Origin of the sequence: Gordonia sputi NBRC 100414, assembly GCF_000248055.1 — a bacterium.
GTDB classification, from domain to species: Bacteria; Actinomycetota; Actinomycetes; order Mycobacteriales; family Mycobacteriaceae; genus Gordonia; species Gordonia sputi.
This window is the reverse complement of sequence record NZ_BAFC01000111.1, coordinates 1-47581: the sequence shown is the minus strand read 5'-3', so window position 1 is coordinate 47581 and position 47581 is coordinate 1. Positions and strand designations below refer to the sequence as shown.

The window sequence follows — 47581 nt, the reverse complement described above, 5'->3', positions numbered from 1 at the left end:
CCATGAAGAACGCCGACGTCTCGGTGGCGATGGGCGCAGACAAATCCAGGCATGTACGCGACACCGAGGCCGAAGTTCTTGTCGCCGGCGACAATTCGTGTCTTGCACACATCGGGGGACTTCTCTCCCGCGAACGGGCGGGCGTCCGGACCATGCACCTCGCAGAAATCCTGGCATCGACCGAGGAGCACCCGGCATGAGCGAGACCGTTGAGTCCGATCGGCACGTCGATGAGTCCGATCGGCACGCCGAGCAGGAAGCGTTGAGCCAGCACGGTTTCGGGCTCGGACATCCGCACGTCGGGGTGACCGCGACATTCGTCGGGATGCCGAAGTTCCCGAAGGCGGCCCGCCACGAGCTGGCGAACACTGTCCAGCGCCGCAATCTCGAGCACGCGACGTCGACGATCCGGCACAAGCGCGCAGCGGTTGTCGACGAACTCGCCGACTGGGAGGAACTGCGACTCGCGGCGGAGGCGATCAAGAACCGCACGCTACGTCACCTCGACGATTATCTGCTCGAGTTCGAGGAGAAGGCGACTGCCGCTGGCGCACAGGTACATTGGGCGCGCGACGCGGAGGAGGCCAATCGCATCGTCGTCGATCTGGTCCGCGACACCGGCGCCTCGGAAGTGGTCAAGGTCAAGTCGATGGCCACCCAGGAGATCGAACTCAACGAGGCGCTTGCCGCCGCAGGCATCGATGCCTGGGAGACCGATCTCGCCGAACTGATCGTGCAACTCGGCAACGATTGGCCGAGTCATATCCTCGTGCCGGCAATCCATCGAAATCGCAGTGAAGTCCGCGAGATCTTTCTGCAGAACATGGCGAAGGTGGGACGCCCCGCACCCGACGACCTGACCGAGGAGCCTGCGCGGCTGGCCGAAGCGGCACGCGTGCATCTGCGTGAGAAGTTCCTGCGCGCCAAGGTCGGCATCAGCGGAGCCAACTTCGCGATCGCCGACACCGGGAGCCTTGTCGTCGTCGAATCCGAGGGCAATGGACGCATGTGCCTGACGCTGCCCGAGACGCTCATCTCCGTGGTGGGCATCGAGAAGATCCTGCCGACGTGGGCCGACCTCGAGGTCTTCCTGCAGGTACTACCCCGCTCCAGCACCGGCGAACGCGAGAATCCGTACACGTCGGTCTGGACGGGCGTCGCCGCGGGCGACGGTCCGCAGAACGTGCACATCGTCCTGCTCGACAACAACCGCACCGGCATCCTGGCCGACGAGGTCGGGCGCGCTGCCCTGCGCTGCATTCGGTGCTCCGCGTGCCTCAACGTGTGTCCGGTCTACGAGCGCACCGGCGGGCACGCGTACGGCTCAGTCTACCCGGGTCCCATCGGCGCGATCCTCACGCCGCAGCTGCGCGGCACGGCGTCGAAGATCGATCAATCGCTTCCCTACGCGTCGAGCCTGTGCGGCGCATGCTTCGACGTGTGCCCGGTCCGAATTCCCATACCGGACATACTCGTTCATCTGCGCACCCGCGTCGTCGACGAACATCGGAAGGGGCTTCCGACCGCCGAAGCTGCAGCGATGAAGGCCATGGAGAAGGTCTTCGCCGATCACCGCAGACTCGAAGCCGCGCAGAAAGCCGCGACGGTGAGTCACCGCTTCTTCGGCAACCGGCGCACGCTCGGCGCGCTGCCCTGGCCGATGACTCCGTGGTCGAGTGCGCGTGACACCCCGGTCCCACCCGCCGAGACGTTCCGCGAGTGGTGGAAACGCGAGCGCGGCAACACTTCTGGAGATGAGACACGATGACCGCCGCACGTGAGGAGATCATCGGTCGGGTCCGCGCGGCACTGGCCGACGTACCCGCCGACGACGTCACACCCGTCGACTGGGTCTACGGCCGACCCTCGAGCACGGGCGATCTCGGCCTCGTCGACCGATTCGCCGAGCGCGTCGCCGACTACAAGGCCGTTGTCGAACGCGTCAATTCAGCGCACCTGTCGGATCACGTGAACGCCCTGCTGGAGAACGTCGACGGTCCGATCATCGCCGACGCCGTCGTCCGCGACCTGCTGTCCGGGGTAGACCCGGTGTGGCTGTCCGATGACGATCTCTCCCCCACCGAACTCGACGCCGCGTCCGCGGTGATCACCACCGTGGCGGTCGGCATAGCCAACACCGGCACCATCGTGCTCGATCACGGCGCGGGACAAGGTCGTCGAGCCGTGTCACTGGTACCCGATGTCCACCTCTGCCTGATCCGCACCGATCAGATCGTCAGCGACGTTCCCGAAGCAGTGGCCCGCCTGATCGAGCAGGGCTCGGCGATCCGCCCCCAGACCTGGATCAGCGGACCGAGCGCGACGAGCGACATCGAACTCGATCGCGTGGAGGGCGTCCACGGACCGCGCACACTGCACGTCATCATCGTCGAGGCGTAGTGGCCGGCCGGGAGACCGGTTGACTTCGGCCCTGCCCGGAATTCTTTCAGCGTGGAATCCTTTTCGGGCCACGCCGGTTGGTAGTAGGCATGTCGCCAGATACTCGAAGTATCCGTTTCGGAGTCAACCTGATGGGAACCGGCACGGGAGATCAGTTCCGTGCGCAAGTGCAAGCTGTCGCCGATTCCGGCGCCGATGTCGTTCTCGTGCCCGACCATCTCGGCCTCATCGGGCCGATGCCTGCCCTCGTCGCGGCTGCCGCGCAGGCACCGGACCTGCGGATCGGCAACTTCGTACTCAACGCGCCCTTCTACAGTCCCGCGCTGCTCGCACGCGACCTCGCAACCGTCGATCAACTCAGCGGCGGACGCCTCGAGATCGGTCTCGGTGCGGGCTATGTGAAAGCCGAATTCGACGCCGCGGGCATCCCGTTCGGCCGCCCCGGCCAGCGAGTCGATCATCTCGAGGAGGTCGTCGACCATCTGCACGTCGCCTTCGACGATCCCGCGCAGGCGCCGCCGTTCGTACAGTCGCATCCGCCGATCATGGTCGCGGGGATCGGCGACCGCGTGCTCTCTCTTGCCGCACGCAAGGCCGACATCGTCGCGTTCTCCAACCTGCCGACCGACGACGTGCTCGCCGACCGAGTCGCCCACGTCCGTGCCGAGGCCGGTGAGCGCTTCGACGCACTCGAACTCAACGTGATCGTCTTCGACCTTGCCGTCGGGCGCGAACCCGATGTCACCGCGCTGCGCGGGGCAAACCCGGACCTCGACGACGCCGCGCTCCGCGAATCAGTCAATATCCTCCACGGCAGCGCTGCGGAGGTGGCCGACAGGATCAACCACCTCAACGAAACGGCCGGGATCTCGTACTTCACGTTCATCGAACCGTCGGCGAAGGATCTCGACGGACTGGCGGAGGTGATCGGTCTCGTGCGCGGCTGACCGGTCAGTCGATGAGTCCCTGACGACGCGCGCTGGCAACAGCGGCGGTCCGGGAGCCGACACCGAGCTTGGTGAAGATGTGCACCAGGTGCGACTTCACGGTCATCTCGCTCACGTGCAGCGCCTTCGCGATCTCGCGGTTGCTCCGGCCCGTGGCCACCTGTGCGACGACGTCGATCTCGCGTGGCGTCAGCACGGTGTCGGGTGTGGCGCGCACCCGCGTCAACAGTCGGGTCGCGACCGACGGCGACAGCGCACTCTCCCCCGCCGCCGCAGCGCGGATCGCGGCCAGTAGTTCCGCGGGCGCGGTGTCCTTGAGGAGGTACCCGCTCGCCCCTGCCTCGATGGCGGCGAGGATGTCGGCGTCGGTGTCGTAGTTCGTGACGATGAGAAGATGCGGCGCCCGTGGCAGGGCGTGAATCCTCCGCGTGGCCTCCACTCCCGAAATCCCCTCTCCGAAGCGGAGATCCATCAGGACGACATCGGGTTGTGGGGATCGGGCGGTGTCGGCGCACCAGGCCACCGCGTCGTCGGCCTTCGCGGCCTCGCCGATCACGTCGATATCAGCGGCGTTGGCGAGCAACGCCGACAACCCGGCCCGCACGATCGGATGGTCGTCGGCAAGTAATACGCGGATCACCGGCCGCTCTCCTGCACCGACCGCGCGGCAGCAGGCGCCACGGTGGGAAATGACACGGCGGGAAATGAGACCGCGGGAAATGACACGGCAACGGTGGTACCTCCGTCGTCTGAGGTGATGTCGACCTGTCCGCCGAGAGAGTCGACGCGCCGTCGAATAGTGCTGAGCCCGTATCCCTCCGACGCATCGGACGCGAAACCCGTTCCGTCGTCGACGATATCGAGGTGCACCTCGTCGGCGGTGTACGTGAGGGTGAGATGCAGTCTCCCGGCGTGAGAATGGCGGACCACGTTCGACACCGCGCCCTGCGCCACACGGACAAGCGCCGCCTCGGTGGGCATGGCGAGTGGTTGTGCGTCGCCCTCGATGAGCACGCTGACGGTGATGCCGTGTCCCGATGCGTCGGCGGCGACTCGTCGGAGTGCATCCGCCAGAGAGGAGCCGTCGAGCGGCGCCGGCGACAGCTCTGCGATGAGGCGTCTGGTCTCGGTCAGCGCGTCACCAGCAGCTTTGCGCGCCAACATGATCGACGACGCCGCTTGTTCTCCGGTCGACTGTTCGGCCGCGTGCAACAGGAGTTGGATACTCGACAGGCTCTGCGCGACGGTGTCGTGGATTTCGGCAGCGAGCCGTTCACGTTCCTCGGCTCTGCCGATGGCCTGTTGCTGGTCGCTGAGATCGGCTCGCGCAGCGACCAATTCGTCGATGAGTCGCTCACGCTGTCGCGCCTCGGCGAAGAGCTGTGCGTAGCCCGCGGAGATCACGACGGCGACACCTGCACCGAGCACTGGTCCGATGATCGCGGCCGCCGACCATCCGTTGTGCAGCGCGTAGCCGACTACCGCAACACCGGTAGCCAACGTGACCGCCGCCAAGCCTATGCGTCTACCCATCAGGTGCAGGTAGAGGAAGAACAGGACGAAGACGAGATACGTCGCCTCCGCGGTGAGTGCCAATTCGACCAGCCACACCGCGGTGAGTACAGCCAGCCACAGCAGCGCCCGCCGACGATTGCCCACCACAAGACCGCCCGCGAAGTAGACCGCGAGCCACACCCCCGCGACGATCGCTGCCGCGACGTCGGTCGGAGTCGCGATCAACGCGCGCACCATCACCACGACGGTCAATGCGACTGCGAGCAGGTGCAGACCCCACCGCAACGCAGCGACAACGGGGGTGAGTGGGGACGGGTGCATGTCTTTCAACGATAGCCGCGCTCGGTCTCCGCGCATCCATCGAAAGGAGGAGAGGACACGCACGGAGGGCGGAGCCGATGCCATCCCGACGGGCGACGCGCTTACGGCGTGTGCGGCCGAGCATGAAGAAGTCACCACAGTTCGACGCTGCGCTGCCGCCGATCACGAGGATCGCCGGCTGCGCCGCGACAGAAAGGACCTCTCGATGTTTGTCGCGCTTCGCGACCTGCGGCGCGCCCGTGGACGGTTCGCGCTGATAGCGCTCGTCGTCGTGCTCGTGGCCATACTCGTCACATTCCTCAGCGGACTCACGGCGGGCCTACGCCACCAGAACATCTCGGCGGTGCAACACCTTCCGGGCAACTCGGTGGTGTTCTCCGACGCCGGAACTGCACCCTCGTTCGACGAATCCTCGCTCACCGCAGCGCAACTGGCCGCATGGCGCTCGGCGCAACCCGATAGCGTCGGCGTCGGGATATCGCGGTCGCGGATAGCCGCAACCACTGCACCCGACTCCCCTGTGCCCGTGGCGCTCATCGGTACCGACCGCGACTCGCCTGCACCCGGGAGCGTCGAATTGAGTTCCTCGGTGGCGGAGACACTGCACGCGAGTGAAGGAGCACCCGTCGACCTCGGCGGTCGACCATTTACGGTTGCGCGGATCGTCGGCGACGACTGGTACTCGCACAGTCCCGTCGTGTACCTGGCACTCAGCGACTGGCAGCAGTTGTCACCGCACGCCGGCGCCGCAACCGTTGTCACCTTCACGGATTCGAACGGTGCCGACATGTCAGCGGTCGCGCGGGCGACACAGACGACGGTCACGAGTTCCGACGATGCGCTGTCAGCGCTGGCGTCCTACAAGGCCGAGAGCAGTTCACTCACGTTGATGACAGTCATGCTGTTCGTGATCTCGGCGTTGGTGATCGGCGCCTTCTTCACGGTGTGGACGGTGCAGCGCATCCCCGACATCGCGGTCCTCAAGGCGTTGGGCGCGTCGACCGGTTCACTGGTGCGCGATGCGCTGGGTCAGGCCGCGATGGTGCTCGTCGTCGGAGCCGCGATCGGAACGGCCATCACTGCCCTGGTCGGTGGATTCCTCGGCGGAATACCGTTCGTGCTGACCACCTCCACGACCCTCCTGCCCGCTGCCGCCATCATCGCGCTCGGCCTGATAGGCGCCGCGCTGGCGCTCCGATTCCTCGTCACCACTGATCCACTGACCGCACTTGGAGGTGCTCGATGAGCACGATTGTCTCAACGAATTCTGTTCCTGCCCTTGATATGTCGGCAGTGACGCTGACCTTTCCCGACGGCACCGGGCGTGTGCGAGCGCTCGAGGATGTCAGCCTCGCGGTAGCGCCGGGCGAGATCGTGGCGATCACCGGACCGTCGGGTTCTGGGAAGTCGAGCCTGCTCGCCGTAGCGGGCCGTCTGATCCGACCGGATTCGGGGCGCGTTTCGGTTGCGACCCGGTCGGGAGACACCGTCGAACTCAATGGTCTCTCCCGTGGCGAGGCCGCGCGGGCTCGTCGCGAACACCTGGGCTTTGTGTTCCAGCAATCCAATCTCATCGCGTCGCTGACCGCGATCGAACAGTTGGAGGTCACCGCTCATCTCGGCCAGCGATGGTGGTCGGGACCGAGCCGACGCCGCGAGGTGCGTGAGCGCGCCCGACTATTGCTCGACCAGGTCGGGTTGGCCGATCAGTCGCACAAGTTTCCCGCGCAGCTCTCCGGCGGCCAACGTCAGCGCGTCAACATCGCGCGCGCACTCATGAACACGCCGTCGCTGCTGCTCGTCGATGAGCCGACTTCAGCGCTCGACTCGGCACGCGGTGCCGCGATCATCGAACTCCTCGTCGCGATGACGCGGACACACGGCGCGGCGTGCGTTCTGGTCACTCACGACCCGACACACCTCGACCGGATGGACGCCGTCTACGAGATGGTCGACGGACGCCTACGCAGCGTGACCGGCGATCAGGACGTGGAACCGGGCGTCGGCTCGTCAGAGGCAGGACCGCCGTCGGATGCAGGACCGTCGCTCGACGGCGTGGGGCCTGTGTCCGTGGGCGGGACAGCGATGTCGAGTGCGCTCACCGCGATGCCGTAGGGCAGGAATCGAACCCGACGGGTGGGATCGGTGTTGTGTTGGTTTGCCCGTAGGGCGTCGAGTTCGTTCGCGAAGACCTGCTCGACGCGTGCACCGCCGTCGGCGTCGGTGACGAAGACCGCCCAGACGCCCGAGCCGGACTTTCCTGTCGTCTCCGGTTCTGGTGCCGCACGGCGCGCGGGCTGCTCGAAGACAGTCGACCACGCGACTCCCGACGAAGGTGAACCGAGGAACTTGCCCACCATGTCGCGCAGGCCGTCGCCGGCCTCGCGTGCGAACCGATCGAAGTCCTCCGGATCGATGCCGAACGGATTGTTGCCTGCCATCGTCTACCTCCCTGCGAGCACCCGGCGAACACCGGGCTGCCCTCCAGTGTGGCGACGATGCCGGTTGTGCGCCACAACCGCCGCTGATCGAGCTACCCCCGCTGATCGAGCCTGTCGAGATCACCGCCGACCGAGCTGACCCCGTCGCTGATCGAGCTTGTCGAGATCACCGCCGATCGAGCCCCACCCGCCGATCGAGCTGACCCCACCGCTGATCGAGCTTGTCGAGATCACCCGCCGATCGCGCTGACCCCACTCGCCGATCGCGCCCCACCGCTGATCGAGCCACCCGCCGCTGATCGAGCCCAACCCGCTGATCGAGCTTGTCGAGATCACCGCCGACCGAGCCCCACCCCGCTGATCGAGCTTGTCGAGATCACCGCGGCGCGAGCGCCTCGATCGTCCACGTGAGATCGCCCGTGGTCAGCGTGGAGCGCAGCCGCACATCGAAGGCGGAGTGGAGCAGCTTCCAGACCTGGCGGGCCTGGGGAAGGTCGATCGACTTGTAATGCGAGACCACGATCTCACCGGTCGGCTCCAGCCACCCCTTCTGCAGGCGGCGAACCGTCGCCAGCGGATCCGGGAGATAGTAGAGCATCTCGGAGAACACGATCGCGTCGAACCGCTTCTGCGAGGCCGTCGGATCGACGTCGTCGGGACTGAACGTGCTGGCGTCGGCTTGCACGAACGCGGCGCGGTCGAGCCCGCGTGCCCGAGCCTTCTCGACGGCATCCTGCGCGGCGTCGACTCCGAGAAACTCCGTGTAGTGCGCGGGCGAGAGCCGCTGCGCCAACAGCCCCTCGCCGCAGCCGAGTTCGAGCACGCGGGGTCGGGGTGACGTGCGCAGACAGTACCCGGCGACGACGTGGAAGCGCGGAGCTTCCTGCTCGTTGGCGAGGTAGTCCCACTCGCCGCTGCGGTATTCGTCGTCGCAATCGGCGACGCCGTGTGCCGACGAGTACGGCCTCAGATAGCTCGACACGAGTCCCACCCCGCGTGCCGCCTGCCGCCGCGCACCGCCGACGATTCCTTCACGCGCCGCACCCATCGCCAGCCCTGCCTTCGTTTGTCGGACAAATCCGACGGAATGCTACCGGTGATGTGGGCGCGACGGATATGTGCGGCGCCACAGGATCGCGTTCACCAGCGGTAATCGAGGAACTTTCCGTCGAAGGTGACCACCACGCGGTCGCCGTCGGGGTCGGGCCTTCGCGCGATGTCGACCTTGAAGTTGATGGCGCTCATGATGCCGTCGCCGAACTCCTCGTGGATCAGTTCTTTCAGCGCGGGGCCGTACACCGCGAGCGCCTCGTAGAAGCGGTAGATCGTCGGGTCGGACGTCAGTTCGTCGTCGCGTGTCCGAGCGGGCTGCAGGCGAAGACTCTCTGCGACGCCTTCACCGAGACCGAGTATCTCGCAGACGATTTCGGCCTTCTCCGCAGGTACGGGATGCTTGCCGAGTAGCGCGGCAACGGTCCACACGAGCGGTGCCTCGATGCGCTCGGCGATCTCGGCCCACGTCAAACCGGCACGCAGTCGCGCTGCGACGATGAGTTCGGCGGCGTCGGATTTGGACATGATCGGTGGGTTCAACGGTCGCTCCTGTGTTGGTGATACGGATGGTTGGTCGATACAGCTGGTTGGTTATTGCGAATGGTGCGGTCATGCAACGACGTCGGCGTCGGCCAACCACGCGAGCAGGCGGTCCAGTGGCCACGTCGTCACGATGCGGTCGGCGTCGATGCCGAATTTCTCAGCGCGCTGGGCGCCGAGTGCTTTGAATTCCAGTTGGCCGGGCGCATGTGCATCGGAGTCGATGGCGAACAGGCAGCCGAGGTCGCGTGCGAGGGTGAGCAGATCGTCGGGAGGGTCGACGCGTTCGGGTCGGGAGTTGATCTCGACTGCGGTGTTGGTGTCGCGGCACGTCGAAAACACTTGGTGCGCATCGAATGTCGACTGTGGTCGCGTACCTCGTCCGCCGGTGATGAGCCGGCCCGTGCAATGCCCGAGCACACGGACGCGCGGATGCTCGACCGCGGCTACCATCCGTCGGGTCATCGGAGCCGCGTCCATCCTCAGCTTCGAGTGCACCGACGCCGTGACGACGTCGACGCGCTCGAGCATCTCCGCGGATTGATCGAGCGCCCCGTCGTCGAGGATGTCGACCTCGATTCCGGTCAACACGGTGAGGTCGACGTCGCCGCGCGCGTTGATCTGCTCGATGACGCCGATCTGAGCATCGAGACGCTCGGCCGAGAGTCCGTTGGCGACGGTCAGCCGGGGCGAGTGATCGGTGATCGCGAGCCATTGCTGTCCGAGAGCGCCTGCCGCCGCTGCCATTTCGTCGATGGAGGCGCCGCCGTCGCTCCACCTGGTGTGTGCGTGGAGGTCGCCGCGCAGCGCCTCGTAGAGCAGGCCGCCTGACTCGGCTGCAGTGTCAGTCAAGGGATCGGCCCGGGCCTGCAACCCGCCGAGGTAGTCGGGAAGTATCCCGGAGACGGCGTCGTCGATCACGGCTGCGGTGGTCTTGCCGATGCCCGACAACGCGGTCAGCGAACCCGCCGCGGAGCGTCGTCGAATCTCGTCATCGCCGACGTCGACGACCGTCGCGGCCGCACGCCGGAACGCCTCGACGCGGTAGCTGCTCTGCCTGTCGCGCTCGAGCAACCACGCGATCCTCGTCAGCGCCTGCGCGGGATCCACCGGCGCGGCGAGTGGGATCAGTGGGCGCATTCCCCGACAGTAGCCTCGCCCGACCCAGCAGCGCACTCTCGACCGAATTCGACGCCCACTCACCCGCTTTCAGCGCACAGTCGACCGGATAGAGCGCCCAGTCGACCGGATAGAGCGCACAGTCGACGAGACCCGGCGGCCGCTAGCCGACGGTGATCGCGTCGAGCCGCTCCCTGATGAATTCACCGCTGGTGACGGGCGGGCGACCGGCCACCTTGCCGACCGGCGGCTCGAGCGGAGTCACCACGGCGTCGTGGTTGAGCTCGTAGAAGAAGATCAGAGAGACCAGGTCCTCCTCGGGCGCGTCGGGCTGCGGAGGCAGCACACGGTGCCTGCCAGCGGGCCATCGGCCGCCCGACCAGTACTCGAGCAGGTCGCCGATGTTGACCGTCAACGCCGACGAATCGTACGGCGCATCCGCCCAGCCACCCTCCTCGCTGTAGACCTGCAACCCACCCGCGCCCGGCTCGCGGTCGAGGATGGTCACGGTGCCGAAGTCGGTGTGCGGGCCGATGCGGTACTGCCCGGGCTCGGGCTCGCCGACATCGGTCATGGGCGGATAGTGATTGATGTTCGACGTCCAGGTGGCTGAGCCCGCGAGGTCGCGAAAAGGATTCTCGCTGCCGGACAGTCCCAGCGATGCCGCCATCAGGGCGAGCAGATCGTCGGAGAGCTTCTTGCACGCCGCGGTCCACGCGGTGAACAGTTCACGTAACCGTGGCGCCTCCGCGGGCCAGACGTCCGGAGCGAACCAGTAGTCGTCCACCTCGGGGATGCCGACTCGTGTCTGGGCGCCCGAGTTGTAGGTCTCCTTCAGGTCGGGAGGTGTTTCGGTGCCCTCGGAGTAGCCATTGGCCTCCAGGCCCGGGCCGATCCAGCCCCGACCACCGACTCCGACGGCGTACTGCCCCTTCACCTCCGGCGACATGGCGAAGAACTCGCGGGCGGTGGCACGCAGCGCGGCGGGCAGCTCCGGATCGATACCGTGACCCGTGACCAGCAGGAATCCCGCCTTCTGTAGCGACTCGTCGACCGCGGCGCACACGGCGTCGGCGCCCTCGCCACCGGCACGCCACTGCGCGAGATCGACGGTCAGGATCGGACTCGACATCTCGCCGCTCACCGCAGACTCCCCATTTTGTCGGAGCGCGCCGCGTTCACGCCGGCATCGACGACCCCGATGTCCTCATTCCAGAGCGCGGGATTCCCGGCGATGAAATCGGTCATCATCGCGACGCACCGCTCGTCGTCGAGAATCGTCACGTCGACGCCGAGCTCGCGCAGCCACTCCTGCCCGCCGTCGAAGGTGCGGTTCTCCCCGACCACCACCGCCCCGATGCCGAACTGCCTGATGAGACCGCTGCAGTACCAGCAGGGTGCCAGCGTGGTCACCATGATGGTCGACGAATAGTCGCGCTGCCTGCCCGCGACGCGGAAGGCATCGGTCTCGCCGTGCACCGATGGGTCGTCGTGTTGCACGCGACGATTGCGTCCCTCACCGAGGAGTGTGCCGTCGGAGCTGAACAGGGCAGCACCGATCGGGATGCCACCCTCGGAGAGTCCGAGTTGTGCTTGTCGGTAGGCGGTGTCGAGCGCAGCCACGGCGTCGAACGTGGACGTCGTCCCATGTCGCGAGAGCATGATTCGACTGTGCGTGGCTACGCCGTCGTGTTCAACCGACAGTCCGTCGCGTCGCACAGCGACCGCAACGTGCATATCGTCTGTCTATGCACGAATCCCCGGGGTCGACGCTCACCCTGCGACAGATCATCGACGACTACCTCGCCGACGCCGATCCGCACGTACTCACCGCACACGATCACCTCGAACGCCCCGTGATCTGGGTGCATTCAAGCGAGATCTATGAGATAGGGCCCCTGCTCTCGGGCGGTGAACTGTTGTTGACGACCGGACTCGGGTTGGCGGGACTCGACGCAGGCACACGCCGCCACTACATCCGAGAGCTGGCCGAGCGCGGTGTGGTGGCGCTCGCCTTCGAGATCGGACGCAGCTTCGACAGCGTTCCCGACGAGATCATCCGAGAGGGATCTGCGCGGCGGCTGCCGATCATCGAGCTGCGTCGGGTGGTGCCGTTCATCACGATGTGCCGTACCGCGAACACGGCGATCGTGTCTGCCGAACTCGCCGACCTGCGGTTACGGGGCGAGCTCGACACCACTCTTCACGACGACATGGCCGCCGGAGGTGGCGTCGCCAAGATGCTCGAACACGTCTCCGACGCCGTGCACTGCCCGATCGTGTTGGTGGGTTCGGGGGGTGCGCTGATCGCCGCGCACGGCGTCGACGACGATCGATCGGCGTGGCGGGCCGTCGACGGTCAAGTCGCGTCGGCACCGATCATCGCGCGCGGACGCGAGATCGCACGGCTGATCGCGGGCCCTGGTGCCACGCAGCACTCCGGCGATCGCGCCGCAATGCTCCTCGACTGTGCGGCAGGTCCACTCACGTCGGCACTCGTACGTGCAGGCATCGGACGCTCCGCAGTGGCGTCGCGACTCATCGAGGAATTGTTGGCGTCACGCCCGATTCGACGGGCCGACCTGTTCGCTCGCCTGTCGGGCTCGGGAGCTCCGGTGGCGCAGTCGACTCAGATCGTGCCGGTCGTCGTCGAATCGCCCGATTCGCGCATGGCAGAGAGTGCACTCACTCGTGCCGCGGCGACGCTCGGCGGTGTTGTCTTCGAAACCGTCGTCGCCACCGTGTACGGGCTCGTCGTGATGCCGACACCTACCGGTGACCACGACGCCGTCGACTGTGTCCGCACGGCCTTCACCGACATCGGCGCACACGCCAGCCGCGTGACCGTGGTCGTCGGTCAACCGTGTGCGACCGCCGACGCCGGGCCCGGGCCAGGACTGTCACTGTCGATCGGAGACTCGCTGCGCACCTGTGCCGAAAGACTCGGCAGCGCAGTCGAATCCGTGCAGACCAAAGGTGTTGCCGGACGCGTGTTCACCGCTCGATCGCTCGCCGTCGACGCTGCGGCCGGCACCATGTCTGCCGCGGCGCGCGACGAACTGATCGACCTCATCGATCCGCTCGTCCGCCACGACAGGGCGTCGTCGACACACCTCGCGCGCACACTCGAAGTACACCTGCGCAACGGCTGCAGCGCGACTCGCTCGGCGCAGGCATTGCACATCGGACGCCAGAGTCTTTACCAGCGCCTCGACCGTGTGCGCGAGGTGCTCGGCTTCGACCCGACAGATCCCGAGATGTATGCGTCGATCCTGTTGGCCTTCAGCGCTTTACGCGCCGACTGCGCCGGGGCTCTCGCGCCCGTATGACACAGGCGGACCTTCCTCCGAGTTCGGGTCTCGGCGGAAGGTCCGCGTGTGTGTGACAGCCGTGGCAGGTGTCGTCAGCCGTATGTGCGCTGCGACTCCTCGACGCTCTTTCTGGCCAGAATCACATACCCCACGAATGCGATTGCGAACCCGACGAACGCACCGATGTCACCCAACTCGGGAACCGCGCGGACCACGTACCCGACGAACTTCTCCTGATTGCAGAACAGCAGGATCGATCCGACCAATGCGATGACGAACGCGGCGAGTCCACCCCAGTTCGCGTAACGGGTGTCGTACAGCAGATCCAGCGACGGACGCTTCTTGCGCAGCAACCGATCGGCGAAGACCACACCGAGCCACGGACCGATCCAGTAGGCAACCAGGAGCAGGAACGCCTCGTACGACGCTGCGGCGTCGGCAAGTGCCCACCAGGCCACCAGGAATCCGACGATGCCGAACAGCACTGTGACAAGCGCGCGCTGCGTGTTCATCGGCAGCTTGAATCCCATGGTCACGAACGCCATGGAGCCGGAGTAGACGTTGATCGCGTTGGCCGCGACGGCGCCGACCGCGATGGCCAGCAGCGTGAGATCCGCGACGAGCGTCGGCAGGTTCGCGGTGAACGCGGCGGTCGGGTTGTCCGACGTCGCCGGACCGATCGTCACCGACGCCGCGCCCACGAGCATCAGCACGGTGCACGAGACGAACAGGCCGAGGGATGCGTAGAGGCCCGTGTGCACCCGCGACACGGTCGGCGGAAGGTAGCGGGTGTAGTCGGCGGCGTAGGGAGTCCAGCCTGCGGTGTACCCGAATGCGGCGCCGACGGTGAGCCAGAAGCCCGCCATCGAGAACCCGCCACCCGACGACGGAGGCGCGTCGAGGTGCGACTTGCTGAAGATGATCACCGCGGCGATCAAGAAGATCACAGCCAGGATCGGCGCGGCGATCCGCTCGAATCGCTGCACGAGGTTGTGTCCGAAAAACGCGAACGCGGTCTGCACGATGACGATGATGATCAGCCCCACGAGCGGGGTGAACCCGAACAACGACGACAACGCGAACGCCCCGCTGGCGCTGTTGGTTGCGAACCAGCCGACACCACACATGACCGCCATGAACGTCGCGGGAAGAATGTTGCCGCGATATCCGAAGGCCAGCCGACCGAGCACCATCTGCGGCACCCCGTGCAGGGGGCCGTCGGCCGACAACAGATAGTGGGCGATCGCGGCGAGTCCGTTGCCGAGCACCACCGCGACGACGGCCTGCCAGAACGACAGACCGAACACGGCCACTGCCAGCACACCGACGAAAATCGTGGCGAATTCGAGATTGGGGGCTGTCCACGTCCAGAAGAGACCGCGCGGCGACCCGTGGCGGGCCTCCACCGGAATCGGCTCGTTGCCACCTGGCTCGACGGCGAGGACCTTGCTGCCGTAGTTCAACTGCGTGACGGCGGCATCGTCGTCGGTGGGTGCGTCAGTACTCATGGCCGCTACTGTGCTGCGTCGGCTCGGGAGCGGCAACCGACGGATTGTCCGTTGCACTCACTCGCGGATACGACATTTCGACGGTCGAGCGTGATCGACGCGACTGCGCGACGCCGCTGCTCACTCAGTCAACGCAGGGAATGGCCGAACCATTGCTCACGGCGCCGCCGGAGTCGGGCGCGGCACCGTCGAGCGATGCCGTTGTCTCGGCGTCGGCCGGATCGCTCGTCGACGTCGCACCCGACGCCGCGTCGGTCGATCCAGAAGACGACGATCCGGAAGACGGTGACGTCGCCGAGGCCCTCGAGGTGTTCGACGGTGCCTGCATCCCGAAGGCCGTCTGGATCTGGGTGCGCACTTTTGCGGTGTCGATGATGTTGACGTCCTGGCCGTCGACGGTGTCGTATCGCTCGACGGGAAGCGTGCGGAAACTGACGCGCTGATCGCCGGGTGCGAGCATCTGCTGCCCCCAAGACGTGAGGTCCCATCCGTCGGAGAGAACCACGTCGTTGTTCAGTGCGCTGCTGAGTCTGTTCAGTTTCCCGGGATCGGTCAACATTCCGGTGCTCTGTACCTGATGTAACACCGAGAGCAGGAAGGCCTGCTGTCGGTGGGTGCGGTCGAGGTCGCCGTTGTCGAGTCCGTGGCGTTGCCGGACGAAGGCCAACGACTGCGCCGCGTCGAGATGTTGGCGACCGGAGGGGAACCGAGCGCCCGAATACGAGTCACGGACAGAGTAATTCAGACAGACGTCGATGCCGCCGAGCGCCTTGGCGATGTCGTAGAAGCCGACGAGGCTCACCTCGGCGAACCGATCGATCGGTACGCCGGTGAGCTGACGCACCGTGTGGATGGTCTCGGCACGACCGGCTTCGCGCCCACGTGACTCGAGAGTGGCCTGATCGGTGATGCCCTGTGCTGTCAGTTCGTCCTCGACCATCGCCTTCTTGCGGCCGTACGCCTCTTTGATCTTGGCCTGGCTCACGTCGAGACCGTCGACGTCGACGAGGTCGTCGCGCGGAATCGAGAAGGCGACGATGTTCTTCCTGTCCGCGGGGATGTGCACGAGGATCAGCGTGTTGGTGTTGTACCCACCCTCGTCACCATCTCCGGCATGGAGTTGCTTGAGGATGTCGGGTGACAGATTGTTGCCGTCGCGGTCCTTGCGGGTGTCCAGACCCATCAGGAGGATGTTCTCGGCCCCGCCGCTCGACGCTGGTCCGCCGGCCAATGCCGCCGACCTACCGAACCCTCCGGCGACGTGTGTGACTGTGCCCCACGCGAGCCCTACGACCCCGAGGATCGCGACCGAACACATCGCGACCGCGATCCGCCCGATTCGCACCACCGACGACCGGCGCTGGGGTTCGGCCGCTAGGCGTCGACGCGTCGAGCGGGGGCGCGACGAGCGGGTACGGGACGAGGCGCGAGCTTCATCGCCTGCGGCGGACCTGCGCGCGCCACGAGCAGGAGTGACCTGCGGAATTGGCTGGGTGAGATCGTCGACCGGCTCCCACCGCGATCGCGGTTCCGGTCGGAGTGGAGCTCGCTGCGGCACAGGCGGCCTCACAGGGGTACGTGACCGCCGTGCAGCGACTTCGCCCGCGGTCAGGCGTCGACCGTCGGAGCCGCGAAAACCTCGGTCACCGGAGGGTGCGCGGCGCGCGCGATAGCGCGACGTGTCCTCCTGCTCCACCGCTTTCGCCCTCTCTCGACAGTTGACTGCCACACCCGTGATCGGCATCACAAGCCGACACGACGGTCTTCGGCGGACTCCCCCACCTCGACTGGATCACGGTAGTGACATCGTCTGTGAGAGCCCTGAGTACTCGACGTTCCGGACGGATCGGACATGAAACACCGCTGGTGAGAACGCCTTTTGCCGCTCACAGCTACCTGGCAGCGCAGCCTCAGCCGCACCTCAGCACATCGGCCGCACCATCGTGTTCGTGAACCTGGATTCCCTCTCGGCAGTCTCTCCCGCAACTGCCTACCCAGCCGCCGACGTCGGCGCACCGCAGGCAACAGACGATCCCGACACCGGCACCGTCGACAATCGTCTTCCCCGCGCGACGACCCGTGATCGAGTGGCCTTCGCAGCACTCCTCGTCGGCACCGCGGTGCTCTACCTTTGGAACATCACCATCAACGGAAGCGCCAACCCGTTCTACGCCGGCGCGGCGTGGGCGGGTTCCCGCAACTGGGAGGCGGTCCTTTTCGGATCAGTCGATCCGTCGAACTTCATCACCGTCGACAAACCCCCGGTGTCTCAGTGGATCATGGGAGTCTCCGGCCAGATATTCGGGTATTCGTCTGCGAGCATGCTGATCCCCGAGGCGATCATGGGAGTCGCGTCGGTCGCTCTGCTCTACGCCACGGTGACCCGTATCTCCGGCAGGACCGCGGGACTCATCGCGGGCGCTGCTCTCGCGCTGACTCCGGTGGCGGCCATGATGTTTCGGTTCAACAACCCCGACGCCGCGATGGTCCTGCTGATGACCGCGGCCGCCTACTGCACGGTGCGGGCGACGTCTCGGGCGTCGGTGCGCTGGCTCGTATTGGCCGGTGTTGCACTGGGTTTCGCGTTCCTCGCGAAGATGCTCGAAGGATTGATGGTGTTGCCCGCGCTGGGCGTCGTCTATCTGTTGGCCGCGCCGACGACGCTCGGTCGGCGCGTCTGGCATCTTGCCGTCGCAGCGCTCGCACTCGTCGTGGCATCGGGATGGTATGTGGTGCTCACGCTTCTATGGCCCGCATCGTCGCGTCCGTACCTCGCCGGCTCGACGGACAACAACTTCATGAATCTGGTCCTCGGCTACAACGGACTCGACCGAATCCAGGGACGCAGTCACGCGGGCGGTCCCTCCGAGACCGCTATGGATGAATTCATACGCCAGAATCCCTCTCTGGCACGCGGTTTCGGCGGTGGCATGTTCGGGAGCACCCCCGGCTTGGGTCGACTCTTCGCCGGAGAGTTCGGAGCGGAGATCTCGTTCCTGCTGCCATCGGCGCTCATCGCGCTCGTGGTGGTGCTCGCGCTGCGCGGGCACGCACCACGCACCGACCTCGTGCGCGCGGGCGCACTGCTGTTCGGACTCTGGTTACTGCTCGACGGAATCGTGTTGTCCTACATGAGCGGAACGGTCCATCCCTACTACTCACTTGCGATCGCACCTCCCATCGCGGGACTGGTCGGGATCGGAGTCGTCGAGGCGTGGCGCGCCCGCGAGTCGACGACGGTGTGGCGCGCGATCATCGCGCGCGTGGGGTTGGCAGCGATGATCGTCGCGGGTGGTGTCTGGGCGTTCGTTCTGCTCGACCGCGAATCGTCGTGGCTCCCCTGGTTGCGTTGGGCGGTACTGCTTGTCGCTGTCGCGGCAGCGGTACTCGCGGCTGTGCCGACACGTGCGCGTCGACCCGTCGCCCTCATCGCCGCTGGATGCGGTGTGCTGGCCGTGCTCTCGGCTCCGGCGGCGTTCGCGATCAACGGCGACGCCGTGGCACACACCGGCGGCGGACCGTCGGTCCTACCCGGCCACAACACTTCTGGGCACGACACGTCCGGACACAGCAGCACAGGCGGCGGGGGCATGGGCACCGCGGCGGATTCGCCGCAGCTCGACCACCTGCTGCAATCGAGCTCCGCACGCTGGGCGGCGGCCACCAACAGGACGTCGAGCGCAGCGTCTCTCGAACTCGACGCTCGCGTCCCGGTCATGGGTATCGGCGGATTCTCCAACGATCCGACACCGACGCTCGCTCAGTTCCAGAAGTACGTGGCCGACAAGGAGATCGGCTACTACGTGGTCGCCACCCCACGCGATTCAGAAACCGAAACACATAGCGCGTCGGCCGCATTCGACGGGTTCGGGGGCGGACAACGCGCGAGCGGACGAGGCAGCTCGGTGACCGCACCCATCGGGCAGTGGGTCACAAGCCATTACGCCGCCCGCACCGTCGGCAGCTACACGGTCTATGACCTGAGCGCGCCGCCGAGCACAGTCACGACATCGGCGTCGACGGAAACCACCGCTACACAACAGAACTCCGGCACCTCGGGGCCGGAAACACATTCGACGACACGTCGTCGTACCCATCACCTGGCACGAAGCTGAGGAGAACACCGGTGTTTTGTCAGCAAATTCAGAATTCGGCAGTGGCAGTGTTCTCAGTAGCGGACGGCAGTGTGGTCTCGTGAACAGCAATACGCCCGACGAGTCCGACACCTCACCGATCGAAGGTTCTCACCCGGATCAGGGACACAACGAACCCAACCCAGGCCCAGCACCCGACCCGGGGACACCGTGGCAGGGCGCACCGTACGAAAACCCTTACACAGAGCCATATCCCACCGCGGCCTATCCCAGTGAGCCTAATCCCACTCCCGGGCAGTTCGCTGGCGCATACCCGGGCGCTCCGACGCCCCCTGCCCCTGCCCAGCGATCCCGTGGCATCGCGAAACCGGTCGTCGCGACGGCGGTGCTGGCCGGATTGGTCGGTGGACTCGTCGGCGTCGGAGGGTATGCCCTTCTCGATCACGGCTCGTCGTCGAGCGCGCCCGTAATCGCATCGGCACCGGCCGCCGCGACCAATGCCGCTGACGCGCAACCCGGTTCGGTCACCTACGCCGCTCAGGTGGCGTCGAAGTCGACGGCCGACATCAAGGTCGCAACCAGCCAGGGCACGGCCGTCGGTAGCGGCATCATCCTCTCGCCGGACGGCTACGTCCTCACCAACAATCACGTGGTGTCGGGCGTCGGCAGCGGCGCCAAGATCCAGGTGACCACCCCGGACGGAAAGACCTATCCCGCAAGCGTGAAGGGCACTTCTCCCTCGTACGACATCGCGGTCATCAAGCTCGACGGCGCGTCGGGGCTGACCCCCGCGAGTATCGGCGATTCCGGGTCGCTTCAGGTCGGCCAGCAGGTGGTGGCCGTCGGTAGTCCCGAAAACCTTTCCAACACTGTGACATCCGGAATCGTGAGCGCACTGTCTCGGACCGTGACCGCGGGTGACGAGCAGGGCAACTCTGTCACCGTCTACAACGGGCTACAAACCGACACTCCGATCAATCCGGGCAATTCCGGTGGGCCACTGGTGAATCTGCAGGGACAGGTCATCGCCGTGAACTCGGCCGTCGACACCGGACAGAGCAGCAGTGGCGGCCCGCAGGCATTCGGCCTCGGCTTCGCCATTCCGATCAACACGGCAAAGCGCATCGCGAATGAACTGATGCAAGACGGTCACGCCACCAAACCCGTTCTGGGCGTGTCAGGTTCGCTCGCGTCGAGCACGGATGCGGTCAACGGAGCCAAGGTCACATCCGTGCAGTCGGGCGGTCCGGCAGCGGACGCCGGCATCAAGAACGGCGATGTGATCACCAAGATCGGCAACGCGACCATCAGCAACTACGCCGACCTCATGGCGCAGATCCTCACGCACTCCCCTGGCGAAACCGTGCCCGTGACCGTCAGTTCCGGCGGACAGGCCAAGACCGTCCAGGTGACACTGGGCAGCACCGTCGACAAGGCACAGACGACGATCCCCCAGCAGCAGGGCGGCGGCTCTGACGGCAGCGGCCCAGGCGACGGCTCTGGGGGCGGCTCGGGACAGCGTTTTCCGTTCGGCTTCGGACTGCCCTGACACCCATGGCAGCAGAGGCAGGCATCACGCCACGGCCCCGGCCCGCCGCGCCATCGTCATCGCGTTGTCGACGGCGGCGCCGCCGGTGTCGTTGTTGAAGTACACGAAGACGTCTTCGGACGACGTGAACGCCGCGTGTAGCCGCTCGAGCCACCCGTCAATGGCGCGGGTGCCGTACGACGGCGAAGGCGAGGCGAGGCCGGAATGCATTCGGAGGTAACCGAAGTCGGCCGTCGCCCACAACGGAGTGAGCGACCTGCTGCCCCGGTCGGCCCAGCACAGTGCGGCGTTGTGGTTTTCCAGTACCGCACGGACGTCGTCGACCCACCACGAGTCGTTGCGCGGTTCGACGACGACCCGCACCGTCTTCCCGAACTCAGCGAGAACGGCGTCGAGCGCTTCCGGATCTACCGTCAGGTTCGGGGGAAGTTGCACCAGAACAGGCCCGAGATGCGCACCGAGCGCGTCCGCACGACCCAGGAAGCGCGCCACCGGTTCTGCAGGCTCCCTCAGTCGTCGCACGTGGGTGAGATACCGACTCATCTTGACTGATACCAGAAACCCCTGGGGCAGCACTTCATTCCACCCCTCAAACGTCGACCGTTCGGGGAGCCGGTAGAAGGTGTTGTTGACCTCGACCGTCGAGAACTTCTGCGCGTAGTACTCCAGCCAGCGGCGTTGCGGCAGTCCGGTCGGATAGAAGTGGCCGCGCCAGTCCTTGTACTGCCAACCGGAGGTACCGACGTGAAAGGTCATGGTGCGTCGACTCTGTCAGACGTAGCGGCGTGCGATGTCGACCACCTGGCCCCGGTATCCCCCGCCGAACACGACGGCATGCATGAGCACCATCGACAGGTAGTGGAGCGGCACGCGTTCACGCCAGCCGTCGGCCAGTGGGTACTGGTGTTGGTAGCCGTCGAGGATGTCTTCGAGGTGCGGAGTACCGAACAGCGCGAGGGCCGCGAGGTCGGTCTCCCGATGCCCCACGTGCGCCGACGGATCGATGAGCACACACCCCTCCGGTGACCACATCACATTTCCCGCCCACAGATCGCCGTGCAGTCGCGCCGGAGCGTCGTCGGTGTCGAAGTTCCCTTCGCGCAGCCGCTCACAGAGTTGTTCTACGACGCGTGCGTCGTTGGCGCGCAGGCCGCTCTCGGGCAGGAGTGGCATGAGCCTCTCGTCTGCATACATCGCACCCCAGGAGTCGTGGCCGACCAGCGAGAGGTCGAGGAGGTGTTCGTTGGGGCCCTGATATCCCGCGCCGTCCCAGCCCGGTGGCCCCTCGCCCCAGCGAGCAGACTCGTCGAGCGTGTGCGTGATGGCGAGTCGGCGGCCGAAATCCGTTGCGGCATCGGCGTCCGGTGACGTCGAATTGACGCGGGTCTCCGTCAGTGTGGCGTCGTCGGTGGACACCACGCCGACGACCAACGCGCCGCCAGAGTCCATAGCTTCTGCGAGCCACCGCAACCCAGCCACCTCCCAGCGAGCCGGGCGTCCGGAGGTGTGCTTGGTGAACGTTGAGGGCATGACTCCTTGATACCCGCGCCGCGAGGTGACCGCCCACGGCGCGACAGAACTCAGTCGCGGTATCTGGCGAGATACACCAGGTCATATGGACCGGTGTCGCGTCTGCGGATCTCCCGGTAACCCATGCGCTGATACAGCCGTATGTTGGCGACGCTCCGCTCCCCGGTGAACAGTTCGACGCGCGTGACATTTTCAGGGATCACCGAGTCGACGGCCGCGAGCAGACGTGTCCCCATCCCGCGTCCCTGCATATCGGGAGCGACAACGAGTCGCATCACCTCGGCCACATCACGGTCCACGCGAATTCGCATCGACGCGACCAGCCTGCCGTTGACCCGAATTCCCCACGCACGCACAGCCGAACCCGACAGCTCGGTGAGCAGGTCGAGTAGCGTCTGCGTCAGTGCCGGAAGCTCTTTCACCGGAGTCCAGGTGTTGAGGCCGTCGGTGCTGTCGGAGTAGAGGTACTTGCCCGCCTTGTAGGCATCGAGGTAGATCCGCCACGCGCCGCCTGGCAATTGAATCACCGCGGGCCCCTCGACGAACGCACCCCAGTTGCCCGGCGCGATGAACCGGTACGGACCGTACAACGACGACGACACCGCGTGCTGCACAACCTTCTTCGTCTCGTTTTTGGTGAACGCGTGATACGTCGAACCGACCTTCACGACGGTGGTGTCGATGTGGTCTGCGCCGAGTCCGGCCAGCGGAATCGGCGGGCCCCACGCACGCAGGGACGAGTCGAGCGCTGTCATGATGTACGGCACGAAGCCTCCGCCCGTCGACATCGAGAAGATGACGTTGACACGCCCGCCCTCGACAAACCAGTCGGGCGCCCATGCCTTGGTGGTGAACGGGGAGAGCGACGGGCCGTCGGACGAGCCGGCAGAACCGGACGAGCCCGGCCCACTCGACGATCCGAGCCCCTTGCCGTCACCGGTGCCGGGCAGAAACGCGCAGCAGAGCGGCACCGGTACATTGCGCACGAAACTCCAGTGCACCCGGTCGCGGCTGCGCGCGAACCCGATGTTCGCGCCGTCGACCGTTGTATAGGTGACGTAGTAGAAGCCGTCGGTGTGGCGGAAGATGCTGGGATCGCGCACGCGGCCGCTCGGCGGCCGGTACGCAGGCTTGGCCACGGGCTCGAAGGCGCTGCCGTCGGCGGATTGGTACACATCCATGTACGTGTCGCTGGTGTTGCTGAAGGCCACCACCGTGTAGCGCCATCCCGCAGCGGCGCTACTCCCCTGGTCCGAGAACATCAGGCCGGCGACGGCAAGAATCGCCACCGCCACCGAGGAGAAGGTGCGTCGTTTGGCTTGGGTCACCGCTGCAGTATCGGCGACTCGGACCACGATGTGTACCCACTGGGGCAAATCGTTATCGACAGTAATTCTGTGTCCGCGCGGAGAGGTACGAATCCGGCGGGCGGATTCGACGCGGTCAGAGTGCGCGGTGGACTCTGCGAGCGGCTCCCGGAATGACACAACGGAACTGCGACATGGGGCTGCAAAAGTGCGCCAGAATCGCGCTCGGCGCACCGGGATACGACGGGTTCCTGCTATCTGTTGCAGCGACCCATAGGCCCCAAAGACGCGCTCTGTCTTGACTGTTGGAACTTCAGGGCTACCTCTCACCAAGCGCACGCGTCGACCAATGCAGGAGCACCACGTGATCACCAAGCACTCCCCTCTCGGCGTCATCGATTCGGGCGTCGGAGGCCTGACCACCGTGGCCGCGCTGTCCAAGCTGTTGCCAGGCGAGAATGTGATCTATTGCGGGGACAATGGAAATGCTCCGTACGGAAACCGCACCGGCGCCGAGATCGTCGAACTCACCTCCCACATGCTGCGCTACCTCGCCAATCGAGGCGTGAAGATGGTGGCGGTGGCATGCAACACCATCTCCACGACGTTCGACCTGCCGGAATTCAGCGGATATCAGGATCAGTTCGGCATCCCCGTCCTGTCCATCGTGCGAGCGGCGGCCGAGGATGTCGTGCATTTGCGCTATCAGTCGGTGGGCGTCATCGCGACCGCGTTCACCATCGCCTCACGCTGCTACCCCACCCTCATCGACGAACTCAACCCCGATATCACTGTGTTCGGCGAGCCCAGCGTCAAGCTGGCCGCGCTGATCGAGCAAGGGGATCTCACCAGCCCCGCCATCGATGCCGAGGTCACCAGCCACCTCAACGATCTGCTCAACGCCCACTCGGTCCGCGACATCGTGCTCGGCTGCACGCACTACCCCATCCTGCAACCGTTGTTCGAAGCGAAAGCACCCCACGTCGCCTTCATCAACCCGGCCAAGGACCAAGCCCGCGATGTTCGGTTGCGGCTCGTCAAGAGCGGACTCCTCCTGCACGGTGACCATGACACCGTCGGCACCCTCGAGATCAACACCAGCGGCACCCGGCCCGTCTTCGACACCGTGCTCAACGAACTCGGCATCACTCGCGAGTACACACTTCTCGAACACGTCGACTATGCATCTTGCGCCGCGCCGTGACGTGTTCCGTTGTACCGGGGCAATGCTTCCCATCGCCGAACACACCGCCCCGTGCTCTGCCATTCTGGACACGGACGGGAAAGTCGACGAAAGGGACTCACCCATGCTCCGGTCCGGACTCGATCCTGAACTCGTCAACCAGTGGCGCAAGCGAATCGGACCGGTGGGCGCGCTCGGGCCTCACCGGTCGATCCAGGTGCGCTCCCGCGGTCGCCAGGGTATCGACCTCTACCTGCCCATCGTCGAATTCGATGCGGAGGTTCCGGAGGACTTCGAGCAGCTCGCGTACTGGCGGCCCCTCGGCTCGATCTTCACATTCTGCTATCTGCAAACTCCGGTCCGGACGCTGAGAACCGCGGCGCATATACGTGAGTGCCCGTCGAACTTTCTGATACTGGCCAGCATTTCGACAGGCCTTACCACCGGTTCGGCCAACGGCCACGAGTTCTTGGCGCGAGCCGGAGAGTTGTCGATCACCGACAGCCGCCTGCCCTACGATCTCACCACTCACAGCACTTCCGAGGTGGCCGGGATCTGGATACCGACCGACATGCTCGGCGACGACATCGCTGCCGGAGCGACCGTCGCACCCAACCCCGCCGACACGGTGCTGACCCGAGCATGTACCGGACTCGTGACACGTTTCGCCCTCGATGCCGTCATCGGCGGCATCGACGTCGACGCCGATGCCGAGCAGAACATCATCGACGTTGTGCGGATGCTGCTCAACCAGCACACCAGCCGATATCAGACCTTGCGCGAGCAACCGGTTGTCCTGCGAGAAGCGATCGACGGCATGATCGACCGCAACTTTCGGAACCCCGCGTTCACCGCCGACACCATCGCCACGAACCTGCACATCAGCAAACGTCATCTCTACCGACAACTCGCTGACCCAGATCAACCCTCACTGGCGAGCCGGATCGCCGCGCGTCGACTCGACTGGGCCCGAACCAAGCTCGAACAACCGGGACACGCTCGGCTCGACGACATCGCCCACGCCGCCGGGTTCTCCTCGACGGCCGCTTTCCGAAACCGATTCCGAGCCAAGTACGGCCTCACTCCCGATGAGTACCGACGCCATCACTGCGCTCAACCCGTGCACCCCAGCTGATCGGGCAAGCGAGGGACTCACGCCCTATTGAGTGCAATCGCAGCCTGCACAAGCGCGACGAAGGAATCGGCGTCGAGATCGTCGTTCTCCCTGATGTCGACCGCGCGTCTGGTTCCGGCGGTGAGGCTTGCGTTGAACACGTGCGCGGGATCGGGCAGCGACGCCCCCTTGGCGAACGTGAGCTTGATCTTGTCCTTGTAGGTCTCGAGTGTGCAGATCAATCCGTCTGCCGAAAACGTCGGCACACCATCGGGATTCGACGGCTTGCGCCACTTGATCTCTTCGACGATGTCGGGGTCGGCCCGCATGATCAGTGACCGCATCTCATCGACTCTGGATTCACGCCAATCGTCTGCCATGTCGGTCACGGTAGCCGGTCTGGCGAGTTGGTCGTGCGCTTGCGCAGGTCTTGAGCGAACATCACGATGATGCCGCTCGGTCCGCGGACGTAGCTGAGCCTGTACACGTCCTGGTAGTTGGCAACTCCCCGCAGCGGGTGGCAGCCGTGGCGCGCAGCGATGGCGAGCGCGTCGTCGATGTCATCCACGGAGAACGCGACGCGGTGCATGCCGATCTCGTTGGGGAGCGTCGGCGAGGTCGCGATCGCTTCCGGATGAATGTATTCGAAGAGTTCGAGGCGGCCGGCGCCATCCGGTGTCGCCAGCATCGCGATCTTCGCGTGGTTGCCGTCGAGCCCGACTGCGGTGTCGGCCCATTCGCCACTGACCTCGTCGCGACCGAGGACGGTGAGGCCGAGGTCTGTGAAGAAGGCGGTAGCGGCGTCGAGGTCGTCGACGGCGATGCCAACGTTTTCCAGTGCTATTGCCATGTCCCGGACGCTACCGAGCGTGACGGGCCTCGGTCCCGGCTTCGGTCGGGGGACGGATCGCGACGACGCCGATCCACGAATGCGGCGACATCTTCGACGCAGCCGGTCTGTGCTGCGCGTACTCGCGGGGTGGCCCATGCGACACTGCGAAGGTGTCCGACGGAGTTGCGAGCGAGAGCACAGCGCTGAAGACGAGCCTCGTGGCCACCGCGGTGCTCGGCGGCGGAGCGGTGATCTGGGGCGTGATCAGCGGCTCGAGTGTGGTGTTGTTCGACGGCATCTACATGCTCGCGGGAATCGCGCTCGTCGGGACGTCGATGGTGGCCGCGCACGCCGCGGCCTCACCGCCGAGCGTCGAGTTCCCGTTCGGCAGACACGGTGCGACGGCGCTCGCGGTCGCGCTGCAGGGCACGGCGCTCATCGCGACTCTCACCTATGGCGTCGCCGACGCCGTGTCGGTGATCATCGCGGGCGGCTCCGACGCCGATCCCGGATCGGTGGCCCTCTACGGTGTCGTCTCGGCCGTTCTGTCGCTGCTCGTCGTCGTGCTGCTGACTCGCCCGGCACGGTCGTCGCAGTTGGTCCGAGCTGAGCTCGTCGGCTGGCGCGCCGGCACCCTGATGAGCGTCATGGTCGCGATCGGCGGTGGTATCGCCCTCGCACTCCGACATCACGGCGCCGCATCGGCGGCCGCCTACGTCGATCCGACGCTGGTCCTGATCGCTTCGGCAGCCATCGCCCCGATGGCGGTCAAGCTCGCACGACAGGCCATTCGCGAACTGATGGAGGCCGCTCCTCCCGACGAACTGAGCGCGATCATCGAGCGGGCCGCCGACGAGGCCACAGAGCACTTCGACCTCGCTGACCCTGTCATTCGCGCCACACGACTCGGGCGGCGGCTCTACGTGGAGGTCGATTACCTTGTGGCGCCCGGCGTCTGGCGAGTCGAAGAGGAAGATCAGGTTCGCCGCTTCATCGTCGACAGACTCGCCTCCACCGAACATGAGGTGTGGGCGACGGTGGAACTGTCCACCGACCGCTCACTCATGGAGGACTGACCCGGAGGGTCTGCGCATCCCGTCTGCGCCTGGATGGCGCGGATCGTCGTACCGAGGACGCCGCGGCACAGCAGCCCAGGCCCGAGAGGACCTGACGAATCGGAGCCGAGCGATGGAAGTCGACGTAACACCGACCGCTCCTCCTCCGTCAACTCCGTAATCTGCCAACGGATCTCGGCATCCACTGCGTGCGGATCGCCGGGATTCGCAAGTCCGACCGCCTTCACCGCGTACGCGGCGGCCCCGAGTGCGTGGGCACCCATGTGTGCCACCGCCGACGCCTGCGCAACGGACCTCGCCGCGGCGGCTCCGGCCGGCGTGCTCGCTGCTCCCGCCGCCTTGACGGCGATCATCCGCTTGCTGATCTCCTCTCCGCTGGTCCCGTGTCCTGCGCTGTAGGCGCGCGTTCGCGCAAGGGCGTCGTCGATGTCGGTGCGCGCAGGGTCGTCGGCCTCGAGAAGTGGGAGAACCCGCTCGGCACATGCGACCGCCCACCGCGCCACCAGCCGTCGATCGGTTTCGGTGAGCGTTTGAATCGATGTCACAGGTCTCCTGAGGCGACTCGGACCATCCGAAGTATCGGGTATGGCCTGCCCTGGTCGTCGAGCGCGCTTCGCTCGACCTCCACGAAACCACGGCGACGGTAAAACGCGACGGCGTCGACGTTGTCCTCGTTGACATCCACACGACTGATTCCGTAGTCGTCGACGGCGTGCGCGAGAAGCACGCTGCCGACACCGGTTCCCCGGTGAGCAGCGGCGACGAACAGCATCTCGAGGTTGTCCCCCGCAGTGCCCGCGAAGCCGACGATCCGACCGTCGACTTCTGCGACGACCAGCCGCACGTGCGGAAAGAAGTCGGCCGCCAGGTGCTGCTCGATATCGTCCCGGTCTGCTGGACGTAGAAAGTGATGCGTTGCATCGACCGCACTACGCCAGACTTCGACGAGACGCGGATAGTCGTCCGGGACCGCGGTCCGCACAATCACGAAGCGGCCCCGATGCCCGCGCGAAAACGCCTGTCGTGCACAGCTATGGGCATGCAATGAACGTACGCGGCGCGACGACGCAAGTGCTACACGTTAATCCTGGACGCTGCGGCATGGCCTACGATGCGACGAATGTCGTTGCGATGATCCGTGGAAGGTGGAGTGGTGACTGCTCCGATGCTGTCCAAAGGACAGAATGCACTGCTGCCCGACGAGGCAAAGCGCATCGATGTCGTAGTCAGCTGGGGTACGACGCAGTTCGAGGTCGATGTGTCGGCGCTATTACTCGAAGCCGATGGCAAAGTCGGGTCAGACGCCGATTTCATCTTTTACAATCAGCCGCAGTCACCCGACAACTCGGTGCAATTCCACGGCACCGAGGCTGTTGCGCAAGGCAGTCGGGCACGGATCACGATAGACCTCCAGCGCGTACGCGCCGACGTGCAGTCCATCGCTCTCGCGGGAAGCCTATCGAGCGGCCATTTTGGGGCCCTCAGCGAAGTGACAATCGACATCGTCGACACGTCGGGCCATTCGTTGGCTCGGTACGCAACGGACGATGCTTCAACTGAGACAGCGTTGGTGTTCGGTGAGATCTATCGCCGCGGTGACCACTGGAAGGTCCGAGCGATCGGACAAGGATGGAATTCCGGCCTGGCCGGACTGGCGACAGATTTTGGCGTCGCTATTGACGATACGAACGAATCGGCGCCGGACAACAGTGCGGCCGGTAGCGCTCATCATCCTTCTGGCGCCGGCACGCTATCCCAAGAAATCCCCCTCGGCTCGCCCTACCGACTATGGACCGAGGCCAGCACGTGGTGCGATCACGAGATCACGGTCGAAGACCTGTACCTACCGGCAATCCGTAGCCTTTTCCCATCAGCCTTCGGATCTGGTCGCCAAGAACTCACAACCGAAGTACAACTGATTCCCGAACCTACTGGACCGCAGGGAAATTGGTCTATCTCGATTCGAGCACAGGAAAGAACTATCGGGTATCTCGATCCGGCGGCAGCGCCCCAGTGGGCTGCCCCGATCAGACGTATCGTCGCTTCAGGATTCGTTCCGACGACCTCCGCCAAGATCTGGGCTAGCGAGTACGACGGCTGGGATGGACCTGAGTTCCGTCCTTCCGTGTACATCGCACTAGGCGAACCGCACCTTGCTATTCCGCTCAATAGCCCACCGGCAGGGCCTTATACGCTCCTTCCGAGGTCAGCGATAGTCCAGGTCACGAAGGAAGCCGAGCACTTCGATGTGCTGCGTCACCATGTGCCGACGAGTGGGCATGGCCTCTTGTTTGTCACCCTCGTCGAGTGCCAACCCACGGCCAGCAGGGCAAAGCCGCATGTTGAAGTTCGCATAGACGATCAACGAGTAGGACAGCTGACGCCGCAGATGAGCCAGCGGTTTCTCCCGATGATCCAGCACCTTGCGGCGCGCGGTCTGACTACCGCGGCCTGGGGCGATATCAAAGGCTCGGCAGTCGCTGCTGAGGTACGTGTCGATGGGATCAAGGCGAACGAGGCAACGTCAGCCGTCCTCGACGGACCACCGGTGACCATCCCTCCACTCTGTCCCGAACTTCCCGACTCCACCCGTTACGACCTGACACCGATGCATTCCTTACTCGTTCCGCTACCGCCGATAACCGCCACCTTCGCAACACCACCGGTCGAGCCACCGGACGGATCAGTCGTCAAGTTCGAGAAGGGCAATGGCCGCTATCACTACGTTGCAGTCCGACGTGGGAATCAGTGGGAGACAACCTCAACCGGTAATTGGGGATCGATTGACGAGGTGATGTCTTGGCCTGATCTAGCAGCGCGCGCCAGGACATTCGCGATCGCAACCGCGTGGAGCCCGGTCCGCTGGAAGCGCGACTCACGCGTGCACGAGTACCTGGCGGTTGTCCGCTTCACGATCGGACGCAAGTATCTGGCCGCGATCAACGTCTGCGCTACAGGCAGCGCACAAGGCGATTGGTACACCACGGTCACCGATCAGGCCCAGGAGCATCTACCGTTCGGCGACTACGCCAATTGGCGGGACATCGGTACGAACGGCAAACACATCGAACTGGTGACGGAGTGGTCCGAACTCGTCTGATGCGCGATAGCGAGCACTGCGTTGGGCGAGGTTAGAACATGTGACACTGCCTCGCTTGCAGTAGGCAGCCACACTCCGTCATGCTACCCAGAGCCGTCGCACGTTGAATCGAAACTCCACCACGTCGCGGTCGATGCCGTCGCACTGTCGCCCCGAATCCTGCCCAATCCGCCCGAATCGCCCTACGTTCTCCATATGCCTGACGTCACAAGTTCGGTTGTCATCTCACATCCCGTGACCATCGTCTGGGACTACATCAGCCGGCCCGAGAATCTGTACACGATCATTCCCGGGGTCGTCTCGGCAACCTCAGCAAAGCAGCCACCCTACGAGCTCGGTGACCTCTGGCACGGCGTGAATCGCACCTTTGGCATCACCGACGAATGGACCGGCACCTTCACCCATCTCGACCCTCCAAATGGGATGGAGTTCAAACTCACCGAGGCACGCGTGCCCGTCACTACGCGCGACACCCTCGAAGCAGTTTCGGGCGGGACCCGCTACACGCTTCGAATCTACGGCGATCCCCCGTTCGGCGGTGCCCTCGGACGCCTCGCCGACGCATTGAACTCGGCCCTGTTTCAGTGGCTGCTGAACCGCAACTTTGCCAAACTACCGTCGTGTGTCGACGCCTGGGCTGCGGACCACAGCTGACGAGACTCCAACCGTCGGCGTTACTCACGCGTAGAGCCGTACGGAACCGCGGCAAGAGGCACACTCCGTCACGCTACCGAGAGCCGTCACACGTTAAACCGGAACTCCACGACATCCCCGTCGTGCATGACATAGTCCTTGCCCTCCATACGCACCTTGCCAGCGGCCTTGGCGGCCTGCATCGAGCCGGCGGCGTCGAGGTCGTCGAACGAGACGATCTCGGCCTTGATGAAGCCCTTTTCGAAGTCCGTGTGGATGACGCCTGCAGCCTTGGGTGCGGTGTCGCCCTGGTGAATTGTCCACGCGCGCGACTCTTTTGGCCCCGCGGTCAGATAGGTCTGCAGGCCGAGCGTGTGGAATCCGGCCCGCGCGAGGGAGCGCAGGCCCGGCTCGTCCTGCCCGATAGAGTCGAGCAGTTCCTGGGCGTCGGCCTCGTCGAGTTCGAGTAGCTCGCTCTCGACCTTGGCGTCGAGGAACACCGCGTCGGCAGGTGCGACGGCGGCCTTGAGTTCGGCCTTGCGGGCGTCGTCGGTGAGGATCGACTCGTCGGCGTTGAACACATAGAGGAACGGCTTGGCAGTCATCAGGTGCAGTTCACGCACCGACGACAGATCAAACGAATCCTGCTGCGAGAACAGGGTTTTGCCGGAGTCGAGGATCTCCTGGGCCTTCTTCGCGGCGTCGAGCACCTCGGCCTGGTCCTTGTTCTTACGCGCTTCCTTCTCGAGCCGCGGAACGGCCTTCTCGAGTGTCTGCATGTCGGCGAGGATCAGCTCGGTCTCGATGACCTCGATGTCGGCGAAGGGATCGACGCGGCCGTCGACGTGCACGACGTCGTCGTCGGCGAAGACGCGGACGACCTGACAGATGGCGTCCGCCTCGCGGATGTTGGCCAGGAACTGGTTGCCCATGCCCTCGCCCTCGGAGGCGCCCTTGACGATGCCCGCGATGTCGACGAACGACACTGTTGCGGGCAGGATGCGTTCGCTGCCGAAGATCTCGGCGAGGCGGTCGAGTCGCTTGTCGGGCAACTCCACCACGCCGACGTTGGGCTCGATGGTGGCGAACGGATAGTTCGCCGCGAGGACGTCGTTACGGGTCAGCGCATTGAAAAGGGTGGACTTGCCGACGTTGGGAAGTCCGACGATGCCGAGGGTGAGACTCACGGGTGTCCAGTCTACGGTGACGCGTCGGCGTCGTTTGCGTCGCCACCACCGGCGTCGGGTGGCTCCTTGTCGTCGGGCACTCCGACGTTCTCGGTCACCGGGGCGCCCTGCGGCGGCAGCGTCTCCCCCGCTCGCTCGGCTATTCGTTCGTTGAGGTAGCGCAGGACGACGGTGAATGTGGCAGCGGCAGGCACCGCGAGGAACGCTCCGGTGATGCCGAAGATCGAACCGCCGAGGGTAACCGCGAGCAGCACGATGACCGCGTGCAGGTTCATCGACTTGGCCTGCAACCACGGCTGCAGCACGTTCCCCTCGAGTTGCTGCACGGCGATGATGATCGCGAGAACGATGAGTGCAGTGGTCAGACCGTTCGACACGAGTGCGATCAACACGGCGAGCGCGCCCGCCACGAACGCACCGACGATGGGGATGAAGCCACCCATGAACGTGATCACCACAAGCACTCCGGCAAGCGGCACTTTCAGTATGAACAGACCGATGCCGATGAATGTCGCATCCACCAGGCTCACGATGGCCTGCGTGCGGATGAAGCCGCCGAGGGTGCCCCACATGCGACGCAGCACCTCACTGATGTGCGTTGCCGACGGGTGCCCGATTGTGCGGTCGATCCACGGGGTGAACTTGGGTCCGTCTTTCAAGAAGAAGAAGACCAGGACGATCATGGTGAACAGAGTGACGAGCACCGAGGTGGCCGTCCCGACCCCACTGAACACACCCGACGCGATGGTGGCCGAACTCGATTGGAGCTTGCTGACGATCGCGTGGACGGCGTTGTCGATCTGCTCGTCCCGAACGTTGAGCGGCGGGCCCTGCACCCACCGCTGCAGTCGCTGCAAACCGTCGGTGGCGCGGTTGGCCAACTCGGGCGCCTGCGCGACCACCGACGGGACGATCAGAGCGATCACCGCAGCGACGACGCCGATCGCGACCAGCATCATCACCAAAGCCGCGGCGGCAGGCGGAACACCTTTTCGGCGCATCAATGCGACGGGTGGCCAGAGCACTGTGCAGATGATGATCGCGAGCAGCACCGGCAGGAGGACGACCCACAACTTGCCGACGACCCACAGCAATACCCAGACCGCAGCCACGACGAGCACAGCCTGCAGCGCGACGATCGCAGACTCGCGGAGGCCTTCCCGGATCACCGACATCCGGGTCGGGTGTTTCTTGTCGGCAGCCACTGCGGAGTCGGTGGCGGAAGTGGCGGGTGCGGTCTCGGCGGGTTCAGAGTCGGACGTGGCAGGGACGTTCTCGGACGAAGCGGTCACGCGATGATCCTCACATGAGCAACCGGGTCATGCGAAAAGCGATCGCTCGCATGACTCGGATCGTCGCTTCAGTGGCGCGCGAAAGTTCGCTTGAGCCAGCGCAGCATCGCGTTGATCGCCTCGATCTCGGCAAGCATGGGGGTCAAGATCTCCGGGGGGATCGGCGCGTCGTCGTCCGCGGCGCTACGTTGCGGAGTTGCCTTCACCGAAGCATCACCGGCAGGCTCGACGCGGCCGTCCGGTCCCACCCCGCGTGTCGACGACGTGTTGTCGAGGTGAGCGAGGTCGTCGACGCCTGCACTCGGTCCGGATAGCTGCTGCTCGGCGAGAATGCTGTCGACGGTCTCGGATCCGTACAGTCCGCGCAGAATGTCCAGACCCCACTCGGGATACTCCACGAGCGGGAGTTCACGGTTGCGACCTCGATGTCGAAAACCGCCAAAGTGTGTACTCATGCGTAACATGGTGCCACCCAGATGTAATCTACGTCACGTTTTTCCGGTTTCCCTCACGGCCTCAGCGATGGCCGATTTCCGCCAGAACAGTCCTGCGCGCCGTGTCAGAGTTGAATTATGACCACCCCGCCGATGGCCCCTGGCCTCGACTTCGATGCCTGCTACCGGGCGTTGTCGGCTCGAGATCGACGATTCGACGGCCAGTTCTTTGTCACCGTGCACACGACCGGCATCTACTGCCGCCCGTCGTGTCCCGCCCGGACACCACTACCCGCCAACATCTCGTTCGTCCCGACCGCCGCCGCAGCCCAGACGCGTGGATTCCGCGCGTGCCGACGCTGCGCACCCGACGCCGTGCCGGGCTCACCGAGGTGGAATGCCAACGCCGACCTCGGTGCGCGAGCGATGCGGCTCATCTCCGACGGCGTGGTGGAACGCAACGGCGTCGACGGACTCGCCGCGGCACTCGGCTACTCTCCTCGCCATCTCACTCGAGTGCTGACCGACGAACTCGGCGCAGGCCCCCTCGCGTTGGCCCGCGCACGGCGTGCGACCAGTGCACGCATACTCATCCAGCGCACGACGATGCCCATGTCCGACGTCGCATTCGCCGCGGGATTCTCCAGTGTGCGGCAATTCAACGACACGATCCGCGAGATCTTCGGCCTGACGCCGACGCGGCTGCGCGCGCTCCGCACTAACAGCGCGGATGCGGGAACTCACGCCGAGGACGGTGCGATCTCACTGCGCCTCCCCTACCGCGAACCCTTCGACGCCTCCTGGCCCGCGACGCTCTTGGGTGCACACGCCGTCGACTCGATGGAAGAGTTCATCGGCGATCCCGCGGGCGACTGGACGTTCTCGCGCGTCCTCACGCTCCCGCACGGACATGCCCTTGCCCGGATCTCGCTGGGATCGGGGCGTGACCGGCGCGGTGGCTACCTGCGAGTCGACCTCTCGCACGTCGACACCCGAGACCTCGGCACGGCAGTGTCGCGTGTACGCCGCCTCCTCGACCTTGACGCCGACGCCGCTGCCGCAGAAGACGTCCTGCGGCGCGATCCACGCCTTGCACCCCTGATCGACGCAGGCCCCGGCATTCGGTTACCCGGATCGCCGGACCCGACGGAGGCTCTGATCCGCACGATGATGGGCCAGCAGATCAGCGTCCGCGCGGCACGCCATCACGTCGGGGCATTGGTCTCGGCTCTCGGGACGGACACCGGGTGGAGCGACGGTCCCGCACGGGCGTTCCCCACCGCGACGGCGATCGCCGACAACGGTGGGTCGGTGCTGCGGGGTCCGCGTACACGCGTCGACGCCATCGTCGCCGCGGCGTCGGCGATCGCCGAAAACTCGATGGAACTTCACCAGGGGGTCGCTGCGTCTGAGTTGCGTGCTCGTCTTCTGACTCTGCGCGGGGTCGGGGCCTGGACCGCCGACTACGTGACGATGGTCGTCACCGGCGACCCCGACACCCTGCTCCACCACGACCTCGTGGTGCGGCATGCCGCGAACGATCTCGGCGTCGACCTCACCGCCACTCAGGGATGGGCACCGTGGCGCTCCTACGCATCGATGCATCTGTGGCGCCATCGGCTCGGGCCGCAGCTCGGCACGGTCGCCTGACCGCCGAACCGGCGTGTCCGCGCACCGGACCGCACCGACACGCGCCAGGAGGCAACCATGACAACACTCGACGCCGTCCCCACCGAACCCACCGAGCCATCGACCGACCCCGATACCACCAACGCAGAGCCGTCAGCGGTTGAGTCCGAGGCGGTTGAGTCCGACGCGGTTGAGTCCGACGCGGTTGAATCGTCAGCGGCCCACGCGACCGTCGCGACGCCGACGGGCCCCTTCACCTTTGTTGTCGACGACGCAGGCGCGGTGCTGGCCTCGGGCTGGACCGACGACGCCGCGTCGCTCTTGCCGTCGATCCACCGGGCACTCCGACCGGCGTCGTCTCGGTGGTCTGAGGAACTCACCGACGTGCGCGACGCGGTCGACGCCTACTACGCCGGCCAACTCGACGCGATCGACGCGGTGGCGGTCCGGCAACGTTCGGGGCCCTATGTGGAGAAGGTCTGGGGGTCGCTGCGCGCCGTCGCGCCGGGCAGTCCCACGACGTTCGTCCAGCTGGCCGAGGCGACCGGACACCCGACGGCGATTCGGGCGACCGCCACGGCCTGCGCGAGAAACGCGGCCACGCTGTTCGTTCCGTGCCACCGCGTGCTCCGCCAGGACGGCACGGTCGCGGGATTTCGCTACGGCAAGCCGCTCAAGCAGTGGCTGCTCACCTACGAGGACGGCGGTACCCCGACGTTCTGACCTCAATGGCCCCCTGAACTGCGCTGACGGAAAATTGTCGGTACCGGACGGCACGATCACTGTCATGTTGTCCGTCGCTATCGCTCTCTTCGTGGGTCTGTTGCTCGGTGCCGTGCTGGGTTGGCTGGCCAACGCATCACGCTCTGCCGCGGCGGTGTCGGCCGCACGTACGGAGGCCGACGCGCTGCGCAGCTCCCAGGAGCTCGCAGCGCGATCACTGACGGCGGCAAGCGAAGACGCCGCACGCAGACAGTCGACTGCCATCGGCAGCCAGGTCAACCACATCGTCGAGCCACTGCGCGGGGTGCTGGGTCAGTTGTCGGAAGAACTGCGCAGGGTCGAGCACAACCGGATCAGCGCGTATTCGGGGCTCGCCGAGCAGGTACGCGGTATGCACACCGCCTCTCAGCAGCTGTCGAACGAGACCCGCGCGCTGGCCAACGCGCTGCACACACCGCATATCAGGGGCCGCTGGGGCGAGCTGCAGCTCGAACGGGTCGTAGAGCTGGCAGGCATGAGCGAGCATTGCGACTTCAGCACGCAGGTGTCGGCCGAGTCCGACATCGCCGGGCAGGTTCGACCGGACATGGTGATCCACCTGGCGGGCAACCGCGACATCGTCGTCGACGCGAAGGTTCCGCTGCACGCGTACCTCTCCGCCGCGGACTGCACCGATCCGGACAAGCGGGCAGCGCTCCTGGCCGACCACGCGCGCGCGGTCAGGGCACACGTGACGCAGTTGGCGGCGAAGTCGTACTGGACCGCGTTCGCCAACACTCCGGAGATGGTCGTGTTGTTCGTACCCGGAGACACCATCCTCGACGCCGCGGTGCGCGTTGATCCCGGACTCATCGAATACGGGTTCGGGCGGAACGTCGTGGTGACGACCCCGACCAGCCTCGTCGCATTACTGCGCACAGTCGCTCTCGGGTGGCGCCACGACGCCCTCGCCGCCGACGCCGCGACGATCCGAGAGCTCGGCGTCGAGCTCCACCACCGCCTCGGATCGGTCCTGAATCACCTCGACAAAACGGGCGCTTCACTACGTCGGGCGGTCGAATCGTTCAACTCGACGCTCGGCGCCGTCGACAGCCGCGTCGGAGTCACAGCTCGCAAACTCGCGTCGCTCGAATCGCTCGGAATCTCCTCCGAACCGGATCGACCCAGCCCCGTCGATGTCGGTGTGCGCCCCACTCCCGGAATGTCCGTATCAGAGTCCGACAACCCGAACCGAATACCCGACGAACCAGACGCGCGCGCAACATCGAGCACTGGTTAAGGGAAATCCGGGGATCACCCGGTACCGTCTAGGAGTGCCTTTCCCGCAGCGAAGCCGCTCCGCGGTGCCCGTCGACCAACAGTCGGTACTGCCCAACGTCAGGGGTATCCCCTGGTGGGGCGCCGTTCTGGTGGCCGCGGCCTTCACCGCTGTTGGTGCGATCATCGACGCCAATCAGAGCGAGGCGCTGGGGTCGGTCTTCAACTTCTTCTACCTCGTCGGCTGCGTCGTCGCTGTTCTCGCTGTCCGCAGGCGGGCATTGTTCACCGCCGTCGCACAGCCGCCGCTGATCGCGTTTGGTGTGGGTGTCATCACCCTGTACGGCCTCAACGCCGACGAAGCGTCGGGCCTCAAGAGCCTGATTTTCAAGGTGCTGCTTCCGATCGCCAACGACTTCCCGTGGATCCTGTTCACCTTCCTCGTGACGCTGGCACTCGGTGTCGGACGCTGGTACATCACGCGCGGCCAAACACTTACCGATTCACCCGCACCGAAACGTCGATCACGCGGCGCGGGTACCGAGCACACGTTCAAGAATCCGACCCCAAAGAATCCGACCCCAAAGGATTCCACCCCAAAGGATTCGACGTCGCGCACGTCTGAGGCTGCACGCGCGCGAGCCGGGGACTCGAAGACCAAGCGTTCGCCGCAAAGTGGCGCAGCGAAGTCGGACCAAGGACAACAACCGGGTACCGCTCGGCGTCGGGCGAAGGCTGCTCGACCGGAGTCCGATGCGACGCCACGCACGCGCAAGGCGCCCCCACAGGCAACGTCGACCGATGACCCCCGTCCTCGACGCCGCACCTCCGGCGAGCCGGGCGAGCGAAACCAAGGCAGCCGAAGCCAGGGCGAGCGGAGTGCGGGGCGTGAACGCCCGGCGCGCGACGATCACCGCGAACGCCCCGCCCGCGAACGTCCAGTGACCGACGACGGCGCGCGCCCCCGCCCACCCCGGCCCGCACAACAGGATCCTCGTCCGCGTGCGACGGCTGGGCAGGTGCAGCGCACTGCTGCCGGCGAGCAACTCGACGGCCAGGCCGTCCGCGCCACTGCGGCCGCCGATCTCGATCGGTATGAGCCGGCAACACGCGCGGCGGGTTCCGCTGTCTACCAGACCACTCGCGCACGCAATCAGCGCTGAGCGTCAAAGAGTTCCGTCTGCAAGCCAATCACCGAGTAGCCGGGCCGCGCCGTCGACCAACGACGGCCAGTCCATCGCCTGCTCGTCGGCACCGTCGCTGACCACTTTGACCAATTGGCACCGCACGTCGAACGCGGCCGCGACGTATGTGACGGCACAGCCCTCCATGTCCACCAGATCTGCGTGTAGTGCCAGACTCGCGCGACGTACCGGATCGGCGACGAAGGTGTCGCCCGAGGCGAGCACCGAGCCGTCGCCGTCGGGAACCTCCCACCGATCGACGATCGGGTAACCCATGGCACGCAGTTCGGTCGCGCTGATGTCGTGCTCGACGACCACCGACGGCAAGAACAACCCAGCGTGATGATCGTGCAGCGCTCCCGCGGTGCCGATGTTGACGACGAGCCTCGTCGACGGTGCCGAGGGGTCGGCCAAGGCGCGGGTCAAGGCGGCCGTCGCGCGCATCTTGCCGATTCCCGTGACGAGCAGTCGCGCACCGGACGGCACGTACTTCGCCTCGGCGCGGGTGGCCGAGACGATGAGGATCGAGGGATCGAAGTCGTGGTCAGGCGGCGTCGAATTCATCGGTGGCCTTCCGCGAGCGCCAACGTCGCGCGGGCCGCATCGCCAAGCGCCACACCGTATCCGGGTCCGTGTCGCACCGAATGCACCGCGAGCGGATGCATCTGGTGAAGCAGAATTCGTTGCCGCCATCCGTCGGTGAGCGGATGCGTGTGCTGATAAGAATCGACGACGTTGTCGAGATGCGGGCAGCCGAACAGCGCGAGCATCGCGAGGTCGGTCTCGCGGTGTCCGCCATGCGCAGCGGGATCAATGAGGACCGCGCCATCTGGCGTCCACACCACGTTTCCGCCCCATAGGTCACCGTGCAGGCGCGCAGGCGGAGCACCGTCGTCGAAGGTTCCCGCGGCGATGAGATCGCAGGCTTGTCGGGTCGACTCCGCGTCACGCTGCGTGACGTTGCCCGCGGCGATTCCCGCTTCGAGGAACGGCAGCACGCGCGCCGAGGCGTAGAACTCACCCCAGTGGTCGAGCTCGACGGTGGGCAGGGGCAGCTTGCCGATGAATTGCCTGCCGTCGTAACCATCTGGTGGAGAACCGAATTGGGCCGCGCCCGCGCTGTGCGTGCGGGCAAGCATACGGCCGAGATCCTCGGCTGCGGCGACGGTCGGGCGTGTGGTGGTCAGTCGTTCGAGTTCGATGTTGTTCGCGGACACCGAGATCACGCCGACAACCCGCGCTCCCCCTGCCGCCAGCCACCGCAACGACGCCGCTTCGGCCGCGAAGAAGTCTGGATCATCGCCCGCCGCAGCGGTTTTGACGAAGGAGTTACTCACCCGTGGTCCGCTGTCGTCCCCGACTGCGTCTCTTGCGCCGACCGCGTCTCGAGGGTCGTGCCTGCAACGCGCGCAAGGTGATCGAACCGGTTGTTGGCGATGCGCATGACGATCTCGTACGGCAGCGCGAACTTGCGCGCCCACCAGTAGCCGAAACGGGTATCGAAGGACGTGTAGACCATGAACTTGTTCTTCCGCACACCTGCGAGAATCTTGGCCGCAGCGGATTCCGGACTGACCGAGATGCGGTGAAAGTGACTGATGGCCTTGGCAACTCGCGGATCGTCGCGGTCGACCCCGACGATGCTCACCGTGTTGACGAGCGGCGTGGCGACGGCACCCGGACACACCAGCGAGACACCGATGCCGTGTCGGCGAAGGTCGAACCTCAACACCTCGGAGACACCGCGGATACCGAACTTGCTCGCGCTGTAGGCGGCGTGCCACGGCAGCGCGAGTAGCCCCGCCGCCGACGAGACGTTCACCAGGTGACCACCCTCACCGCGTCGAACCATCTGTGGCACAAAGGATTCGATGATGTGAATCGGACCCATGAGATTGACGTCGACCATCGACCGCCAGTGCTTGTGCTGCAGATTCTCAACCGTGCCCCACACGGAGATGCCCGCGATGTTCATCACCACGTCCATCACGCCGACCTCGGCGTCGACCTGGCGCGCGAACGCCGACACCCAGTCGTAGTCGGAAACGTCGCCCGCGAGGTGGAAGAGCACGACGCCACCGGAAGCGATTATCTCGGCGACCACCTCGTCGAGTGTCTCGGCGTGCAGATCGGTCAACACCAGCTCGGCGCCCTGCGCCGCCGCCGCCTCTGCCGTCGCCCGGCCGATTCCGCTCGCCGCGCCGGTGATCAGCACCTTGCGACCGCGCAACGACGGCACCGGCGTCTTCATGACGAGATCATGGATACCCATGGTTTCCAACAGTAGCGGCAGGTTCACCGGACGCGAATGCGGACCGGCCGATCAGTGAACGCCCGTACCCACACTCACCCGATGGGCAGTTTGCCGTCGAACAACCCGTAGATCACGTCGAGCATCGCGTTGAGTACCTGCGCCGACACGTCAGGCCCCTCGGACAGCAACAGCTGGGTGATCTCTTTCGGGTCACCGGACTTCAGCAACTGCTGAACGAACGGAATCACCAGCGACAGACCGCCATCGGAACTCGGAGTGCTCGACTGCGGGGTCGCCGGCGGCTTGTTGAGAGTGTCAACCGAAGGCGACGCAGCGCCCGGGTGCGCATAGTTGAGGATTCCGTTGGTGATCGCCATCGCGTACTTCAATTGTCCGTCGTGACCCGCAAGTGCTGCCGCTTCGGTGGGATTCGACAAGTTGCCCATCTCGATGAACACAGCCGGCACCGTCGTGAGATTCACCGCGGCGATATCGGACCTGGTCTGGATGCCATTGTTGACGCCCGCGTAGTTCGCAGGCGGGAAGCCCGCCTTCACGAACGCGTCGCGCATGATGTCCGACGCCTTACGCCCCTGCCCACCCTGCACCGCGTTCGCCTTGGCGTCGGGAAGCGGAAGCGCGGGAACGATCATGTGAAAGCCCTTTTTCGCAGCGTCGGCGCCCGCAGTCGTCGAATCGGCGTGCAGGCTGACAGCGACCGCCGCACCCGACCGGCTCGCGGCGGCCGCGCGTTCGTCGACGCATCCGCCCCACCCGGTGTCGTCGGGCCTGCTCAGCACCACTCGCGCACCCTGGCTTTCCAGACCGGCTTTCACCAGTTGCGAGATCTGCCAGTTCACGGTGTGCTCGGCGGCCCCGTTGACCCCGGTGGCGCCGGTGGTCTGGCAGTCCTTCTTGCCGCCGCGGCCATCGGGCACCTGCGCCGACAGACTGTGGCCGGCAGAGCCGCCCTGATGTCCTGGATCGAGAAACACCGTCTTGCCTGCAAGGGAGTTGCCGGTCGCCGACGGTGCGGCGGGCGCGGTGGGCGCAGCCATCGCGGTACCCGCCCCCGTCGTGACGGTGACGGTTGCGGTGGCCGCAAACGCGAGCGCGGCGGCAGCAGCAGACACACGGGTCCGCAGGTGTCGTTTCTGGGTCATCACGGTTTCGGGCACGCTCGGCTTCTGCCGGGCGAACCTCACTCCTTCCAAGACGCAACACTGGTCACAACAGTCACAGCTTTAACAGCTAAGCAGCAGAGTGCGCAATGTGGAAATCGGTGACCTGGGACGATGAAATTCGTTAGGCAGCTGTGACGTCCCTGCAATCGGTGGGACGCGCTCGTCGATCAGTGCGTGTCCGGCAGGTGACGAGTGATGTGCAGGATGCCGTACTCGTCGTCGACCGTTTCTGCTGTCGCCAGGACGCCTTCGAGAGCCTCCCGCGCGGCACCACGATCCATTCCTGATCCGATCGCGACGATCCTGGTGCGGGGCTCCTCCCCCGACCAGCCATCGCGCGTGATGCGAACAAAACCGCCGACACCGTGGACGATGTAGCGCTCGGGATACCCCGGTAGATCGAACCTGACCACGCCCTTGAGGCGATAGCACCCGGTTGGCGGCTCGCGCAGCAACTCTGCGAGTCGTCGCGGATCGACGGCGTCGGCGGTGTCGAGCTCGACGGACTGGTAGACGTCGTGCAGGTGCGTGTGCGCCTCGTGATGAGAATGTGGAGCTTCTGCGTGCACGGGGTGCTCGACGTCGGCCTGTTGACGTTCGGGGTCTGGAATCAGCAATTCGTCGAGTGTGAGCTGACGTGGCTTCGTGACGTCTTCGACGGCGCGCGTCAGCCGATCGAACAGCAACGCCGGATCGACCCGCCCTTCTGCCACAGCGACGACGGGCGCGGACGGATTCAATTCACGGACAGCTGCGACCAGCTCCGAGAGCGTCTGCGCGTCGACGAGGTCACGTTTGTTGACGACGACGAGGTCGGCGATCGCGATGTGCGAGTCGACGTCCGGGTGCCGCACGCGCAGGTCGGCAAAGCCGGCGGCGTCGACCACGTACACGAGCCCGCCGTAGCGCATCGTCGGGTCGTCGAGTCCTGCGACGAGCCGGACGAGCGTCTTCGGTTCCGCGATGCCACTCGCTTCGATCACGATCGCGTCGAGGCCGGCCTCCGGTCGAGCCAGTGCCACCAGCGCAGCGTCGAGTCCCTCGCGGTCGACCGAGCAGCACATGCAGCCGTTGGACAGCGTGACCGCTCCGTCGGCCTGACCGGCCACCAGCAGCGCGTCGATGTTGATGGCGCCGAAGTCGTTGACGAGGACGCCGAGCCGCGCCCTGTCCGCTGCTCGCCCATCCGCGGTCTTCCCTGCTCCGCCAGCGCGCAGCAGGTGATTGAGCACGGTCGTCTTGCCCGCACCGAGAAAGCCCGCGAGAACGACGACGGGCACCGGCTCCGCGGTCATGCGGGCGAGTCGGCGAGACCGTCGAAGCAGTCGGTGCAGATCACCGCCAGCTCGCGTCCCAGCCGATCCGGATAGTTGTCGACGTTGCTCGTCGGTCGGCCGCACTCGCTGCATCTGCCGACCACGGCGGCGTCGTCGGAGAAGTCGACGGTCATCCGCTTGTCGAAGACGTACAGCGAGCCCTCCCAGAGGCCGCGGTCGCCGTATTGCTCGCCGTAGCGGACGATGCCGCCGTCGAGTTGATAGACCTCGGAGAAGCCGCGCTTACGCATGAGCATCGACAGCACTTCACAGCGCACACCGCCCGTGCAGTAGGTGACGACGGGACGGTCCTTGAGGTGGTCGAATGCGCCGCTGTCGAGGAGCGGTACGAAGTCACGCGTGGTCTCGACATCGGGGACGACCGCGCCGGCGAAGCGTCCGATCTGCGCCTCGATCTGATTGCGTCCGTCGAAGAAGACGACGTCGTCGCCCCGTTCGGCAACGAGGCGGTGGATGCCATCCGGGTCGAGTCGTTCGCCACCTCCGACGACGCCATTCGCGTCGACATCGAGTTCATCGGGAGCACCGAATGTGACGATTTCCGGTCGGACCCGAACGACCAACTTCGGAAAGTCGTCGCCGACGCCTTCGGACCATTTGATGTCGACATCTCGGAATGCAGGGTATTCACGCAGTCTTCTGACGTAGCGTTTGACGCTGGCCAGTTCGCCGCCGACGGTGGCATTGATACCGTGCGGGGACACAATGATCCTTCCGCGAAGATTGAGCGATTCGCACACGGCTACTTGCCACAGGCGTATCGCTTCAGGATCCGGAAGCGGCGTGAAGACATAGAACAACACGATCTTGGGGGTCGACACAGTGCAAGGGTACGGTCGGCGCCGCACGCGTTTTCTGGCGGTTCCCGCAATCGCCGCAGCTGCGATGCTCGGTGTTGCGATCACCTCGTGCGGGTTGAACACCAGCACCACTCCCTCGTCGATCGTGTTACCGCCTAAGGACAACTTGTCGACCGAATCGGATTATCCGAGTTCATCGACGACGATCGCCACGCAAAGTCGTACCGCGACGTTTCTGCCGAGCGGGACAATCGGCCGCGCGATAGCGACCGCGCCACGCGCCGACAATTCGCGATATCACCAGGGTTCGACGACCCCGCGCGGCCCTGTCATCGAGACGTCCGGATTTCACTTCACCACCCCGGACAGAGCTGTCAGCTGCTCCACAGAGATCAACGTCGACGCTTCCCGTCGCGCTCTCACGTGCCGAGCGAATGACGGCCAGTCGTCTGCGCCACGCCCGGCACGCACGCCGCGTTCCTGTGCATGGGCTGAGGATTTGGTTGTCCTGACGGCCGAACGTGCGCAACAAGGCGGTTGCGAGAATGAGCATCCGGTTTTGTATCGCAGCGCAATCGTCGACTACGGAACAACCATTTCAGTCGGCAGATTCTCGTGCTTGATCGACACCCCTGGAATCTTCTGCCTGCAATCTGACTCGCAATCCGGATTCTCGCTCAGCACAAAGGGTTTCGCCCCGCTCAATGCTGCCGACAAGGCTCCTGGGTCTCTTTCGAACCCGACTGCAATGGATTCCGATACAGCCACGACAACCGGACCCGACCAGCCTCGCGACGACACACCTACATCTCCGACGAATTGAAGCAGGCATTGCTTGATCAGCAATGCTCAGTAGTGACGCGAACCGCATTTCAACGCTTAAACCTCCCCGACCACTCATGCGCACGCCGTCGCCACGATTACAGATTCCGAATATTCGAAGAAACGGTGTATAAAGAATGTATATACAGTCCAAGTTCGATGAGTGTCGAAGCAGGCGTCGACGAGGGTAGGCCCTGACCGCACTCACAAGAACAGCAGTACATCGCAGCGACAAGCTCTCCGCTGCGTCCACAAGTCCACAGCACAACCCGGAGGGGAAAATGGCAAAGAAGGAAATCGTCCAGGTCATCGACGACGTCGACGGGAGAGTGCTCGACGAGTACGAGACCGTCCGCTGGAGCCTCGACGGCAAGAGCTATGAGTTCGACACTTCGTCGAAGCACGCCCAGCAGTTCCGCGACGGACTCGCGAAATACATTTCGGTTTCTCGCGCGAGCGGTTCACGCAGCCCCAAGCGTGTAGCACACAACGCAGGTGGCGCCCGAAGCAAAGAGCAGACGCAGGCAATCCGCGCATGGGCAACCAAGAACGGCTTTGAGGTCAGCGACCGCGGTCGAATCCCGTTGAATGTGCTCGAGGCATTCGAAGCAGCACACTGACGTCGCGCGGCGCGTCGCATCAACTGTCGCGCCGCATTGATGGACACATACAAGTTGGGCGTCTACACAGCCGATGGCTGCGTAGACGCCCTACTTGTCGGGCCGGGTACACCGATCACCAATTTCGCAGTCTCAGCGGCGACGCTCGCAGCGTCGTCGAATACGACTCTCGGAAGCCTTCGGGCGTGAGTCCGATTCCCGGGATCGAATCGACGTATTTCGACGCATATGCGGCCCACTCGGCGTCGTACGCTCCGGCGTCGTCAGTCGAGTGGCGATCGGCGTGTGTTTCGTGTCGACGGTGGTGAGGTCAGGAGGACCTGTTCGTCTGACAGCCAGTGCGCGACGTAAGCGGCGCGTTCGGGAGCGCCGCGGCCACGCTGATAAGCATGTCGCGATCCACGGGCGAAGACCGAATTTGGTTCCAGATACGCGCATGGTGTAGTTTCGCCTTTGCGCTTGGGACGGATTTCACCGGGCGCGCATTCACGAATACGGGGCTATGGCGCAGCTGGTAGCGCACCACACTGGCAGTGTGGGGGTCAGGGGTTCGAGTCCCCTTAGCTCCACCGAGAAGACCCTCTCCGACCTCATCGGAGAGGGTCTTTTGCTGCTTGGGCGTCGTGGTCGGTGTGCAGCCTAGGGCTTCGCGGTATTGAATCGCCTTATGTCACATGGCGAGACTCCCGCCGAGAGCAGGCGTGGCGCCGTCGTCGTGTTCGTGATCGTGTCGTTCGCCGTCACGTGGCTGATCTGGCTACCGATTCTGATCACGGCTCGGACCGACGCTCTCGACTCTATGCCGTGGACGTTCTTCCTCGCATCAGCCGGACCCGCATGTGGTGCCATCGCCGCGGCGATGTGGGAGGGCGGCATGCACGGTGTGCGGCAGTGGGCACGGCGCACGTTCTCGGTGAATTTCCGGCCGATCTGGTGGCTCGTCGCCATCGGGATGCCGGTGGCCTACGGTGTGATCGCATATGTGGTGAGCGCGATCGTTACCGGCGGGTGGCCGGATCTCCACCGGTTCGGCGCCACCGAGAAGTTGCCGGAGCTCGCCTGGCCCATCGTGTTGGCGGTGTGGATTCTCACCTTCGGCGTCGGAGAGGAAGCCGGATGGCGGGGTTGGCTGCTACCAACACTCTCACGCAGAATGTCGGTCTTCTGGGCAGCGGCCTTGGTGGCAGTGGTTTGGATAGCCTGGCACCTTCCGGCGTTCTACTTCAATCCGACCTACATGGAGATGGGGGCGGGCATCGTCGGCTGGATGCTTGCTCTTTTCTGC

At 65.3% G+C, this 47581-nt stretch carries 45 protein-coding genes, 1 tRNA gene and 3 pseudogenes; 21 read left to right on the top strand and 28 right to left on the bottom strand.

Annotation, left to right across the window (positions count from 1 at the left end):
• The 4 genes and pseudogenes from GOSPT_RS24160 to GOSPT_RS17290 form a co-directional block, all read left to right on the top strand.
• Positions 1 to 200 (top strand): annotated as a pseudogene (locus GOSPT_RS24160) ((Fe-S)-binding protein); the annotation flags it as partial.
• Positions 201 to 325: 125 nt separating this feature from the next.
• Entirely contained in the window at positions 326 to 1768 is a 1443-nt protein-coding gene (locus GOSPT_RS17300) for a LutB/LldF family L-lactate oxidation iron-sulfur protein (protein ID WP_168431295.1), read from the top strand.
• Entirely contained in the window at positions 1765 to 2400 is a 636-nt protein-coding gene (locus GOSPT_RS17295) for a LutC/YkgG family protein (RefSeq protein ID WP_005207738.1), read from the top strand. The genes GOSPT_RS17300 and GOSPT_RS17295 overlap by 4 nt, the downstream gene beginning before the upstream one ends.
• Before the next feature lie 89 nt (positions 2401 to 2489).
• Complete coding sequence (locus GOSPT_RS17290; RefSeq protein ID WP_039856505.1) at positions 2490 to 3347, top strand: TIGR03621 family F420-dependent LLM class oxidoreductase; 858 nt, start codon at positions 2490 to 2492, stop codon at positions 3345 to 3347.
• A 4-nt stretch (positions 3348 to 3351) separates the two neighbouring features.
• On the opposite strand, the gene GOSPT_RS17285 is transcribed toward GOSPT_RS17290, so the two are convergent.
• Both GOSPT_RS17285 and GOSPT_RS17280 read right to left on the bottom strand, forming a co-directional pair.
• A complete protein-coding gene (locus tag GOSPT_RS17285) occupies positions 3352 to 3987 on the bottom strand; it encodes a response regulator transcription factor (RefSeq protein ID WP_005207736.1) in 636 nt (211 codons plus the stop codon).
• Positions 3984 to 5183 (bottom strand): sensor histidine kinase, encoded by a 1200-nt coding sequence (locus GOSPT_RS17280; protein ID WP_039856503.1) that lies wholly within the window; start codon positions 5181 to 5183, stop codon positions 3984 to 3986. The genes GOSPT_RS17285 and GOSPT_RS17280 overlap by 4 nt, the downstream gene beginning before the upstream one ends.
• A gap of 205 nt (positions 5184 to 5388) precedes the next feature.
• On the opposite strand from GOSPT_RS17280, the gene GOSPT_RS17275 reads away from it, so the two are divergent.
• Both GOSPT_RS17275 and GOSPT_RS17270 read left to right on the top strand, forming a co-directional pair.
• Complete coding sequence (locus GOSPT_RS17275) at positions 5389 to 6429, top strand: ABC transporter permease (protein ID WP_005207734.1); 1041 nt, start codon at positions 5389 to 5391, stop codon at positions 6427 to 6429.
• Positions 6426 to 7148: pseudogene (locus tag GOSPT_RS17270) on the top strand (ABC transporter ATP-binding protein); the annotation flags it as partial. The gene GOSPT_RS17275 and the pseudogene GOSPT_RS17270, both read left to right, overlap by 4 nt.
• 17 nt (positions 7149 to 7165) lie before the next feature.
• Here GOSPT_RS17270 and GOSPT_RS24390 read toward each other — a convergent pair.
• From GOSPT_RS24390 to GOSPT_RS17235, 7 genes are all read right to left on the bottom strand, one after another.
• Positions 7166 to 7624: an Rv0313 family protein gene (locus GOSPT_RS24390; RefSeq protein ID WP_039856502.1), complete on the bottom strand. Its 459-nt coding sequence runs from the start codon at positions 7622 to 7624 to the stop codon at positions 7166 to 7168.
• A gap of 120 nt (positions 7625 to 7744) precedes the next feature.
• The gene (locus GOSPT_RS17260) at positions 7745 to 7960 is read right to left on the bottom strand and encodes a hypothetical protein (protein ID WP_039856500.1); all 216 of its coding nucleotides are present in this window, start codon (positions 7958 to 7960) and stop codon (positions 7745 to 7747) included.
• A 40-nt stretch (positions 7961 to 8000) separates the two neighbouring features.
• The gene (locus tag GOSPT_RS17255; RefSeq protein ID WP_005207732.1) at positions 8001 to 8672 is read right to left on the bottom strand and encodes a class I SAM-dependent methyltransferase; all 672 of its coding nucleotides are present in this window, start codon (positions 8670 to 8672) and stop codon (positions 8001 to 8003) included.
• Between the two features lie 92 nt (positions 8673 to 8764).
• A complete protein-coding gene (cynS, locus tag GOSPT_RS17250; protein ID WP_005207731.1) occupies positions 8765 to 9217 on the bottom strand; it encodes a cyanase in 453 nt (150 codons plus the stop codon).
• A gap of 69 nt (positions 9218 to 9286) precedes the next feature.
• A complete protein-coding gene (locus GOSPT_RS17245) occupies positions 9287 to 10357 on the bottom strand; it encodes a PHP domain-containing protein (protein WP_005207730.1) in 1071 nt (356 codons plus the stop codon).
• A gap of 142 nt (positions 10358 to 10499) precedes the next feature.
• Positions 10500 to 11468: an isopenicillin N synthase family dioxygenase gene (locus tag GOSPT_RS17240; protein WP_039856515.1), complete on the bottom strand. Its 969-nt coding sequence runs from the start codon at positions 11466 to 11468 to the stop codon at positions 10500 to 10502.
• 8 nt (positions 11469 to 11476) lie between these two features.
• A complete protein-coding gene (locus tag GOSPT_RS17235; protein ID WP_051993999.1) occupies positions 11477 to 11998 on the bottom strand; it encodes a nucleoside deaminase in 522 nt (173 codons plus the stop codon).
• A gap of 86 nt (positions 11999 to 12084) precedes the next feature.
• On the opposite strand from GOSPT_RS17235, the gene GOSPT_RS17230 reads away from it, so the two are divergent.
• Positions 12085 to 13665, top strand: coding sequence for a PucR family transcriptional regulator (locus GOSPT_RS17230; protein WP_005207727.1), 1581 nt, complete (start codon positions 12085 to 12087; stop codon positions 13663 to 13665).
• 74 nt (positions 13666 to 13739) lie between these two features.
• Here the strand turns inward: GOSPT_RS17230 and GOSPT_RS17225 are convergent, their stop codons facing one another.
• Positions 13740 to 15155, bottom strand: a complete 1416-nt coding sequence (locus GOSPT_RS17225; RefSeq protein ID WP_005207726.1) for a purine-cytosine permease family protein — start codon at positions 15153 to 15155, stop codon at positions 13740 to 13742.
• Positions 15156 to 15279: 124 nt separating this feature from the next.
• The gene (locus GOSPT_RS17220) at positions 15280 to 16473 is read right to left on the bottom strand and encodes an LCP family protein (protein WP_141630920.1); all 1194 of its coding nucleotides are present in this window, start codon (positions 16471 to 16473) and stop codon (positions 15280 to 15282) included.
• A gap of 625 nt (positions 16474 to 17098) precedes the next feature.
• Here GOSPT_RS17220 and GOSPT_RS17215 point away from each other — a divergent pair.
• Together GOSPT_RS17215 and GOSPT_RS17210 are read left to right on the top strand one after the other, a co-directional pair.
• Positions 17099 to 19270, top strand: coding sequence for an ArnT family glycosyltransferase (locus GOSPT_RS17215; RefSeq protein WP_005207724.1), 2172 nt, complete (start codon positions 17099 to 17101; stop codon positions 19268 to 19270).
• 79 nt (positions 19271 to 19349) lie between these two features.
• Positions 19350 to 20798 (top strand): S1C family serine protease, encoded by a 1449-nt coding sequence (locus GOSPT_RS17210; protein WP_005207723.1) that lies wholly within the window; start codon positions 19350 to 19352, stop codon positions 20796 to 20798.
• Positions 20799 to 20822: 24 nt separating this feature from the next.
• Here the strand turns inward: GOSPT_RS17210 and GOSPT_RS17205 are convergent, their stop codons facing one another.
• The 4 genes and pseudogenes from GOSPT_RS17205 to GOSPT_RS17195 form a co-directional block, all read right to left on the bottom strand.
• Positions 20823 to 21554: a DUF72 domain-containing protein gene (locus tag GOSPT_RS17205; protein WP_005207722.1), complete on the bottom strand. Its 732-nt coding sequence runs from the start codon at positions 21552 to 21554 to the stop codon at positions 20823 to 20825.
• Between the two features lie 15 nt (positions 21555 to 21569).
• Positions 21570 to 22328 carry a fructosamine kinase family protein gene (locus GOSPT_RS17200; protein ID WP_005207721.1) on the bottom strand — a complete coding sequence of 253 codons (759 nt, stop codon included), beginning with the start codon at positions 22326 to 22328 and terminating at the stop codon, positions 21570 to 21572.
• 50 nt (positions 22329 to 22378) lie between these two features.
• Positions 22379 to 22699 (bottom strand): GNAT family N-acetyltransferase, encoded by a 321-nt coding sequence (locus tag GOSPT_RS24155; RefSeq protein ID WP_373278559.1) that lies wholly within the window; start codon positions 22697 to 22699, stop codon positions 22379 to 22381.
• 18 nt (positions 22700 to 22717) lie between these two features.
• Positions 22718 to 23704, bottom strand: a pseudogene (locus tag GOSPT_RS17195) (glycoside hydrolase family protein); the annotation flags it as partial.
• Positions 23705 to 23999: 295 nt separating this feature from the next.
• Here GOSPT_RS17195 and murI point away from each other — a divergent pair.
• A complete protein-coding gene (gene murI, locus GOSPT_RS17190) occupies positions 24000 to 24839 on the top strand; it encodes a glutamate racemase (protein ID WP_005207719.1) in 840 nt (279 codons plus the stop codon).
• Positions 24840 to 24942: 103 nt separating this feature from the next.
• A complete protein-coding gene (locus tag GOSPT_RS17185; RefSeq protein ID WP_005207718.1) occupies positions 24943 to 25953 on the top strand; it encodes an AraC family transcriptional regulator in 1011 nt (336 codons plus the stop codon).
• Positions 25954 to 25970: 17 nt separating this feature from the next.
• Here GOSPT_RS17185 and GOSPT_RS17180 read toward each other — a convergent pair whose 3' ends face one another.
• On the bottom strand, positions 25971 to 26312 hold the full coding sequence (locus GOSPT_RS17180) for a DUF1801 domain-containing protein (RefSeq protein WP_039856512.1): 342 nt from the start codon (positions 26310 to 26312) through the stop codon (positions 25971 to 25973).
• Positions 26313 to 26317: 5 nt separating this feature from the next.
• Positions 26318 to 26782, bottom strand: a complete 465-nt coding sequence (locus GOSPT_RS17175; RefSeq protein ID WP_005207716.1) for a VOC family protein — start codon at positions 26780 to 26782, stop codon at positions 26318 to 26320.
• 152 nt (positions 26783 to 26934) lie between these two features.
• Here GOSPT_RS17175 and GOSPT_RS17165 point away from each other — a divergent pair, with 152 nt between their 5' ends.
• Positions 26935 to 27840: a cation diffusion facilitator family transporter gene (locus GOSPT_RS17165; RefSeq protein ID WP_005207715.1), complete on the top strand. Its 906-nt coding sequence runs from the start codon at positions 26935 to 26937 to the stop codon at positions 27838 to 27840.
• Here the strand turns inward: GOSPT_RS17165 and GOSPT_RS17160 are convergent.
• Together GOSPT_RS17160 and GOSPT_RS17155 are read right to left on the bottom strand one after the other, a co-directional pair.
• On the bottom strand, positions 27741 to 28385 hold the full coding sequence (locus GOSPT_RS17160; protein ID WP_005207714.1) for a putative immunity protein: 645 nt from the start codon (positions 28383 to 28385) through the stop codon (positions 27741 to 27743). The two genes, GOSPT_RS17165 and GOSPT_RS17160, sit on opposite strands and share 100 nt — an antisense overlap.
• Positions 28382 to 28885, bottom strand: coding sequence for a GNAT family N-acetyltransferase (locus tag GOSPT_RS17155; protein ID WP_005207713.1), 504 nt, complete (start codon positions 28883 to 28885; stop codon positions 28382 to 28384). The genes GOSPT_RS17160 and GOSPT_RS17155 overlap by 4 nt, the downstream gene beginning before the upstream one ends.
• A gap of 108 nt (positions 28886 to 28993) precedes the next feature.
• Here GOSPT_RS17155 and GOSPT_RS17150 point away from each other — a divergent pair, with 108 nt between their 5' ends.
• Together GOSPT_RS17150 and GOSPT_RS17145 are read left to right on the top strand one after the other, a co-directional pair.
• The gene (locus GOSPT_RS17150) at positions 28994 to 30940 is read left to right on the top strand and encodes a TerD family protein (RefSeq protein ID WP_005207712.1); all 1947 of its coding nucleotides are present in this window, start codon (positions 28994 to 28996) and stop codon (positions 30938 to 30940) included.
• Between the two features lie 195 nt (positions 30941 to 31135).
• Positions 31136 to 31594: an SRPBCC family protein gene (locus GOSPT_RS17145; protein ID WP_039856486.1), complete on the top strand. Its 459-nt coding sequence runs from the start codon at positions 31136 to 31138 to the stop codon at positions 31592 to 31594.
• An 86-nt stretch (positions 31595 to 31680) separates the two neighbouring features.
• Here GOSPT_RS17145 and ychF read toward each other — a convergent pair whose 3' ends face one another.
• The 3 genes from ychF to GOSPT_RS17130 form a co-directional block, all read right to left on the bottom strand.
• A complete protein-coding gene (gene ychF / locus GOSPT_RS17140) occupies positions 31681 to 32760 on the bottom strand; it encodes a redox-regulated ATPase YchF (RefSeq protein WP_005207710.1) in 1080 nt (359 codons plus the stop codon).
• Between the two features lie 11 nt (positions 32761 to 32771).
• Positions 32772 to 34052: an AI-2E family transporter gene (locus GOSPT_RS17135; RefSeq protein WP_005207709.1), complete on the bottom strand. Its 1281-nt coding sequence runs from the start codon at positions 34050 to 34052 to the stop codon at positions 32772 to 32774.
• Between the two features lie 68 nt (positions 34053 to 34120).
• On the bottom strand, positions 34121 to 34507 hold the full coding sequence (locus GOSPT_RS17130; protein WP_231894603.1) for a hypothetical protein: 387 nt from the start codon (positions 34505 to 34507) through the stop codon (positions 34121 to 34123).
• 117 nt (positions 34508 to 34624) lie between these two features.
• Between GOSPT_RS17130 and GOSPT_RS17125 the strand changes: the two genes are divergently transcribed.
• The 4 genes from GOSPT_RS17125 to GOSPT_RS17110 all read left to right on the top strand — a co-directional run bounded on the left by GOSPT_RS17125 (position 34625) and on the right by GOSPT_RS17110 (position 39258).
• Complete coding sequence (locus GOSPT_RS17125; RefSeq protein ID WP_005207707.1) at positions 34625 to 36136, top strand: Ada metal-binding domain-containing protein; 1512 nt, start codon at positions 34625 to 34627, stop codon at positions 36134 to 36136.
• Between the two features lie 57 nt (positions 36137 to 36193).
• Positions 36194 to 36838 carry a methylated-DNA--[protein]-cysteine S-methyltransferase gene (locus GOSPT_RS17120; protein WP_005207706.1) on the top strand — a complete coding sequence of 215 codons (645 nt, stop codon included), beginning with the start codon at positions 36194 to 36196 and terminating at the stop codon, positions 36836 to 36838.
• A 64-nt stretch (positions 36839 to 36902) separates the two neighbouring features.
• On the top strand, positions 36903 to 38117 hold the full coding sequence (locus GOSPT_RS17115; RefSeq protein ID WP_039856483.1) for a DNA recombination protein RmuC: 1215 nt from the start codon (positions 36903 to 36905) through the stop codon (positions 38115 to 38117).
• 34 nt (positions 38118 to 38151) lie between these two features.
• A complete protein-coding gene (locus tag GOSPT_RS17110; protein WP_231895451.1) occupies positions 38152 to 39258 on the top strand; it encodes a DUF6542 domain-containing protein in 1107 nt (368 codons plus the stop codon).
• 3 nt (positions 39259 to 39261) lie between these two features.
• Here the strand turns inward: GOSPT_RS17110 and GOSPT_RS17105 are convergent, their stop codons facing one another.
• From GOSPT_RS17105 to trhO, 6 genes are all read right to left on the bottom strand, one after another.
• Positions 39262 to 39843: a nucleosidase gene (locus GOSPT_RS17105; RefSeq protein WP_005207703.1), complete on the bottom strand. Its 582-nt coding sequence runs from the start codon at positions 39841 to 39843 to the stop codon at positions 39262 to 39264.
• A complete protein-coding gene (locus tag GOSPT_RS17100; protein WP_005207702.1) occupies positions 39840 to 40616 on the bottom strand; it encodes a fructosamine kinase family protein in 777 nt (258 codons plus the stop codon). The genes GOSPT_RS17105 and GOSPT_RS17100 overlap by 4 nt, the downstream gene beginning before the upstream one ends.
• Positions 40613 to 41551, bottom strand: coding sequence for an SDR family oxidoreductase (locus GOSPT_RS17095; protein WP_039856506.1), 939 nt, complete (start codon positions 41549 to 41551; stop codon positions 40613 to 40615). The genes GOSPT_RS17100 and GOSPT_RS17095 overlap by 4 nt, the downstream gene beginning before the upstream one ends.
• 74 nt (positions 41552 to 41625) lie before the next feature.
• Positions 41626 to 42696, bottom strand: a complete 1071-nt coding sequence (locus GOSPT_RS17090; RefSeq protein ID WP_039856481.1) for an N-acetylmuramoyl-L-alanine amidase — start codon at positions 42694 to 42696, stop codon at positions 41626 to 41628.
• Positions 42697 to 42884: 188 nt separating this feature from the next.
• Entirely contained in the window at positions 42885 to 44012 is a 1128-nt protein-coding gene (locus tag GOSPT_RS17085) for a CobW family GTP-binding protein (RefSeq protein WP_005207699.1), read from the bottom strand.
• Positions 44009 to 44875, bottom strand: a complete 867-nt coding sequence (gene trhO, locus GOSPT_RS17080) for an oxygen-dependent tRNA uridine(34) hydroxylase TrhO (protein ID WP_039856480.1) — start codon at positions 44873 to 44875, stop codon at positions 44009 to 44011. Before trhO ends, GOSPT_RS17085 begins: the two co-directional genes overlap by 4 nt.
• Before the next feature lie 1082 nt (positions 44876 to 45957).
• Between trhO and GOSPT_RS17070 the strand changes: the two genes are divergently transcribed.
• The 3 genes from GOSPT_RS17070 to GOSPT_RS17060 form a co-directional block, all read left to right on the top strand.
• Positions 45958 to 46296, top strand: coding sequence for a histone-like nucleoid-structuring protein Lsr2 (locus GOSPT_RS17070; protein ID WP_005207697.1), 339 nt, complete (start codon positions 45958 to 45960; stop codon positions 46294 to 46296).
• Between the two features lie 496 nt (positions 46297 to 46792).
• Positions 46793 to 46865: transfer RNA gene (locus GOSPT_RS17065), tRNA-Ala, on the top strand.
• 98 nt (positions 46866 to 46963) lie between these two features.
• Positions 46964 to 47581 (top strand): CPBP family intramembrane glutamic endopeptidase (locus GOSPT_RS17060; protein WP_005207696.1); only part of this gene is annotated, 618 nt, incomplete at its 3' end.

What these genes read in the sequence shown, in the direction of transcription:
- GOSPT_RS17105 (WP_005207703.1), bottom strand. Translation starts at nt 39,843, where the DNA reads ATGAATTCGACGCCGCCTGACCACGACTTCGATCCCTCGATCCTCATC.
- GOSPT_RS17230 (WP_005207727.1), top strand. Translation starts at nt 12,085, where the DNA reads ATGCACGAATCCCCGGGGTCGACGCTCACCCTGCGACAGATCATCGAC.
- GOSPT_RS17095 (WP_039856506.1), bottom strand. Translation starts at nt 41,551, where the DNA reads ATGGGTATCCATGATCTCGTCATGAAGACGCCGGTGCCGTCGTTGCGC.
- GOSPT_RS17125 (WP_005207707.1), top strand. Translation starts at nt 34,625, where the DNA reads ATGACCACCCCGCCGATGGCCCCTGGCCTCGACTTCGATGCCTGCTAC.
- GOSPT_RS17280 (WP_039856503.1), bottom strand. Translation starts at nt 5,183, where the DNA reads ATGCACCCGTCCCCACTCACCCCCGTTGTCGCTGCGTTGCGGTGGGGT.
- GOSPT_RS17115 (WP_039856483.1), top strand. Translation starts at nt 36,903, where the DNA reads ATGTTGTCCGTCGCTATCGCTCTCTTCGTGGGTCTGTTGCTCGGTGCC.
- GOSPT_RS17180 (WP_039856512.1), bottom strand. Translation starts at nt 26,312, where the DNA reads ATGGCAGACGATTGGCGTGAATCCAGAGTCGATGAGATGCGGTCACTG.
- GOSPT_RS17290 (WP_039856505.1), top strand. Translation starts at nt 2,490, where the DNA reads ATGTCGCCAGATACTCGAAGTATCCGTTTCGGAGTCAACCTGATGGGA.
- GOSPT_RS17255 (WP_005207732.1), bottom strand. Translation starts at nt 8,672, where the DNA reads ATGGGTGCGGCGCGTGAAGGAATCGTCGGCGGTGCGCGGCGGCAGGCG.
- GOSPT_RS17200 (WP_005207721.1), bottom strand. Translation starts at nt 22,328, where the DNA reads ATGCCCTCAACGTTCACCAAGCACACCTCCGGACGCCCGGCTCGCTGG.
- GOSPT_RS17085 (WP_005207699.1), bottom strand. Translation starts at nt 44,012, where the DNA reads ATGACCGCGGAGCCGGTGCCCGTCGTCGTTCTCGCGGGCTTTCTCGGT.
- GOSPT_RS17205 (WP_005207722.1), bottom strand. Translation starts at nt 21,554, where the DNA reads ATGACCTTTCACGTCGGTACCTCCGGTTGGCAGTACAAGGACTGGCGC.
- GOSPT_RS17275 (WP_005207734.1), top strand. Translation starts at nt 5,389, where the DNA reads ATGTTTGTCGCGCTTCGCGACCTGCGGCGCGCCCGTGGACGGTTCGCG.
- GOSPT_RS17175 (WP_005207716.1), bottom strand. Translation starts at nt 26,782, where the DNA reads ATGGCAATAGCACTGGAAAACGTTGGCATCGCCGTCGACGACCTCGAC.
- GOSPT_RS17185 (WP_005207718.1), top strand. Translation starts at nt 24,943, where the DNA reads ATGCTCCGGTCCGGACTCGATCCTGAACTCGTCAACCAGTGGCGCAAG.
- GOSPT_RS17245 (WP_005207730.1), bottom strand. Translation starts at nt 10,357, where the DNA reads ATGCGCCCACTGATCCCACTCGCCGCGCCGGTGGATCCCGCGCAGGCG.
- GOSPT_RS17120 (WP_005207706.1), top strand. Translation starts at nt 36,194, where the DNA reads ATGACAACACTCGACGCCGTCCCCACCGAACCCACCGAGCCATCGACC.
- GOSPT_RS17070 (WP_005207697.1), top strand. Translation starts at nt 45,958, where the DNA reads ATGGCAAAGAAGGAAATCGTCCAGGTCATCGACGACGTCGACGGGAGA.
- GOSPT_RS17130 (WP_231894603.1), bottom strand. Translation starts at nt 34,507, where the DNA reads ATGAGTACACACTTTGGCGGTTTTCGACATCGAGGTCGCAACCGTGAA.
- GOSPT_RS24390 (WP_039856502.1), bottom strand. Translation starts at nt 7,624, where the DNA reads ATGGCAGGCAACAATCCGTTCGGCATCGATCCGGAGGACTTCGATCGG.
- GOSPT_RS17225 (WP_005207726.1), bottom strand. Translation starts at nt 15,155, where the DNA reads ATGAGTACTGACGCACCCACCGACGACGATGCCGCCGTCACGCAGTTG.
- GOSPT_RS17295 (WP_005207738.1), top strand. Translation starts at nt 1,765, where the DNA reads ATGACCGCCGCACGTGAGGAGATCATCGGTCGGGTCCGCGCGGCACTG.
- GOSPT_RS17235 (WP_051993999.1), bottom strand. Translation starts at nt 11,998, where the DNA reads ATGCTCTCGCGACATGGGACGACGTCCACGTTCGACGCCGTGGCTGCG.
- GOSPT_RS17090 (WP_039856481.1), bottom strand. Translation starts at nt 42,696, where the DNA reads ATGACCCAGAAACGACACCTGCGGACCCGTGTGTCTGCTGCTGCCGCC.
- GOSPT_RS17240 (WP_039856515.1), bottom strand. Translation starts at nt 11,468, where the DNA reads ATGTCGAGTCCGATCCTGACCGTCGATCTCGCGCAGTGGCGTGCCGGT.
- GOSPT_RS17145 (WP_039856486.1), top strand. Translation starts at nt 31,136, where the DNA reads ATGCCTGACGTCACAAGTTCGGTTGTCATCTCACATCCCGTGACCATC.
- GOSPT_RS17300 (WP_168431295.1), top strand. Translation starts at nt 326, where the DNA reads ATGCCGAAGTTCCCGAAGGCGGCCCGCCACGAGCTGGCGAACACTGTC.
- GOSPT_RS17220 (WP_141630920.1), bottom strand. Translation starts at nt 16,473, where the DNA reads ATGTGTTCGGTCGCGATCCTCGGGGTCGTAGGGCTCGCGTGGGGCACA.